The sequence below is a fragment of the Pseudoalteromonas sp. Bsw20308 genome, assembly GCF_000310105.2.
In the GTDB taxonomy this organism is placed as follows: domain Bacteria; phylum Pseudomonadota; class Gammaproteobacteria; order Enterobacterales; family Alteromonadaceae; genus Pseudoalteromonas; species Pseudoalteromonas fuliginea.
This window is the reverse complement of record NZ_CP013138.1, coordinates 1-57671: the sequence shown is the minus strand read 5'-3', so window position 1 is coordinate 57671 and position 57671 is coordinate 1. Positions and strand designations below refer to the sequence as shown.

The 57671-nt window shown below is 40.5% G+C and carries 51 protein-coding genes and 2 rRNA genes (1 of these 53 running past the window's edge); 26 read left to right on the top strand and 27 right to left on the bottom strand.

What is annotated here, in order from left to right:
* The 18 genes from atpD to rpmH form a co-directional block, all read right to left on the bottom strand.
* Positions 1-1161, bottom strand: partial view of a F0F1 ATP synthase subunit beta gene (gene atpD / locus D172_RS00265; protein ID WP_007377665.1) — the 5' portion only. Its footprint begins 225 nt before the window's first position; the window shows 1161 of its 1386 coding nt (coding positions 1-1161); the start codon lies at positions 1159-1161; its stop codon lies off the left edge, out of view.
* A 33-nt stretch (positions 1162-1194) separates the two neighbouring features.
* Complete coding sequence (gene atpG, locus D172_RS00260; protein WP_007377664.1) at positions 1195-2055, bottom strand: F0F1 ATP synthase subunit gamma; 861 nt, start codon at positions 2053-2055, stop codon at positions 1195-1197.
* Positions 2056-2115: 60 nt separating this feature from the next.
* Positions 2116-3657, bottom strand: a complete 1542-nt coding sequence (gene atpA, locus D172_RS00255) for a F0F1 ATP synthase subunit alpha (RefSeq protein WP_004335270.1) — start codon at positions 3655-3657, stop codon at positions 2116-2118.
* A gap of 14 nt (positions 3658-3671) precedes the next feature.
* Positions 3672-4205 (bottom strand): F0F1 ATP synthase subunit delta, encoded by a 534-nt coding sequence (atpH, locus tag D172_RS00250; RefSeq protein ID WP_007377663.1) that lies wholly within the window; start codon positions 4203-4205, stop codon positions 3672-3674.
* A gap of 16 nt (positions 4206-4221) precedes the next feature.
* A complete protein-coding gene (gene atpF, locus D172_RS00245; protein WP_004335264.1) occupies positions 4222-4692 on the bottom strand; it encodes a F0F1 ATP synthase subunit B in 471 nt (156 codons plus the stop codon).
* A 41-nt stretch (positions 4693-4733) separates the two neighbouring features.
* Positions 4734-4967 carry a F0F1 ATP synthase subunit C gene (atpE, locus tag D172_RS00240; RefSeq protein WP_004335261.1) on the bottom strand — a complete coding sequence of 78 codons (234 nt, stop codon included), beginning with the start codon at positions 4965-4967 and terminating at the stop codon, positions 4734-4736.
* Positions 4968-5023: 56 nt separating this feature from the next.
* On the bottom strand, positions 5024-5881 hold the full coding sequence (gene atpB, locus D172_RS00235; RefSeq protein WP_024597178.1) for a F0F1 ATP synthase subunit A: 858 nt from the start codon (positions 5879-5881) through the stop codon (positions 5024-5026).
* A 15-nt stretch (positions 5882-5896) separates the two neighbouring features.
* Positions 5897-6277 carry an ATP synthase subunit I gene (locus D172_RS00230; RefSeq protein ID WP_007377661.1) on the bottom strand — a complete coding sequence of 127 codons (381 nt, stop codon included), beginning with the start codon at positions 6275-6277 and terminating at the stop codon, positions 5897-5899.
* A 142-nt stretch (positions 6278-6419) separates the two neighbouring features.
* On the bottom strand, positions 6420-7346 hold the full coding sequence (locus D172_RS00225) for a ParB/RepB/Spo0J family partition protein (protein ID WP_007377660.1): 927 nt from the start codon (positions 7344-7346) through the stop codon (positions 6420-6422).
* 20 nt (positions 7347-7366) lie between these two features.
* Positions 7367-8152, bottom strand: coding sequence for a ParA family protein (locus D172_RS00220; protein ID WP_007377659.1), 786 nt, complete (start codon positions 8150-8152; stop codon positions 7367-7369).
* 14 nt (positions 8153-8166) lie between these two features.
* Positions 8167-8787, bottom strand: a complete 621-nt coding sequence (gene rsmG / locus D172_RS00215; RefSeq protein WP_007377658.1) for a 16S rRNA (guanine(527)-N(7))-methyltransferase RsmG — start codon at positions 8785-8787, stop codon at positions 8167-8169.
* A 15-nt stretch (positions 8788-8802) separates the two neighbouring features.
* Positions 8803-10692: a tRNA uridine-5-carboxymethylaminomethyl(34) synthesis enzyme MnmG gene (mnmG, locus tag D172_RS00210; protein WP_007377657.1), complete on the bottom strand. Its 1890-nt coding sequence runs from the start codon at positions 10690-10692 to the stop codon at positions 8803-8805.
* Positions 10693-11120: 428 nt separating this feature from the next.
* The gene (gene mioC / locus D172_RS00205; protein WP_007377656.1) at positions 11121-11570 is read right to left on the bottom strand and encodes an FMN-binding protein MioC; all 450 of its coding nucleotides are present in this window, start codon (positions 11568-11570) and stop codon (positions 11121-11123) included.
* Positions 11571-12676: 1106 nt separating this feature from the next.
* Positions 12677-14041: a tRNA uridine-5-carboxymethylaminomethyl(34) synthesis GTPase MnmE gene (gene mnmE, locus D172_RS00200; protein ID WP_007377655.1), complete on the bottom strand. Its 1365-nt coding sequence runs from the start codon at positions 14039-14041 to the stop codon at positions 12677-12679.
* Positions 14042-14437: 396 nt separating this feature from the next.
* Complete coding sequence (gene yidC, locus D172_RS00195) at positions 14438-16072, bottom strand: membrane protein insertase YidC (protein WP_007377654.1); 1635 nt, start codon at positions 16070-16072, stop codon at positions 14438-14440.
* Positions 16073-16080: 8 nt separating this feature from the next.
* Complete coding sequence (yidD, locus tag D172_RS00190) at positions 16081-16356, bottom strand: membrane protein insertion efficiency factor YidD (RefSeq protein WP_008138026.1); 276 nt, start codon at positions 16354-16356, stop codon at positions 16081-16083.
* A 129-nt stretch (positions 16357-16485) separates the two neighbouring features.
* The gene (rnpA, locus tag D172_RS00185) at positions 16486-16908 is read right to left on the bottom strand and encodes a ribonuclease P protein component (RefSeq protein WP_007377653.1); all 423 of its coding nucleotides are present in this window, start codon (positions 16906-16908) and stop codon (positions 16486-16488) included.
* 7 nt (positions 16909-16915) lie between these two features.
* Positions 16916-17050 carry a 50S ribosomal protein L34 gene (rpmH, locus tag D172_RS00180; RefSeq protein WP_004335215.1) on the bottom strand — a complete coding sequence of 45 codons (135 nt, stop codon included), beginning with the start codon at positions 17048-17050 and terminating at the stop codon, positions 16916-16918.
* Between the two features lie 517 nt (positions 17051-17567).
* On the opposite strand from rpmH, the gene dnaA reads away from it, so the two are divergent.
* From dnaA to D172_RS00140, 8 genes are all read left to right on the top strand, one after another.
* Positions 17568-18956 (top strand): chromosomal replication initiator protein DnaA, encoded by a 1389-nt coding sequence (dnaA, locus tag D172_RS00175; protein ID WP_007377652.1) that lies wholly within the window; start codon positions 17568-17570, stop codon positions 18954-18956.
* A 13-nt stretch (positions 18957-18969) separates the two neighbouring features.
* Positions 18970-20073, top strand: a complete 1104-nt coding sequence (dnaN, locus tag D172_RS00170; protein ID WP_007377651.1) for a DNA polymerase III subunit beta — start codon at positions 18970-18972, stop codon at positions 20071-20073.
* 15 nt (positions 20074-20088) lie between these two features.
* Positions 20089-21183, top strand: coding sequence for a DNA replication/repair protein RecF (gene recF, locus D172_RS00165; protein WP_007377650.1), 1095 nt, complete (start codon positions 20089-20091; stop codon positions 21181-21183).
* Between the two features lie 12 nt (positions 21184-21195).
* On the top strand, positions 21196-23622 hold the full coding sequence (gyrB, locus tag D172_RS00160; RefSeq protein WP_033016208.1) for a DNA topoisomerase (ATP-hydrolyzing) subunit B: 2427 nt from the start codon (positions 21196-21198) through the stop codon (positions 23620-23622).
* Positions 23623-23763: 141 nt separating this feature from the next.
* Positions 23764-24666, top strand: coding sequence for a glycine--tRNA ligase subunit alpha (gene glyQ / locus D172_RS00155; RefSeq protein WP_007377648.1), 903 nt, complete (start codon positions 23764-23766; stop codon positions 24664-24666).
* 2 nt (positions 24667-24668) lie between these two features.
* On the top strand, positions 24669-26738 hold the full coding sequence (gene glyS, locus D172_RS00150) for a glycine--tRNA ligase subunit beta (RefSeq protein ID WP_007377647.1): 2070 nt from the start codon (positions 24669-24671) through the stop codon (positions 26736-26738).
* Positions 26739-26812: 74 nt separating this feature from the next.
* Positions 26813-27262: a hypothetical protein gene (locus D172_RS00145; RefSeq protein WP_007377646.1), complete on the top strand. Its 450-nt coding sequence runs from the start codon at positions 26813-26815 to the stop codon at positions 27260-27262.
* 67 nt (positions 27263-27329) lie between these two features.
* Positions 27330-28934, top strand: a complete 1605-nt coding sequence (locus tag D172_RS00140) for a KAP family P-loop NTPase fold protein (protein ID WP_007377645.1) — start codon at positions 27330-27332, stop codon at positions 28932-28934.
* Here D172_RS00140 and tusA read toward each other — a convergent pair whose 3' ends face one another.
* The 3 genes from tusA to fadB form a co-directional block, all read right to left on the bottom strand.
* Entirely contained in the window at positions 28935-29174 is a 240-nt protein-coding gene (gene tusA / locus D172_RS00135) for a sulfurtransferase TusA (protein WP_007377644.1), read from the bottom strand. It abuts the gene before it with no gap.
* A 293-nt stretch (positions 29175-29467) separates the two neighbouring features.
* Entirely contained in the window at positions 29468-30637 is a 1170-nt protein-coding gene (gene fadA / locus D172_RS00130; RefSeq protein ID WP_004335189.1) for an acetyl-CoA C-acyltransferase FadA, read from the bottom strand.
* 4 nt (positions 30638-30641) lie between these two features.
* Entirely contained in the window at positions 30642-32801 is a 2160-nt protein-coding gene (fadB, locus tag D172_RS00125) for a fatty acid oxidation complex subunit alpha FadB (protein ID WP_007377643.1), read from the bottom strand.
* Positions 32802-32994: 193 nt separating this feature from the next.
* Between fadB and D172_RS00120 the strand changes: the two genes are divergently transcribed.
* The 8 genes from D172_RS00120 (at position 32995) to D172_RS00085 (ending at position 40775) form a co-directional block, all read left to right on the top strand.
* The gene (locus tag D172_RS00120; protein ID WP_007377642.1) at positions 32995-34881 is read left to right on the top strand and encodes a transglycosylase SLT domain-containing protein; all 1887 of its coding nucleotides are present in this window, start codon (positions 32995-32997) and stop codon (positions 34879-34881) included.
* A gap of 276 nt (positions 34882-35157) precedes the next feature.
* Positions 35158-36480 carry a Xaa-Pro dipeptidase gene (gene pepQ / locus D172_RS00115; protein ID WP_007377641.1) on the top strand — a complete coding sequence of 441 codons (1323 nt, stop codon included), beginning with the start codon at positions 35158-35160 and terminating at the stop codon, positions 36478-36480.
* Positions 36481-36568: 88 nt separating this feature from the next.
* Positions 36569-37183: a YigZ family protein gene (locus D172_RS00110; RefSeq protein WP_007377640.1), complete on the top strand. Its 615-nt coding sequence runs from the start codon at positions 36569-36571 to the stop codon at positions 37181-37183.
* 96 nt (positions 37184-37279) lie between these two features.
* Positions 37280-38731: a TrkH family potassium uptake protein gene (locus tag D172_RS00105; RefSeq protein WP_007377639.1), complete on the top strand. Its 1452-nt coding sequence runs from the start codon at positions 37280-37282 to the stop codon at positions 38729-38731.
* Between the two features lie 43 nt (positions 38732-38774).
* Positions 38775-39428 carry a flagellar brake domain-containing protein gene (locus tag D172_RS00100; protein ID WP_007377638.1) on the top strand — a complete coding sequence of 218 codons (654 nt, stop codon included), beginning with the start codon at positions 38775-38777 and terminating at the stop codon, positions 39426-39428.
* Between the two features lie 466 nt (positions 39429-39894).
* Positions 39895-40107, top strand: a complete 213-nt coding sequence (locus D172_RS00095) for an EF-hand domain-containing protein (RefSeq protein WP_007377637.1) — start codon at positions 39895-39897, stop codon at positions 40105-40107.
* 138 nt (positions 40108-40245) lie between these two features.
* Entirely contained in the window at positions 40246-40458 is a 213-nt protein-coding gene (locus D172_RS00090) for a calmodulin (protein WP_007377636.1), read from the top strand.
* Between the two features lie 101 nt (positions 40459-40559).
* Complete coding sequence (locus tag D172_RS00085; RefSeq protein WP_007377635.1) at positions 40560-40775, top strand: calmodulin; 216 nt, start codon at positions 40560-40562, stop codon at positions 40773-40775.
* 76 nt (positions 40776-40851) lie between these two features.
* Here D172_RS00085 and trkA read toward each other — a convergent pair whose 3' ends face one another.
* The 4 genes from trkA to def all read right to left on the bottom strand — a co-directional run bounded on the left by trkA (position 40852) and on the right by def (position 45074).
* Positions 40852-42228 (bottom strand): Trk system potassium transporter TrkA, encoded by a 1377-nt coding sequence (gene trkA / locus D172_RS00080; protein WP_007377634.1) that lies wholly within the window; start codon positions 42226-42228, stop codon positions 40852-40854.
* A 76-nt stretch (positions 42229-42304) separates the two neighbouring features.
* Positions 42305-43600 carry a 16S rRNA (cytosine(967)-C(5))-methyltransferase RsmB gene (gene rsmB / locus D172_RS00075; protein ID WP_007377633.1) on the bottom strand — a complete coding sequence of 432 codons (1296 nt, stop codon included), beginning with the start codon at positions 43598-43600 and terminating at the stop codon, positions 42305-42307.
* Positions 43593-44546, bottom strand: coding sequence for a methionyl-tRNA formyltransferase (gene fmt, locus D172_RS00070; protein WP_007377632.1), 954 nt, complete (start codon positions 44544-44546; stop codon positions 43593-43595). Before fmt ends, rsmB begins: the two co-directional genes overlap by 8 nt.
* A gap of 21 nt (positions 44547-44567) precedes the next feature.
* Entirely contained in the window at positions 44568-45074 is a 507-nt protein-coding gene (gene def, locus D172_RS00065; protein ID WP_007377631.1) for a peptide deformylase, read from the bottom strand.
* Positions 45075-45192: 118 nt separating this feature from the next.
* Here def and D172_RS00060 point away from each other — a divergent pair, with 118 nt between their 5' ends.
* The 6 genes from D172_RS00060 to hemF all read left to right on the top strand — a co-directional run bounded on the left by D172_RS00060 (position 45193) and on the right by hemF (position 50143).
* Positions 45193-46314 carry a LysM peptidoglycan-binding domain-containing protein gene (locus D172_RS00060; protein ID WP_033031144.1) on the top strand — a complete coding sequence of 374 codons (1122 nt, stop codon included), beginning with the start codon at positions 45193-45195 and terminating at the stop codon, positions 46312-46314.
* 31 nt (positions 46315-46345) lie between these two features.
* Entirely contained in the window at positions 46346-47437 is a 1092-nt protein-coding gene (dprA, locus tag D172_RS00055) for a DNA-processing protein DprA (RefSeq protein WP_007377628.1), read from the top strand.
* 1 nt (position 47438) lies between these two features.
* Positions 47439-47912, top strand: coding sequence for a DUF494 family protein (locus D172_RS00050; protein WP_007377627.1), 474 nt, complete (start codon positions 47439-47441; stop codon positions 47910-47912).
* A gap of 114 nt (positions 47913-48026) precedes the next feature.
* Positions 48027-48602 carry a type I DNA topoisomerase gene (locus tag D172_RS00045; protein ID WP_007377626.1) on the top strand — a complete coding sequence of 192 codons (576 nt, stop codon included), beginning with the start codon at positions 48027-48029 and terminating at the stop codon, positions 48600-48602.
* A 25-nt stretch (positions 48603-48627) separates the two neighbouring features.
* Positions 48628-49191, top strand: a complete 564-nt coding sequence (locus D172_RS00040) for an L-threonylcarbamoyladenylate synthase (RefSeq protein ID WP_007377625.1) — start codon at positions 48628-48630, stop codon at positions 49189-49191.
* A 1-nt stretch (position 49192) separates the two neighbouring features.
* Positions 49193-50143, top strand: a complete 951-nt coding sequence (gene hemF, locus D172_RS00035; RefSeq protein ID WP_007377624.1) for an oxygen-dependent coproporphyrinogen oxidase — start codon at positions 49193-49195, stop codon at positions 50141-50143.
* 62 nt (positions 50144-50205) lie between these two features.
* Here the strand turns inward: hemF and D172_RS00030 are convergent, their stop codons facing one another.
* Complete coding sequence (locus tag D172_RS00030) at positions 50206-50643, bottom strand: group II truncated hemoglobin (protein WP_004335148.1); 438 nt, start codon at positions 50641-50643, stop codon at positions 50206-50208.
* A gap of 53 nt (positions 50644-50696) precedes the next feature.
* Here D172_RS00030 and aroE point away from each other — a divergent pair, with 53 nt between their 5' ends.
* Both aroE and D172_RS00020 read left to right on the top strand, forming a co-directional pair.
* On the top strand, positions 50697-51521 hold the full coding sequence (gene aroE / locus D172_RS00025; RefSeq protein WP_007377623.1) for a shikimate dehydrogenase: 825 nt from the start codon (positions 50697-50699) through the stop codon (positions 51519-51521).
* Complete coding sequence (locus D172_RS00020; protein ID WP_007377622.1) at positions 51518-51772, top strand: DUF1488 family protein; 255 nt, start codon at positions 51518-51520, stop codon at positions 51770-51772. The genes aroE and D172_RS00020 overlap by 4 nt, the downstream gene beginning before the upstream one ends.
* Here D172_RS00020 and D172_RS00015 read toward each other — a convergent pair.
* The gene (locus tag D172_RS00015) at positions 51764-52309 is read right to left on the bottom strand and encodes a gamma carbonic anhydrase family protein (RefSeq protein ID WP_007377621.1); all 546 of its coding nucleotides are present in this window, start codon (positions 52307-52309) and stop codon (positions 51764-51766) included. The two genes, D172_RS00020 and D172_RS00015, sit on opposite strands and share 9 nt — an antisense overlap.
* 602 nt (positions 52310-52911) lie before the next feature.
* On the opposite strand from D172_RS00015, the gene D172_RS00010 reads away from it, so the two are divergent.
* Both D172_RS00010 and D172_RS00005 read left to right on the top strand, forming a co-directional pair.
* Positions 52912-54446: ribosomal RNA gene (locus tag D172_RS00010) — 16S ribosomal RNA — on the top strand.
* 299 nt (positions 54447-54745) lie between these two features.
* Positions 54746-57636: ribosomal RNA gene (locus tag D172_RS00005) — 23S ribosomal RNA — on the top strand.
* The 16S and 23S rRNA genes sit together here, the layout of an rRNA operon.
* Positions 57637-57671 lie beyond the last annotated feature (35 nt).

Below are 57671 nucleotides of genomic sequence, written 5' to 3'. Positions count from 1 at the left end.
TTCGTCAGAAAGCTCGTCCATACCTAGGATTGCAATGATGTCTTTAAGTTCTTTATAACGCTGAAGAACTGTTTGAACGCCACGTGCTGTATCGTAGTGCTCTTGACCAATTACTTGAGGGTCAAGTTGACGCGAAGATGAATCAAGTGGGTCTACCGCTGGGTAGATACCAAGTGATGCGATATCACGTGAAAGTACTACTGTTGCGTCTAAGTGAGCAAAGGTCGTTGCTGGAGATGGATCCGTTAAATCATCCGCAGGTACGTATACCGCTTGGATTGATGTAATTGAACCAGTCTTAGTTGAAGCGATACGCTCTTGAAGCACACCCATTTCTTCAGCAAGTGTAGGCTGGTAACCTACCGCTGATGGCATACGACCAAGTAGTGCAGATACTTCTGTACCAGCAAGTGTATAACGGTAGATATTATCTACGAAGAAAAGTACATCGCGACCTTCATCACGGAACTTTTCAGCCATAGTAAGACCTGTTAACGCTACGCGTAAACGGTTACCTGGAGGCTCGTTCATCTGACCGTATACAAGCGATACTTTATCAAGTACGTTTGAATCGTTCATCTCATGGTAGAAATCGTTACCCTCACGTGTACGCTCACCAACACCTGCGAATACTGAGTAGCCGCTGTGCTCGATTGCGATGTTACGGATAAGTTCCATCATGTTTACAGTTTTACCAACACCGGCACCACCGAATAAACCAACTTTACCACCTTTAGCAAACGGACATACAAGGTCGATAACCTTGATACCAGTTTCTAAAAGCTCAACTGAACTTGATTGCTCTTCGTATGAAGGCGCTGCACGGTGAATAGACATACGGTCTTCTTCGCCGATTGGACCCGCTTCATCGATTGGCTCACCAAGTACGTTCATGATACGACCAAGAGTTGCTTTACCAACTGGAACTTGAATCGATTCACCTGTATTCATAACTAAAGCACTACGACGTAAACCATCAGTAGTACCCATAGCGATAGTACGCACTACACCGCCACCTAGCTGTTGTTGAACTTCTAAAGTCAAACCAGCTAAATCGCCATCTGTTACTCTTAGTGCGTGGTATACCGCTGGCACACTATCTTGTGGAAATTCAATATCCACAACGGCGCCGATAATTTGGACGACCTTACCTAAACTCATGTCTATTCCTCTCGTTAATCTTTACCTGAAGCATTAAACTGCTGCTGAGCCAGAACAAATCTCACTAATTTCTTGTGTGATTGCTGCTTGGCGAGCCTTGTTATAAACAAGCTGTAGCTCGTCCATAAGGTCACCTGCGTTATCAGTTGCAGCTTTCATTGCAACCATACGAGCAGCCTGTTCTGAGGCAGCATTTTCTACCACACCTTGGTATGCTTGAGACTCAATAAAGCGTACTAACAAAGACTCTAAAATAGCCTCTGGGTTTGGCTCGTATAAGTAATCCCATGTGTGAGCAGATACTTCTTCTTCAGCTTTTGGCAAAGGGAGTAACTGATCTATAATTGGCTCTTGCTTCATGGTATTAACGAATTTGTTATATACCAAGAATAAACGGTCTATTTTGCCTTCAGAAAATGCATCAAGCATAATTTTTACAGGACCAATAACGTCTTGTACTGAAGGTTTATCTCCTAGGCCCGCTTTTTTAGCGAGTAGTTGACCACCAAAACGTTGAAAGAAGCCAGCTGCCTTACTACCTAAAGTAGCAAATTCAGCATCAACACCTTTCTCTTTCCACGCTTTAACATCAAGTGCAACTTTCTTAAACTCGTTTGAGTTTAGACCGCCACACAGACCACGGTCTGTAGAGATAACAATATAACCAACTCGTTTTACTTCACGATCTTTTAAGAACGGGTGAGTAAAATCAAGATTTGCTTGAGCAACACGACCAATTACTTCACGTAATTTATTAGCGTATGGACGGCTTGAAGCAACGCGTTCTTGCGCCCTTTTCATTTTAGACGCAGCAACCATTTCCATTGCGCTAGTGATCTTTTGAGTGTTTTTAATACTCCCGATCTTGCTTTTAATCTCTTTTCCGCTGGCCATGACTCTCTCTCCGAATCAAGGTGTGCTTTAGTTTCCTAAAGCGCACCATTAATAACTAAATTACCAAGTTTGCGTAGACTTGAACTTCGTAAGAAGTTCTTTAAGCTGCGCTTCGATCTCGGCATTCAAGTTACCCGTTTCATTGATTTGAGCCACAAGCTCTGCGTATGTGCTAGTTGCATAAGAAAGTAAAGCTGCTTCAAAGTCACCGATTTTCGCGATTTCGATGTCTTGAAGGAAGCCTTTTTCAGCGGCAAATAACGACAAAGACATTTCAGCAACAGACATTGGCGCGTACTGTTTCTGCTTCATTAGCTCTGTTACACGCTCACCATGCTCAAGTTGAGCACGAGTAGCATCATCAAGGTCAGACGCGAACTGCGAGAACGCAGCTAATTCACGGTACTGAGCTAGGGCTAGACGGATACCGCCACCTAGTTTCTTAACGATTTTAGTTTGTGCAGCACCACCAACACGCGATACCGAGATACCAGCATTTACTGCCGGACGGATACCTGAGTTGAATAAGTCAGTTTCTAAGAAGATCTGACCATCGGTGATAGAGATAACGTTAGTCGGTACGAACGCAGAAACGTCGCCGCCTTGAGTTTCAATGATTGGCAATGCCGTCAATGAACCAGTTTTACCTTTCACTTCACCATTAGTGAACTTTTCAACGTAATCTGCGTTTACACGCGATGCACGCTCTAAAAGACGAGAGTGAAGGTAGAATACGTCACCTGGGTATGCTTCACGGCCTGGTGGACGCTTAAGTAGTAATGAAATTTGACGGTAAGCAACTGCTTGCTTAGACAAATCATCATATACGATTAATGCGTTTTCACCACGGTCACGGAAGTATTCACCCATAGTACAGCCCGCGAACGGTGCTAAGTACTGAAGTGCCGCAGATTCAGAAGCAGATGCAACAACTACGATAGTATTTGCTAGTGCACCATGCTCTTCTAATTTACGAACTACGTTTGCAATAGTAGATGCTTTTTGACCAATCGCAACGTACACACACTTAACGCCTGTGTCTTTTTGATTGATGATTGCATCGATTGCTAGTGCAGTTTTACCTGTTTGACGGTCACCGATGATAAGTTCACGTTGACCACGACCAACTGGAATCATCGCATCGATAGATTTATAACCAGTTTGAACTGGCTCATCTACTGATTTACGCTCGATTACACCTGGTGCAATTTTTTCTACAGGTTCAAACCCGTCGTTATCTAAAGCGCCTTTACCATCGATTGGAGCACCTAGTGTGTTTACAACACGACCAAGTAGACCAGGACCAACAGGAACTTCTAAAATACGACCAGTTGTATATACTTTTACGCCTTCAGTAAGGTCAGCGTACGGACCCATTACTACTGCACCAATTGAGTCGCGCTCAAGGTTTAGTGCGATAGCATAACGGCTGCCAGGAAGCTCAATCATTTCACCTTGCATACAGTCAGCAAGACCGTGGATGCGGATGATACCGTCAGTAACAGATACAATAGTACCTTCGTTACGAGCTTCACTTACAACTTCGAACTTCTCAATACGTTGTTTGATCAGATCTGAAATTTCAGTGGAATTAAGTTGCATGCTCTTTTTCCCAATTACGATTGTAGTGTTGTAGCTAAGCGGCTTAATTTACCGCGAATAGTACCGTCGATTACAGTGTCGCCAGACCTAATAATAAGTCCACCAACCACTGACGCGTCTTCACTACAATTCAGCTTAACTTTGCGTGCGAAACGTTTTTCAAGTGCCGCTACCAATGACTCTTGTTGCGCAGCAACAAGAGGAGTTGCAGAAATCACATCTACTTCGATTTCTTTATCGTATTGTGCTTTAAATTCAGCAAATAACTGTGCAACTTCAGGTAGAGCTGTCAAACGTCCATTTTCAGCCATCACCTTAACTAGGTTCTGACCTTGTTCGTTGAGCTGCTCAGCACAAAGTTGAATAAATAATTCAGCTTGTGCAGTAGCTGTAGGCATACCTGCTAAAGCAGATGATGCTTGTTCATTGCTGGCTACGTGGCCTGCAAAGAACAACATATCATTCCAGCTTTCTAGAGTGCCTTTCTCAACGGCAAGTTCAAAAGCCGCTTTAGCGTATGGGCGAGCGATAGTAGTCAAATTAGACATGCTCATACCCTCCTAATTACAGCTCAGCGACAAGTTTTTCAACGATGTCACTATGTGCGGCTTGATTAATTTCACGCTCTAAAATACGTTCTGCACCAATCACTGCCAGAGTTGCTACTTGCTTACGTAGCTCTTCTGTTATGCGATTACGTTCAGACTCAACTTCAGAGTGCCCTTGAGCAATGATACTTTCACGCTCTTGCTGACCACGAAGTGTTTCTTCGTCAACAATTAGCACTGCACGCTTTTTAGCTTGATCAATGATATCAGCCGCTTGAGCTTTTGCATCTTTAAGCTGTTCAGCAGCTTTCTTTTGCGCAAGTTCTAAGTCTTTTTCGGCTCTATCAGAGGCAGCTAAACCATCTTCGATTTTTTTCTGGCGAGCTTCAATTGCACCGTTTAGTGGTGGCCATACGTATTTCATACAAAATAATACGAACACCGTAAACGCAATCAATTCACCGATAAGAGTGGCGTTTAAATTCACAACCGCTCCTCCTTAAATAGTAAGCTGTTCAAAAAATAAAATTAAAGTACGAACAACAATACCATAGCGATACCAACACCAATCATTGCTACAGCATCGATTAGACCAGCAAGAATAAACATCTTAACTTGTAGCGATGGTGCAAGCTCAGGTTGACGCGCACATGCTTCAAGGAATTTACCGCCCATGTTACCAAAGCCGATTGCTGTGCCGATTGCACCAAAGCCGATTAGTAAAGCTACTGCGATATACTTAAGACCTAATACTAGTTCCATTTTTTTCTCCAAAGTTTCAATTGTAAATTAAAGTTAAATATTAAAGGTTATAAAAATTAGTGATTATCTGAGCTTGCCATACTTAGGTATACGATTGTTAGCATCATAAATACGAATGCTTGCAATACAATTACTAAGATGTGGAATACAGCCCAAACAAAATGCAATGGTAATTGCATAAATCCGATAGCGCCGATCAAGATGAAAATCAATTCACCTGCATATAAGTTACCAAACAAACGTAGCGCTAATGAAAACGGTTTAGAAACCAGCGCAATCAGTTCAAGTAATAAGTTAAACGGGATTAAAAGGATTTGTAGTGCAGTATTATTTGAACTAAACGGGTGAAGTGTTAGTTCTTTAATAAAACCACCGATGCCTTTTATTTTAATTGAGTAGCCTATCATTAAAATAAATACGCCAAGCGCTAGCGCAGCAGTCATATTAATGTCAGTCGTTGGTACAATTTTCATGTACACATCGTGTGAATCCATACCAAACGCAGTTTCACCAACAAAACCAGCTAATGCAGGTAAAAAGTCAACCGGTATTAAATCCATTAAGTTCATTAAAAATATCCAAACGAATATTGTTAATGCTAATGGTGCAATAAGCTTGCTTTTACCATGGAAAGTATCACGTACGTTGTCACCAACAAACTCTACTACCATTTCAATGAAACATTGAAATTTTCCAGGTACACCTAGTGTTGATTTTTTAGCGGCACTACGAAAGATCCATAAAAATATAAGACCTAAACCGATAGACCATGCGAGGGTATCTATATGCCATGTCCAGAATCCACTGTCCGTACATGCTTTATTGAAGGCGAGACCTGTATCGGTCGAGCACATCTTAGCATTGGTCAAATGGTGCTGGATATGGCCAGATAGAGTAACTTCTTCTGCTGCCATGTTATATCCCAAAAGTTAATGTTTAAAAAAAACGGGTGCGAACAATCCAGTAAAGAGCGCCAGTATATAAGTACTAAAAAAGGGTAATAAAATTACCGGAAAATGCTTCAGTACTAGCGCAAACAATACAATTGTTAGCATAAATTTTAATCCGTTGCCGCGTTTCAACGAGGCATACGCTTGATTTGCTCGACTTGCACCCATATACCTAAATGCATAAAGTGCAAATACAAAGTGCGGAAGTACTGCGACAAATCCACCAGCGAGTGATGAAAGCGAAGCATTGGCTCCCGAACTAAAAAAAATAATTACAGCAGCAACTAATGCTACAACACCCTGAAGGCAAATTAACTTTAATACGGCAAGTCTATATGGACTCGCTAACTTATCAGTCACGTTTAGTTAACCTTTATTGCGTTCTAATTGTTAGGGTGTGAAAACTGGCGAAATTATACTTAATCCTGCCAGTTTTGCAACTTGAGTAGACGGTTTGTAACACGAAATAGCTACAAATGTCTCTTTTTAGACATGTAGAAAACTAATGGTGGGTATTGTCTTGATTAATGCGATTTAAAATGCCGTCAAGTTCATCCAAATTAGTATAAGAAATAACAAGCTTACCTTTACCTTTTTTATTGTAATTTATTTCAACTTTGGCACCTAGGTTTTCAGCAAGTTGTTGTTCTAACTGCTTAACATCTGGATCTTTTTCGGTTATTTCTTTAGCTGGCACTGGTTCTAAAATTGAGCGAACTAGTTTTTCGGTTTCTCGAACTGTTAGTGCTTTAGCGACAGCTAAACGAGCAGCATCAGACTGCGCTTCGCCTTCAAGGGCTAACAGGCAACGCGCATGGCCCATTTCAATATCGCCATGCTCTAACAAAATCTTCACATCGTTATTTAAGTTATTTAAACGCAGTAAGTTAGTTACAGTCGTACGTGATTTACCTACCGCATCAGCTACTTGTTGATGTGTTAATTCAAATTCTATTAGTAAACGATTAAGTGCAACCGCTTCTTCCATGGCATTTAAATCTTCACGCTGAATATTTTCTATCAGTGCAATCGCAACGGCAGCTTCATCGGGTACATCTTTAATAATACAAGGTACTGTTTCAAGCTTAGCTATTTGCGCTGCGCGCCAACGACGCTCACCGGCGATAATTTCAAAGCTATTATGTGCAATAGGGCGCACAACAATAGGTTGAATAATACCTTGTGAGCGAATAGAACTAGCAAGCTCTTCTAGCGCCTCTTCAGACATGTCTTTACGAGGTTGGTATTTACCAGAGTGTAAAAACTCTATTGGAAGTTTTTGTAATTCACTGTTATTTGGCCCAGCTGCATTTTTTACAGCTTCAGTCACGTTTGATGTGTCTTGTTCCTTGCTTGCGCTCGGTGCAGGCTTTGACGAACTTAAAAGTGCATCGAGTCCTCGGCCTAAACCTCGTTTTTTAGCAGACATGTTATTTTTTTACCTCAAAGTTAGGCGACAACGGACGCTGTTTTTTCTTTTCTGCGTAACATTTCACCAGCGAGTGCTAAATACGCTTTAGCGCCACTTGATGCCCGGTCATAATACATAGCTGGAGCACCAAAACTGGGTGCTTCGGCTAAGCGAACATTACGTGGGATCACCGTACGGTATACTTTATCGCCAAAATGTTGTTTTAATTGTTCTGATACATCATTTGCCAAACGGTTACGCGGGTCATACATAGTACGAAGTATGCCTTCAATTTGTAAGCTCGGATTCACTAATCTAGCAAGCTGCGTAATCGTATCCATTAATGCGGTTAACCCTTCAAGTGCATAATACTCACACTGCATTGGTACCAAAATAGAATCAGCCGCAGCCATAGCATTAACAGTTAACATATTTAAAGAAGGCGGACAGTCTATAAAAATAAATTCGTACTGGTCCTGAATTTTTTCAAGCGCGTTACGTAAACGCACCTCACGGGCAAATAATTCCATGAGTTTAACTTCTGCAGCGGTTACATCACCGTTTGCAGCAATCATATGGTATTCGCCAGACGTTTCTTTGATGATAACGTCTTCTATAGGTTTATCTTCAATAAGTAAGTCGTAAATAGTTGGCACATCGCCGTACTTATCTACGCCACTCCCCATAGTCGCATTACCTTGCGGATCGAGATCAATTAACAGCACTTTACGTTTCGTTGCAGCCATAGATGCAGCGAGATTAACAGCGGTTGTAGTTTTACCCACTCCACCTTTTTGATTTGCTAATGCGATGACTTTTGCCACAGTGTCTCTGATCCCTAGTCTTTAGAAAGAATAATTAAATGTCGTTGTGCATCTAACTTAGGCACTTCTAATGCAATTTTTTGCTCAAACTTGACGCCTGCAGGTAATGACTCTAGCTCTTCGCTAGGGAACACGCCTTTAAGTGCTATAAATTTGCCCGAATGATCAATTAAGTGCGAACACCAGTCAACCATATCTTGTAATGAAGCAAATGCGCGACTAAGTACGCCGTCTAATTTAACACTTGGTTGATATTCTTCAACTCTAGACTGCACAGGGGTTACATTATCAAGACCTAGTTCATGTTTAACATGCATTAAAAATCGCACACGTTTACCTAAACTATCTAATAGCACAAAATGTGTATTTGGTAATGCAATTGCCAACACGATACCCGGTAAGCCAGGCCCTGTACCTACATCAATATAATGATGTCCGGGTAAATGAGGCGCAACAACTAAACTGTCCATAATATGCTTAATCATCATTTCTTCAGGTAAACGTACTGAAGTTAAGTTATAAGCTTTATTCCACTTATTTAATAACTCAACGTAACGGACTAGCTGTTGCTGTTGTTTTTCTGTTAGCGCAATATCAGTTTGCGCTAACAATGTAGTTAATTGTTGCTGTAACACTATGTACCCTTATCGTTACGCAGATTTGCGTAATAAGCCTTGCTTCTTCAGATACACCAATAATAGCGAAATCGCCGCAGGGGTGATACCAGAAATACGCGATGCTTGACCAATCGTGTCAGGACGTGACTCAATAAGCTTAGCAACTACCTCATTTGATAAACCAGATACGGTTTTGTAATCAAACTCTTTTGGTAAAATTGTTTGCTCATGACGAAGCTGCTTATTGATTTCATCTTGTTGGCGCGCAATATAACCTGCGTACTTAGTATGGATCTCAACTTGCTCGAGTGCTGCTTTATTTGTGAATTCAGATCCCAATCCGTCAATAGCCATCAGATCGTTGTAACGAATTTCCGGACGGCGAAGTAATTCTTCCAAGCTTGCTTCACGCGTAAGCGGGGTTTTAAGTAATGCGTTTACTTGATCTACAACGGCATGATCTTTGTGGATCCATGTATCTTTAATGCGTTGTTTCTCTTTTTCGATTACTTCCATTTTTTCGTTAAATGCCTGCCAGCGTTCGTCATTAACTAAACCAAGCTCACGGCCTTTTTCTGTTAAACGAATATCAGCATTATCTTCACGAAGTAATAAACGATATTCAGCACGGCTGGTAAACATACGGTAGGGTTCTTTTGTACCCAGTGTTGCTAAGTCGTCGATTAATACACCAACATAAGCTTCATCACGACGTGGTGTCCAAGAATCTTTGCCTTGCACTTTTAGCGCAGCATTCATACCTGCAATTAAGCCTTGTGCACCTGCTTCTTCATAGCCGGTAGTACCGTTAATTTGACCCGCGAAAAATAAGCCTTCAATAAATTTAGTTTCTAAAGACTGTTTTAAATCACGTGGATCAAAGTAGTCATATTCTATTGCATAACCTGGTCGACAAATATGTGCATTTTCAAAACCAGAAATAGATTGCACAATCTCAAGTTGTACATCAAACGGTAAACTAGTCGAAATACCATTTGGATATAATTCGTATGATGTTAAACCTTCAGGCTCAACAAATATTTGATGTTTATCTTTATCTGCAAAACGAACAATTTTATCTTCAATTGAAGGGCAGTAGCGAGGACCAATACCTTCAATAACACCTGAGTACATAGGTGAGCGATGTAGGTTTTTACGAATAACATCATGTGTTTTTTCGTTTGTGTAAGTGATGTAACACGGTATCTGTTGTGGGTGATCTGATTGTTTACCCATAAATGAAAACACAGGTGTTGGTGTATCACCAGGTTGTGCTTCCATTTTTGTAAAATCAACAGTACGTGCATCAATACGTGGCGGTGTACCTGTTTTTAAACGATCAACTCTAAATGGATGTTCACGTAAGCGATCAGCTAAAGCGATTGAAGGAGGATCGCCTGCACGGCCGCCTTTGTAATTTTCCAACCCTATATGGATTAAGCCACCTAAAAAAGTACCCACGGTTAAAACAACACTTGGTGCACTAAAACGCAAACCCATTTGAGTTACTACGCCAGTAACACGATCGTTTTCAACAATAAGATCATCACACGATTGTTGAAAAATTTTAAGATTATCTTGATTTTGCAATGTTGTTTGAATAGCCGCTTTGTACAAGGCGCGATCTGCTTGTGCTCGAGTTGCACGAACAGCAGGTCCTTTTGAAGAATTTAGTGTACGAAATTGGATCCCGCCTTTATCAATGGCCTGTGCCATTGCACCACCAAGCGCGTCAATTTCTTTTACCAAATGACCTTTGCCTATCCCACCAATTGCTGGGTTACAAGACATTTGACCAAGGGTATCCATATTGTGAGTCAGTAGCAGGGTATTCATCCCCATACGGGCAGCTGCTAATGCGGCTTCAGTGCCAGCATGTCCACCACCTACTACGATAACGTCAAAATTTTCGTGAAAAATCATTAATGGGATCCTACTTAAATCAAACCGGTAAACTTCAAAAGGGAGCGTATTCTACCTAGAAATTGGCAGAAGATAAATGATTAAACAGTGGGCAAGATCTAAGTATGTGATCTCTAATAATATAAAGGATCTTTTAAAGAGATCTTTTATTACTATTACTACTACTGATCGACTTTTCTGTTGATAAGGTTTAGATCTTCATTAAAAACATCAAATTAGATCAGATCTAAAGGTGTTAATATGATCGGATCATCCCGCAAATAAGCTCTGATCAAAAAGGCGCTTTATGCACAGGGCTGAATCAGTTAGATCTTATCCCATGGATAAGCATGCTTTAAAAAGCAGTTTATTCAATCTTTATCCACAAAATCTATTAAATTATTAGTAAATTGTGGGTAACTTTATATGTAACTTTTTACTTGCTCTCTCTATTTTAAGCCTGTTTTGGTTATCCAAGAGTCTAACCATGCTAATGCGGTGTCCTCTGGTAGTGCTTCATCGAGAATATTAAGCTCTAAGCGTTCTGCTACTTTTATAGCGCCTTTTTGAGCTAATAAGGCATCTATATTACGTCCAGCCTGGTTGTAAGTGTCATAACTGGTATCACCTAAAGCGATTACTGAGTATTTTAATTGAGATAAATCATTAGCTTGAGTTACATCTTCAACAAAGCTAATAAAGTTTTCAGGGTAATCACCTGCGCCATAAGTAGATGTGCAAATTAGCCAGATGGTATTTTGCTGATCAATATCGCTAAATTCAGGTTGATCATGTAGTTGTGTAGTAATACCAAGGTTATTTAGCGCGTCGCTTAGTTGCTCTGCAACATACTCGGCTGATCCCATTTGGCTGCCAACAATAAGATTTACTGAACTCATGAATATTAGTGATCACATTTGTTTTAATTGCTGACTATGATAACTGAGTGAGGGTAACAGTAAAGTTAAGAGTGCCATTTTGTATAACTATTTTTGCAGTAATTTTACACTCATTCAAAAGCGTTTCTTTAAGTTGTTGATAATATAAGGTTTAACAAATTATCTTTAAATGTAATCTTCTGATCAAGTTGTTGATAACAGTGGGGAAAGCTCTGTTTAAATAGGCTTGTTAGGTTGTTTTATATCCGCTAAGTTATTGATATTTCTAATCAGTAAAAAGTTGAAATAGTAATTTATATATTAAAAGTAGATGTTGATCATAATGTGGATATAAAGCCTGTTGATAACCTCAAGTTTAGATCTAAAATAAATTTTTAAAATGATCTAATAAAGCAGATCTAATGAAATTAATTAAAAATAAGCTCATAAACGGATAAATATTAATAAATAGTGAGGTTTTTTCAGCTTATTTACCTGTTTTTGGTATTTGTTTGAGCTGAAAATTAGGTATTGTGGATAAGTGATCTCGGTATTTTTAATTTTATGCGAATTTAGAGCTGCTATTTTTTTTAATTTTGCTGGTTGAGTTAGCAGATCAAAACTTTTTAATACTTAACAGTTGAGTTATTTTATTTAAAAATCACAATTATTATCAAATTATATGTTATCAAAAGTAAGTTTTTTAGAGTAATAATCAGTGTTTTTTAGCTCTTTAATTGAGCAAAAAGCATCATTCTTTGCGTGTATGAGGTGTGTTTTAGTGCATTTTTGTGGGCTAAAGTAAGTATAAGAAAGCCATTTATAACTAATTTTTGTATGAAGTATAACGCTTTAAAAGTGTGTTATTGTTTGAAAAATGTATCGGTTTTGTATTAATAATAGGGGTAATTTACGCTATTAATGTCGCTAAAGAGTATATTCCACATTGTTTAATCTACGTAATCAGACCTCTCTTAGCACGTAACAAAGGTAGCTTTGAATATGATTTATCGACTGTAACTCTCAGGTATTAGACGTATAAATAGCATATTTTAAAGCCTAATTTTTTATATGAAAAAGAGCACCTGAGTGCTCTTTATAATAAGAATATGCTTGTAATAAGGTGTTTATTTACCAATACAAAACGAGCTAAATATTTTGCCAAGTAAGTCGTCTGAAGTAAATTCACCGGTTATTTCATTCAAATATTGCTGTGTTAAACGCAGTTCTTCAGCCAGTATTTCACCGGCAATGTGCATTTCTAATTGTGTTTTACCGGTATCTAAATGATGGGCCGCACTTTCCAGTGCATCCAAATGACGGCGGCGCGCCATAAAGCCGCCTTCAGTTGCGCCCTGAAAACCTATACAGGCTTTTAAATGCTCGCGAACAAGTTCAATACCGTCAGCATTTTTGGCACTTAAGCTGATGACCGGGTATTGTTGCTCTTGCTCCATTCCTACTATATCGCCCGACAAATCGGCCTTGTTTCTGATGACTGTCACGCCCATACCTTCTGGTAATTTTGCCATAAACTCAGGCCAAATTTTGTGTGGGTCGGTATCTGTAGTATCGGTGCCATCAAGCATAAATAAAACGCGATCGGCTTGGTTTATTTCATCCCATGCACGCTCAATGCCTATTTGTTCTACGCGGTCTGGGCTTTCGCGCAGGCCTGCGGTATCTATAATATGCAGTGGCATACCATCTATATGTATATGCTCTCGTAGTACGTCGCGAGTGGTACCGGCTATTTCTGTTACTATTGCGGCTTCACGACCAGCTAGAGCGTTGAGTAGGCTTGATTTACCCGCATTTGGGCGACCAGCAATAACAACACGCATACCTTCGCGCATGATGCTACCTTGTTTTGCTTGGTTGGTTACGGTATTAAGCTGGGTAATAATGGCGTCTAAGTCGCCTGACACTTTACCGTCTGATAAAAAATCAATTTCTTCATCAGGAAAGTCTATTGCCGCTTCTACGTACATACGTAAGTGAATTACTTTTTCAACGAGTGTTTCTATGTGCTTAGAAAATTCACCTTGGAGAGACTGTAAGGCGCTTTTAGCTGCTTGCTCGCTGGTGGCATTAATTAAGTCGGCGATGGCTTCTGCTTGTGTTAAATCAAGCTTGTCGTTCATAAATGCACGCTCAGAAAACTCACCTGGCTTTGCTAAACGAACGCCCTCGATTTTACTAATTTCTTTAAGTAGCATATCAAGTACTACAGGACCACCATGGCCTTGTAGCTCAAGCACATCTTCGCCTGTAAATGAGTTAGGACCTGCAAAGTAAATGGCAATACCTTGATCAAGTTGCTCGCCAGCTAGGCTTTTAAATGGCACGTAATCGGCGTAGCGAACTTTAGGAATTTTACCTACCACTTTTTCGGCAACGCTTTTAGCAAGGCTGCCTGAAACGCGAATTATACCAACGCCACCACGTCCGGGAGCGGTTGCTTGTGCTGCAATTGTATCTTGATTGATCATGCTATTAATTTGCCAACGATGAGTAACTTTATGGCGGTATTGTAACCTATGAAATAAACACTCGCGAATACTCTGGTGAAAAACAGGCAATAAAAAAGGCGACCTAAGTCGCCTTTATATAAGTAATATACCCAAGCCATCTCAAGATGCGAGTTTCAGTTGGAGTTAAAAGCTATTTAGGCAAGGCATTGATTGAGAATAATAGTGGTTCTATTGTTAAAATCAATAACGCAGTATAAATCGCTTTTAAACCAACCCTTTGGGCGTTTCACAGGTACTTAATTTCATCGTTGTTACTTTTTAAAAGGGACTGCCATTCTTGCAAAGTAACGCCTTGATCTTAAGCCCCTGTGAAACGCTGAATTTTGCATCTCGATGTGGCTTGGGTATAGGCAATTAGCCTCTTACTTTAATTCCTTTCTTTTCCATGCCACGGTAGATGATTAACATCTGGACAATAGAAATAAGGTTAGACACTAACCAGTAAAGAACTAAACCCGATGGGAACCATAAGAAAAATACAGAGAAGATAACCGGCATAAAGGTCATCATTTTTTGCTGCATTGGATCAGTAACCGTCATAGGTTGTAGCTTTTGCGTCACAAACATACTCGCACCAAATAATATAGGTAATACGTAGTATGGGTCTTTCGCAGAAAGGTCAGTTAACCAAAAAATGAATTCAGCGTGGCGAAGTTCAGTTGACTCTAAGAATACGTAGAACAAGGCTAAGAAAATTGGCATTTGTAGCAAAATAGGGAAACAGCCACCCATAGGGTTAACTTTTTCTTTTTTGTACATTTCCATAGTTGCTTGGCCGAACTTTTGACGGTCATCACCAAACTTTTCTTTAAGGGCTGCCATTTTAGGTTGTAGGGCACGCATTTTTGCCATTGAAGTGTATTGCGCTTTAGTAAGTGGGTACATTAACGATTTAACGATAATAGTGATGGCAATAATTGCTACACCCCAGTTACCTAAAATGCTATGTAGCCATTTTAGCAATACAAATAAAGGTTGCGAAATAAACCATAACCAACCGTAATCTACAGTTAAATCTAGGTCTGGGTGAATCGCTTCAAGAATATCCGATTCTTTCGGGCCCATATAATAAATAGCAGTTAGTGTTTGCTCACTACCAGCTTGAATATTAACAGCTTCATCTTTAGCACCAATAATAGCGGCATTACTTTTTGTAATTAAGCTATAAATTGTATTTGATTGATCCTGCATTGGAACCCAAGCACTTACAAAGTAATGTTGAATAAAGGCAACATAACCACCTTGGGTGTTTTTGTTTAGGTTTTTATCAGCCATATCTGAAAAACTATACTTTTCGTATGGTTCTTCGTCAGTACCGTATGCAGCACCTAAATAGTTTTGATCAACCATGCTGCCTTTTTCTTGTACTGTGCGCTTAATTTGCGTGTATAGCTGTACTTGAAGCGGTGCGCTGGTGGTGTTGTTAATTTTGTATTCTAAGCCTACGTCATACTGACCTTTTTTGAATACATACGTTTTAGTAAAACTAACACCATTACGATCTGTAAACTGAAGTGGAACGCGAAGCTCATCACCCGTTAAGGTATATGACTTTTGTTCGGTATTGTAAGTAGGGCGACCGTTAGCTGATGCGTCAGGGCCATTTAAGCCAATTAAGCCACTTTGTGAAAAGTATTGTTTGCCATCAAACTCACCAAGCAACATAAAAGGAGTGTTACTTCCTTTGGTGTCTTCGTATTGAAGAAGGTCTGTTTCAACAATGTCACCGCCTTTGGTGTCAATTTTAACTTTAAAAACGTCAGTTGTGATTTCAATAACTGAACGTTTAGCTAAAGTTGCTGAAGTAGGTAATTCTGAATCTGACGATGAAGGAATATAATCATCCGACTCTGGTGAATTTGCTTTTAGTGTTTGTGTTGTGGCACTTGGATCGACTTTAGGCTTGTTGTAATCATTGTCCCATTCTTGGAACAATAAAAACGACACTAGCATTAGGCCAATTAATAAAAACGTGCGTTGCGATTCCATAACAGCTCTTATTTCTCGTGTTGGTGGTTAATATGGGTTAATTTTTCAGGGACGGGGTCGTCTCCACCTGAATGTAAAGGATGGCATTTTAATATGCGTTTCAAAGCTAACCAACTACCTTTTACCGATCCATGCAATTTAATTGCTTGAATAGCATAACTAGAACAGGTTGGATTAAAACGACAATGCGGACCTAACAGCGGGCTAATCCACTTTTGATAACCGCGGATAAATAACACTAAACAAAAAGTTGGTAAAGCAACAAGTGGTTTAAGTAACCTCATGATGTTTATGCCCCTACTTAAGTTTAGTGAGATAGATATCATGTATTTAAAGACTCAATTAGAAATTTTAAATGCATGATTAAAAGGTGAGCTAAAGATACATTAATTAACCCTGCAATTCTATTGCAATTAGGTTTGTTTATTAGATTTAGCTGATTTGTTTGGGCGTTTCTTAAAAGGTGGCGGTTTAGGTGCACCTGGTTTACAGCGTTCGTTAATTTTTCGCCATAATTTAGTAAGTTGTTTGGTTATTTCTTCATTAGACTGCTCATCAATACCATTTTTAACCATAAGCACAATATCAATATTATCGATGCTGTGTTGATTTAAACGAAAACTTTCGCGAGCGAGACGTTTAATACGGTTTCGTTGGCATGCCTTTTTTACACGTTTTTTAGCAACAGTAAGCCCTAACCTAGGTTTATCTTGGTCATTGGGTTTTGCTAATAGAGTAAAGAAAGGAGTTGCAGCCCGAGCGGGTTCATTAAATATGCGAGAGTAATGCGAGGGAGTTAACAGACGTAACTCCCTGCCAAAGCTAAAGTCTTCCACTTATAAATTAAGCAGAAAGAACTTTGCGGCCTTTAGCGCGGCGACGTGCTAATACTTTACGGCCATTTACAGTTGCCATGCGAGCACGGAAGCCGTGTGCACGTTTGCGTTTTAAAACGCTAGGTTGAAAAGTTCTTTTCATAACAATCTCATCCGATCGGTTAAAGTTAAAACATCCTATACAGGTCGCGATCCTGGCATAGGTGCCATTGCGAGCGCGAGATATTATAGATGAAGTGACTCAAAGTCAATCATAATTACAGCCTATACTAAGTGTTAGTTACTCTATTCATGGTGATCGAGAATTATGATCCACTAGGATCATCATAAATAAGAAGTTTTCCACAGCCCCTGTATAAAAAGTGAATAAAAGCAGGGGGAAAGTAAAATGGATCGTAAAATTGGTTCGCGATCTTAGTGTTATTTTGTTATGATCTGTCATCAGGCTTTGAAATAAAAGCTTATTTAAATCAGTCTGTTAATGTTTTTATACAGCGATATCAACAATTTTATAAAAATCAATCTTTTACTTGTGGATAAAGTGTCTTCATAATACGCGGCCTTGGGCCACTTATTTGGCTATTTTGACGCAATAAATGCATGATTTTTAATCATTAATGATGTGCGGGAATAAAAATTATATCTCTGGGAGTTTAACTGTGTATCTGTCGGTTTGGCAAAGTTGTTTATATGTATTGCAAGATGAATTGCCTTCGCAGCAGTTCAGTATGTGGGTAAGACCACTTCAAGCAGAAAGTACCGAAGATACCTTGACGATTTATGCACCTAATCGCTTTGTGCTTGATTGGGTGAGAGAAAAGTACCTCAATAGAATTAACGAACTATTAGTAGAAATTTGTGGTGTTGAAGCACCAGAGCTGCGTTTTGATGTAGGAAGTAAACCTTTATTAAACGCTCAAGCTGCACCGGTTGCAGAAACACAATCTGCGCCAAGCGCACACGCTTCAACAAAACAGCAACCTCGTGAGCAAAAGCCGGTGGTTGAGCCTGCACCTAAGTCAGGTTACAAATCTAATATTAAAGAGAACTATACCTTTGATAGCTTTGTTGAAGGTAAATCAAACCAATTAGCAAAAGCTGCGGCCACACAGGTTGCCGACAATCCTGGTTCTGCTTTTAACCCTGTATTTATATACGGTGGTACTGGTTTAGGTAAAACTCACTTATTACATGCAGTAGGCAATGGCATTATGGCAAATAAGCCAGACGCTAAAATTGTTTATATGCATTCAGAACGCTTTGTTCAAGACATGGTAAAAGCACTACAAAATAACGCAATTGAAGAGTTCAAACGTTATTATCGCAGTGTTGATGCATTAATGATTGATGACATTCAATTTTTTGCTAACAAAGAGCGCTCCCAAGAAGAGTTCTTCCATACCTTTAATGCATTGCTTGAAGGTAACCAACAAATTATTTTAACCTCTGACCGTTATCCTAAAGAGATTGAAGGCGTTGAAGACCGCCTTAAATCACGTTTTGGTTGGGGTTTAACTATCGCGATTGAGCCACCAGAGCTTGAAACACGCGTTGCTATTTTGATGAAAAAAGCACAGCAAAGTAAAATTAATTTACCACACGAAGTTGCTTTTTTTATTGCTAAAAAGTTACGCTCAAATGTGCGTGAATTAGAAGGTGCACTTAACCGTGTAATCGCCAATGCTAACTTTACCGGTCGTCCAATTTCGATCGATTTTGTAAAAGAAGCACTGCGCGATTTACTTGCTTTGCAAGACAAACTGGTTACGATTGATAATATTCAGCGCACCGTAGCAGAGTACTATCGAATTCGTGTATCAGATCTGTTGTCTAAGCGCCGCAGTCGCTCTATAGCAAGGCCTCGCCAAGTTGCTATGGCATTATCTAAAGAATTAACTAATCACAGCTTACCTGAGATTGGTGACGCATTTGGTGGACGCGATCATACGACCGTATTGCACGCATGTCGTAAGATAAAATCACTACGTGACGAAAGCCACGAAATTAAAGAAGATTATCAAAACTTAATAAGAACATTGTCATCTTAGGGCTGACTTTATTATGCAAATAACAATATCAAGACAACAATTTTTAAAGCCATTGGTGCAAGTGTCAGGTGCAATAGAGCGCAAACACACACTACCAATTTTATCTAACGTTTTGTTAGTGGTAGAAAACGGACAACTTTCAATGACAGGTACAGACCTTGAAATTGAATTAGTTTCTGGCGTATTTGTAGGTGACGATATTGCCGATACAAAACTAACGTTACCCGCTAAAAAGTTACTCGATATTTGTAAAAGTCTACCAGACGGTTCAGACATTACTTTAAGCTTGCAAGAGCATCAATTACTTTTAACCAGTGGTAAAAGCCGTTTTTCATTAACGACATTATCTGCTGATGATTTTCCTAATCTAGAAGAGTGGGACGGAGAGGTTGAATTTCAACTAACTCGTTTAGAGCTTCGTAAGTTACTCGAAAGCACGCATTTCTCGATGGCGAATCAAGACGTACGTTATTATTTAAATGGTATGTCGTTTGAAGTAGACAATACTGATATAAAAACAGTCGCAACAGATGGCCACCGTTTAGCGATTGCGCAAAAACAGCTAACGCAATCGCTTAATACTCAGCGTCAGTTAATTATACCTCGTAAAGGTGTGCAAGAAATAATGCGCCTTATGGTCGCTGATGACGAGTTAGTAACAATTCAGTTTGGCGCTAATCATATCCGTATTATCGATTTAGAGTTTACATTTACAAGTAAGCTAGTTGATGGGCGTTTTCCAGATTACCGTCGTGTATTACCGCGTGGTGGCGACAAAGTTATTACAGCTAACCGTGAATGGCTACGTAATGCATTTCAACGTGTGTCTATTTTATCTAATGAAAAGTTTCGTGGTGTACGCTTAAACTTATCAAACGGTTTATTAAAAATTACGGCTAATAATCCAGAGCAAGAACAAGCGGAAGAGGTTGTTGAAGTAAGTTACCAAGGCGCGGATCTAGAAATAGGCTTTAACGTGTCTTACGTATTAGATGTACTAAACACATTAAAAACAGAAGACGTACTATTTACATTAGCCGACTCAAACAGCAGTGCATTAATTGAAGGTGCAGGCGATGAAGAAGCAATGTACGTTGTTATGCCTATGCGTTTATAAGACTATAAATACACAATGAGCTTAAGTCATTTGAGCCTCAAATATTTTCGTAATATTGAGGCGCTGACGCTAGAACCAGTTAACGGCGTTAATATAATATATGGTGAAAATGGCAGCGGAAAAACCAGCCTTTTAGAGGCTATTTATTACCTTTCTCACGGCAAATCTTTTCGTACTCCAAAACACAAAAGTATTATCGCGCATCAGCAAGGTCAGTTTGTAATTCACGGGCGCAAAACAATACACGACTTATCTATTCCAATTGGTATTAGTAAAACCCAAACGGGTGAAACTAATTTAAAAATTCAAGGTAAGGCGAGCCGTAAAATATCAGAACTTGCTCAACTTATGCCGGTACAAATTATTACACCAGAGAGCTATTCTTTATTTTTTGGCGGGCCAAAAGAGCGCAGAAAGTTTTTAGATTTAGGTTTGTTCCACGTGGAACATGAGTTCTTTTTTTTGTGGCAATCGTTTAATAAAGTACTTAAACAGCGTAATGCATTGTTAAAAACTAAGCCAAAGAATTATTTTGACCAAATTAAGTTTTGGGACAAAGAATTTGTTAGACTTGCTGAGGAAATAAATAAATTAAGATTGGCGTATATAAGTAGGTTTAAGCAGCAGTTTTTTGATAAAATGTGTGCAGAATTAACGCTTGTACGCGATTTAGAAATGACCTTTAATGCAGGTTGGAAAGAGACTGAATCTCTTGCAGATGCGTTAGAGCAAAACTTTGAGCGAGATGCTCGCCAAGGGTTTACAAGTAAAGGGCCTCATAAGGCCGACTTTAGTTTTAGTGTCGCTGGCAACAGTGTGGAGAATACATTCTCACGCGGTCAATTGAAGTTATTACTATATGCGTTAAAAGTTACGCAAAATAGCTTAATTGAGTCAGAGACAGATAAGCAATCTATATTGCTAATAGATGATCTACCTTCAGAGTTAGGCGAAGATACAAAAGAGAAAGTGGGACAATTACTTGCTCACTGCAGTTCTCAAATTTTTATCTCTTCAATTTTATCTGAAAGTATTTCTGCTGTGGTGGAACCCATGCAACGAGAACTACAAATGTTCCACGTGAAACATGGCAACCTAATAACAAGATAAGTGGGATTAACCATGTCTGAGAATTATGACTCGTCGAGTATTAAAGTACTTAAAGGATTAGACGCAGTAAGAAAGCGTCCTGGAATGTATATTGGGGACACCGATGATGGCACAGGCTTACACCACATGGTGTTTGAGGTCGTTGATAACTCTATCGATGAAGCCCTAGCAGGTCATTGTGATGATATTTATGTAACTATTCACTTAGACGGTTCTGTCTCAGTACGAGATAACGGCCGTGGTATCCCAACTTCTATCCATGAAGAAGAAGGCGTATCAGCAGCCGAAGTTATTATGACGGTACTTCATGCTGGTGGTAAGTTTGATGATAACTCTTATAAAGTATCGGGTGGCTTACACGGTGTTGGTGTTTCTGTTGTAAATGCACTTTCAGAAAAACTAAAACTTACCGTTCGCCGTGAAGGTAAACTACACGAGCAGTTTTACACTATGGGTGTTCCAGATGCACCTTTAGCTGTTATTGGTGACTCAGAAACGACTGGTACAGAACTGCGTTTTTGGCCAAGTGGTGAAACATTCACAAACTTAGATTTTCATTACGAAATTTTAGCTAAGCGTTTACGCGAGCTTTCATTCCTAAATTCAGGTGTGAGCATCATTTTAAATGATGAACGTGAAGAAAATAAATCTGACCACTTTAAATACGAAGGCGGTATTCAAGCTTTCGTAGAATACTTAAACCGTAATAAAACACCTATACATAAAGGTGTATTCCATTTTACTCATGAACGTGAAGAAGATGGTATTAGCGTTGAAGTATCAATGCAGTGGAATGATGCATACCAAGAAAACATTTACTGTTTTACAAATAATATTCCACAACGTGATGGTGGTACTCATTTAGCCGGTTTTAGATCTGCGCTAACACGTACGCTTAACAACTACATGGAAAAAGAAGGCTTTAACAAAAAAGCTAAAACAACCAGTAATGCGACCGGTGATGATGCCCGCGAAGGTTTAACGGCTGTTGTTAGTGTTAAAGTTCCTGATCCTAAGTTCTCATCGCAAACAAAAGATAAGCTCGTTTCAAGCGAAGTTAAATCTGCGGTTGAGCAAGCAATGGCTGAAAAGTTCACTGAGTTTTTATTAGAAAACCCAGTAGATGCCAAAATTGTTGTTGGTAAAATCATTGATGCATCTCGTGCACGTGAAGCGGCGCGTAAAGCCCGTGAAATGACACGACGTAAAGGTGCAATGGACTTAGCAGGCTTGCCGGGTAAGCTAGCTGATTGCCAAGAAAAAGACCCAGCCCAATCTGAACTATATATAGTGGAAGGGGACTCTGCTGGCGGATCAGCCAAGCAGGGACGTAACCGTAAAAACCAAGCTATTCTTCCGCTTAAGGGTAAAATCTTAAACGTAGAAAAAGCACGTTTTGACAAGATGTTATCTTCGCAAGAAGTAGCAACGCTAATTACTGCATTAGGTTGTGGTATTGGACGTGACGAATATAACCCTGAAAAATTACGTTACCATCGTATCATTATCATGACCGATGCGGACGTGGATGGTTCTCACATTCGTACGTTACTACTAACATTCTTCTATCGTCAAATGCCTGAAATTGTAGAACGCGGCTATATTTATATTGCTCAGCCACCACTTTACAAAGTGAAGAAGGGTAAGCAAGAGCGTTATATTAAAGATGATCCAGCATTAGTTGAATACTTAACATCGCTTGCGCTTAATAATGCGGCTTTATATACAAGTGCAAATGCGTCGGCGCTTGAAGGTGAAGCACTAGAGACAATAGTTCATGATTACCAAAACACAGTTAAAGTAATCGAACGCTTAAAACGTAAATACCCAAGTACGGTAATGGAGCGTTTAATTTATCAAAGCGAACTGAAAAAAGAAGACCTTTCAGATGAAGCTAAAGTAATTGAGTGGACTAAAGAGCTAGTAGACGACCTAATAGCACGAGATGAAGATGCGACTATTTTTAATGCTGCAACAGAGCATGATACAGAGCGTAATTTATATTATCCGGTTGTGAATATTCGTCAGCATGGTGTTGATAAATCGCATGTGTTGAGCTATGACTTTATTACCTCACGCGATTACCAACGTATTGCTGTGACTGGTGTTAACATCGCAAATATCATTACAGAAGGCGCTTATATTCAACGTGGAGAGAAAACACTTCCTGTTGATAACTTTGTGGATGCTTTAGAATGGTTGATCGCAGAATCTAAACGTGGTCTATATATTCAGCGTTATAAAGGATTGGGCGAAATGAACCCAAGCCAGCTTTGGGAAACCACAATGGATCCTAGTGCTCGTCGTATGTTACAAGTGACGATCGAAGATGCCGTAGGCGCGGATCAATTATTTGCTACCTTAATGGGTGACCAAGTAGAGCCTCGTCGTGAGTTTATTGAAACTAACGCATTGCGCGTAGTTAACTTAGACGTATAAAAAGAATATTTACACCAAAAAAGGAGCCTGATGGCTCCTTTTTTATTTTCTTCAATTACACAAACTGCTTAAAACCTGAGTGTACACACGGTATACTAAAGGTAATTTTCACGCTACTTCTTAGATAGTAAAAAGCCAAATATGCAAAAATATGACGTAAAAACCTTTCAAGGTTTGATCCTGGCTTTACAGGATTATTGGGCGCAGCAAGGCTGTGTCATTATTCAACCACTTGATATGGAAGTGGGCGCCGGGACATTTCACCCGCAAACATTTTTAAAGTCTATTGGTCCAGAACCAATGTCGAGTGCTTACGTTCAACCGTGTCGTCGTCCTACAGATGGTCGCTACGGTGAAAACCCAAATCGCTTGCAACACTATTACCAATTTCAGGTGGTTTTAAAGCCATCACCAGATAACATCCAAGAGCTTTATTTAGGCTCTTTAGCGGCTATGGGTATCGATACACTAACTCACGAAGTTCGCTTTGTAGAAGATAACTGGGAATCACCTACGTTAGGTGCGTGGGGCCTAGGTTGGGAAATTTGGTTAAACGGCATGGAAGTAACGCAGTTTACCTACTTTCAACAAGTTGGCGGTATTGAGTGTTCACCTGTAACGGGTGAGATCACTTACGGCCTAGAGCGTTTAGCAATGTACATTCAAGGCGTAGATAGTATTTACGACTTAGTATGGGCAGACGGTCCACTAGGGCGCGTAACCTACGGCGACGTGTTCCATCAAAATGAAGTAGAGCAGTCTACTTACAACTTTGAACATGCAAACGTAGAAGACTTATTTGCACAGTTTGATAAATGTGAAGCAGAGAGCCAAAAGTTAATTGAAGCAAACTTACCACTACCTGCTTACGAGCAAGTAATGAAAGCATCGCATGCATTTAACTTACTAGACGCACGCCACGCAATTTCGGTAACCGAACGTCAGCGTTATATTTTACGCGTTCGTGCGTTATCAAAAGCGTGTGCACAAAGTTACTATGACAAACGCGAAGCGCTTGGTTTCCCGCTGTGTAAGGATAAGTAAGCATGTCAGCACAAAATTTATTAGTAGAAATTGGCACAGAAGAGTTGCCACCAAAAGCACTGCGTAAATTAGCAGAAGCCTTTGCTGCAAACTTAACTGCAGAGCTAGAAACACTAGAATTAGCACACCAAGGCGTAAGCTGGTATGCATCGCCTCGTCGTTTAGGTTTACAAGTAAAAGCGCTTGAAGCTAAGCAACAAGACAAAGAAGTTGAAAAGCGTGGTCCAGCTACTAAAGCTGCATTTGACGGTGACGGTAACCCAACAAAAGCAGCAATGGGTTGGGCACGTGGTTGTGGTATTGAAGTAAAAGACGCACAAACACTCGAAACTGACAAAGGCGCTTGGTTATTGCACATTGCTAAAGTAGCAGGGCAAGAAACTAAAACGCTAATGACAGGTGCAATTACTAAGGCATTGGCTAAACTACCGATTCCTAAACCAATGCGTTGGGGCGCGAATAAAACACAATTTATTCGACCAGTGCATACGGTAACTATCTTGTTTGGTGATGAGCTACTTGAAGGCGAAATTCTTGGTAAGCAAATAACTAACCAGCTTCAGGGTCATCGTTTTCATCACCCAGAAAAAATTAGCATAAACCATGCGGACGACGTTTTTGACGTACTTAAATCTGCTTACGTTATTGCTGATTACGAACAACGTAAAGCGCAAATTCGTGCACAAATAGAAGAGGCTGCAAGCGCAGTTAACGCTGTTGTTGCAATGGATGAAGATTTACTAGAAGAAGTAACATCACTTGTAGAGTGGCCAGTGACTTTAACGGCAACATTTGAAGAAGCATTTTTAGATGTACCGGCCGAAGCGTTAATTTACACCATGAAAGACGATCAAAAATACTTCCCGTTATTAGATCAAAACGGCAAACTTTTAAATAAGTTTTTGTTTGTATCTAACATCGAAAGTAAAGATCCAAGTGTGGTTATTTCTGGTAATGAAAAAGTAGTGCGCCCGCGTTTAGCCGATGCACAGTTCTTCTTTGAAACAGATAAAAAGAAAACCCTAGAAAGCCGATTAGAATCGCTTGATAGCGTATTGTTCCAAAAGCAACTTGGTACGCTTAAAGATAAGTCTGAGCGCATTAGTGAGCTTGCAGGTTATATTGCTGAGCAATTAGGTGCTGACAAAGACCTAGCACAGCGTGCAGGCTTATTAAGTAAAACTGACCTAATGACTGAAATGGTAATGGAATTTACCGATGTGCAAGGTGTAATGGGAATGCATTACGCTCGCCACGATGGTGAAGCCGAAGATGTAGCCGTAGCGCAAAACGAGCAGTACATGCCACGCTTTGCAGGGGATAACTTACCTACAAACTTAATTAGCTGTGCAGTAGCGATTGCTGATAAGTTTGATACGCTGGTGGGTATTTTTGGTATAGGCCAAGCACCTAAAGGTGACAAAGACCCATTTGCTCTTCGTCGTGCTGCTATTGGTGCACTTCGCATCATGGTAGAAAAAGAACTACCACTTGATATTTTAGACCTAGTAGCTAAATCGCAAACATTGTTTGGCGACAAGTTAACTAACTTAAATGTATCAACTGACGTATTTGAATTTATGCTAGGGCGCTTCCGTGCTTGGTATCAAGACGAAGGTATTGAAGTAGACGTAATTCAAGCAGTGCTTGCACGTCGTCCGACTAAACCTGTTGATTTTGATCGCCGTGTTAAAGCCGTAAGCCACTTCCGTACATTAGACGCAGCAGAAGCGCTTGCAGCAGCTAATAAGCGTGTAGGTAATATTCTGGCTAAAAACGACATTACCAGCCAAGGTAGTGTTGATGAGAGCTTATTAAGCGACGACGCTGAAAAAGTATTGGCATCACAAGTAGCAAAATTTGCCACTGACCTTGCACCACTTTACGCAGATGGAAACTACCAAGAGGCATTAAGCCAATTGGCGGGTATTCGTGAAAGTGTTGATAACTTTTTTGACAACGTAATGGTTATGGCCGACGATGAAGCTGTTAAGCAAAATCGTCTTGCGCTGCTAAGCCAGTTAAGCGGATTGTTTTTAGGTATTGCAGATATTTCTGTTTTACAAAAATAACACCGATTAACAATTTTAAAAGCCAGCGTTTTGCTGGCTTTTTAGTTTTCACTGTATGCAAAGGACACCATTTGATGATTTCTATGAAACGAATTTTAACCTTAGCAATTGCTGGTTTACTCACTGCCTGTACAAGCCAAATCTCTATTAACGATGTTTTACCACAGCAAGAGCTTGACCGCACAATTTACTTGCGTGGCGACTTTACACTGTGGGATGCAGAACCTCAGTATCAATTTATGTCAGTAGGTCCTGCGCTTTATCAAGCAGAAGTGAAATTTAGTACGCCTGGTAAAGTGTACGAATTTAAAATAGCCGATGTCGATTTTAGTGAAGGTTACAACTGTGGTTACAGCGACTCACAACCAGCAGGGCAAAAACTAACACTTGGGCAACCAGCACCTGCCGACTGTAATACTATTTATAACTACTTTAGTTACACACCAGCAATAAAAGGCACCTACATAGTAAGTATTGATTACAGTGACTACGATGAGCCGAAAGTGACGATAACGAAGAAATAGCTATAAGTTTAAAGCTATCAGTTTTTAGATGCCCGAAGGGCTTAAAGATTTGTGACAAGGACGTTGTATGAAAACTAAAGAATGGAAAGAAGAAGTAAAAATTAATGGCGTTACTTATCCTGCAGATCAACTAAATAGAAAACAAGATGCAGAACTGCTAACTAAAATTCTTGTTCGGCGATCAAACGCAAATAGTGAAAAGCCAAATAAATCTTCATATGTAATTAACGTTAATGCGGAATGGGGTGCAGGTAAGACTTATTTCATAAAACGTTGGGCTAAAGACTTAAAGTATGAACATCCTGTTGTCTATATAGATGCTTGGTCAAATGATTTTATGGATTCACCTATTATTACCGTCCTTGCTGAAATACAAGAGCAGCTTCTAAAAACAGTTAATCAAAGTTACTTAAGTAAAGAAAAGAAAAAACGTTTCAAAAATTTAGGTATGTCTGTTTTACCGAAAATTTTAGCGGCATTAGTTAAACGTTATGGTGGATTTGATATTGAAGAACTATTTGTAGACGAAAACTCCGACACAGATATTTCGTCATCAACACAAAGCAATAAATCATTAGATTTGTCAGCAGCTATGGAAGCAATGACAACACAAGCGTTTAAAGAGCATAGTGACTATAAGAAGGGAGTAAAAGAGCTAAAGGGTACAATTAAAGAGTTAATAAAATACTCGATTGAAAAGCCAAAAGGCTCGCTGGCAACAGCTCGCATTTATCCTGCGTTTATATTTATTGATGAGCTAGACCGGTGCCGACCAACTTATGCAGTAGAAATGCTAGAAGCTATAAAGCACATATTTGATGTTGAAGGGTTGGTAATTGTAGTATCAACTCATACAGAAGAGTTACAACACACTATAAAGGCTTTGTACGGAAATAACTTTAATGCTGATAATTATTTGCGGCGCTTTTTTGACACTAAATTTAATCTAGATGTTGAGGTTTCTGCTAATTTATTAGTAGCAAACTGTGATTTTACTGTATTAAATAATCACTATCTTGAACAAAAAAGTGTTTTACTGTTTCCGCTTTTATCACCTGAAGATATAAAAAGGCAACTATCTTCGCTTATTGCCAAAATTTCAAATTGGCAAAACCTAACGCCTAGATCGGCTATACAATTAACTGATAGGTTACTTACTTGTATTGAATTGATTAGCGATGAAAAAACAGTAGATGTGATAGTTTTATCTACTTTGGTTTGTCTTTATATGTTTAATAAACCTGAATACGATAATATGTACTCTGTTTTGAAAGAGAACTTATTTACAGTCGAAAGTAAGCTCGATTTGTACTGTAAACAGCTAAATCTACCTCATTACTTAAAGGAAATGGTTAGTTCTACAAGAGATTATGAGGGAGTTAAACAGTTGTTAATTCTAGGTGGATACGAGCGGGAAACTTTTATGTACCATAACTCTAATTTTGCTGATATAAATCTTATAACTTACTTCAGGAGCTTTCAGTGTGTATTAAAGAGAGCTGATAATATAAAGAAAACTAATTATATGAACACTTTTGGTTATAATGGAAGTGGCTCTGTTAGTGGTTCTCAACTTTTAGAAGCCTATATGACGTTTTTTGGAGTAAATAGTTTTACTGCAAATGACTACTTAAACCTAATTGGCCTAACGAGTAAATTTGCTGATAGCTGATTACAATCCTTTCTTCACCACATATCTATACGGTGCTTCTTCTGCATCTTTAGCCACCAGCGTGTGATCCATAAACGTACAAAAGCTCGGAATGTCGCGAGTGGTTGATGGGTCATCAGCAGTTATTAATAACGTTTCACCATCACTCATTTTACGAATAGCAGCACGTACCATCATTACTGGTTCTGGGCAGCGAAGGCCTATGGCATCTAATTGGTGATCGGGATTATCAAAGCTCATAATAAATTCGCCTGTTGAATTAAAGTGATTGCGGTGTACGCGAGTGCTTAGGTATAGCAATTAATAAGTTTGGCAGTTTAACGCAATTTTAAGTGTAATTTAACTATTTTACTTAATGCTTTTAGCGGTTTCAAAATACCTTATTTAATAATACGCCCGATCACATGATTACGCTGTTACATGCTTGCTTGATAAAGGGTCGTTTTCATAAATTGAAGCTAATAAAAAAGGCGAACTGAATAAAATCAGTTCGCCTTTTTAATCACCAAGATGGTTTTACATGTTTAAACTAATTAGTCTTGAACACGTTCAAATACAGTTGCAATGCCTTGGCCTAAACCAATACACATAGTTGCTAAACCGTATCGTACATTTTTGTCTTCCATTAAGTGAATAAGCGATGTGCTAATACGCGAACCCGAACAACCCAGTGGGTGACCAAGTGCGATTGCGCCGCCATTTAAATTCACTTTTTCGTCAACAACATCCATTAACCCTAAATCTTTCATTACAGGTAATGATTGTGCTGCAAAGGCTTCGTTAAGTTCTACTACGCCTAGGTCATCAATTGTAATACCGGCTTGTGCAAGTGCTTTTTTACTTGCTGGTACTGGGCCGTAACCCATAATTGATGGATCGCAACCAGCGACTGCCATTGCTTTAATGCGCGCTCGAATTGGTAAACCAAGTTCTTTTGCTTTTTCTTCGCTCATTACTAACATTGCAGATGCGCCGTCAGAAAGTGCTGAAGACGTACCGGCTGTTACCGTACCCGATGCAGGATTAAATACAGGGCGAAGCTTTGATAGGCCCTCTACAGTTGTTTCTGGGCGAATTACTTCGTCGTCTTCAACTAAGATAAGCGAACCATCTGCTGCGTGACCTTCCATTGCTAAAATTTCGCGACGGAAACGGCCTTCAACAGTTGCAGCTTGTGCACGTTGATGTGAGCGATAAGCAAATTCATCTTGTTGCTCACGGCTAATGCCATGAAGCGTAGCAAGGTATTCTGCTGTTAAGCCCATAGAGCCAGACGCTTGTGCAATTGATGTTGCAAGGCCTGGGTGAAAGTCGTTGCCGTGAGTCATAGGTACGTGACCCATGTGCTCAACACCACCAATTAGGTAAGTGTCGCCAGCGCCTGTCATTATTGCGCGTGCTGCGTCATGCAATGCTTGCATAGAAGAGCCACATAAACGGTTAACCGTAACAGCAGGAACGCTGTGCGGAATACCGGCAAGCAATGATGCGTTACGTGCTACGTTAAAGCCTTGCTCTAATGTTTGCTGTACACAACCCCAATAAATATCGTCAATTGATGCTGGATCAACTGCTGGGTTGCGATCTAGTAAGCCTTTCATTAAATGTGCGCTTAAATCTTCTGCACGTTTATGTTTGAATACACCACTTTTAGAGCGACCCATTGGTGTGCGGATACAATCTACAATTACTGGATTATTCATGATATTAACCTTCCACCTTATAGAAAACACGACCTTCTTCGGCCCACTTGCGAGTTTGCTCAGATACTTGGTAAATCGCACCTAGGTGAGCGTATTTGTCTGCTGCTGCAACAAAGTTAGCTAAACCAGTTTGATCTAAGTAACGGAACGCGCCGCCTCTAAATGGAGGGAAACCAACACCGTAAACTAATGCCATATCTGCTTCTTGCGGCGAGGCAACAATGCCTTCTTGCAAACACAGTAGCACTTCGTTAATCATTGGAATCATACAACGGTCGATGATTTCTTGTTTATCAAATTCTTTTGGTGCGTCTGTAATTGGGCTTAATAGCTCAATTGCTGTCTCGTCATGAGACTTTTTAAGACGACCGCGACGATCTGTTTCGTATTTGTAAAAACCGGCTTTGTTCTTTTGACCAAAACGTTTTTCGTTGGCAAAAATAGTCACAGGGTCTTTATCAGCACGCGCCATACGCTCAGGGAAACCGTCAGCCATTACGCCAGTACAATGGAACGCTGTATCAATACCTACAACATCAAGTAGGTAAGCCGGACCCATAGGCCAGCCAAATACGTTTTCCATTACTTTATCTACTTTTGCAAAGTTAGCGCCTTCAACCACTAATTTGCTAAAACCTGCAAAGTAAGGGAATAAAACACGGTTTACAAAAAAGCCTGGGCAATCGTTAACAACAATTGGTGATTTACCTAATTTAAGCGCGTAATCAACTACTGCATTAATTGTTTTATCTGAGGTTTTTGCACCACGGATAATTTCTACTAATGGCATTTTTGGCACTGGATTGAAAAAGTGCATACCACAGAAATTTTCTGGCTTATCTAGCGCTTGTGCTAGTAAATCAATACAAATAGTTGATGTGTTTGAAGTAAGTACAGTGCCTTCTGGCATGGTCTTTTCAAGATCAGCGAGTACTGCTTGCTTAACTTTAGGGTTTTCTACAACGGCTTCAACAATAATGTTGGCACTTTGTAGGTCTGACGCGTTAAGTGTTGGCTTAATTTTGCTAAGTGTTGCCAACATTTTTTCCATTGGCATGTGTCCACGCTTAACTTTTGCACCTAATAACTTAGACGCTTCACCCATACCTAAATCAAGCGCATCTTGTTGGATGTCTTTCATTATAATAGGTGTACCTTTATAAGCAGACTGGTATGCAATACCGCCACCCATAATACCAGCACCTAATACTGCGGCTTGCTTAATTTCTACATCGCTGTGCTTAGCAAATTTACGTGCTTTGCCTTTAATGTATTGGTCAGCTAGGAATATACCTGTTTGTGCAGCTGCTTCTGGTGTACGTGCTAATTTAGCAAAGTTGGCATTTTCGATTGCCATTGCTTCATCGCGAGTACAGTTTGCCGCTGCTTTAATAGTACGTACAGCCATAACCGGTGCAGGATAGTGGCCTTTGGTTTTACCCATTACCATACCTTCTGCCATAGCAAAGCTCATGCCTTGCTCAACACGGTTTAATTTAAGTGGTTGTAGTTTTACGTTACGTTTTGCTTGCCAATCTAGCTTGCCTGCAATCGCCAGTTCAAGTGTTGATACACTTGACTCTAAAAGTTTGTCAGCACTAACTACTGCGTCAAACGCACCTACTTTAAGTGCATCTGCTGCGCGGTTTTCTGCGCCTGAGGTAATCCACATCATCGCGTTATCGGCGCCAATGATGCGTGGTAAGCGCACTGTGCCACCAAACCCTGGCATTATGCCAAGTTTAACTTCTGGTAGGCCCATTTTAGCTGTTTCGCTTGCTACACGATAATCGGTAGCAAGTGCCCACTCACAACCACCGCCAAGTGCCATACCGTTTATAGCGCTTAGGGTTGGGAATGGTAAATCTTCAATTGCATCAAATACGTCGGTTGCGTTTTTGATCCACACTACTAATTCTTCTTCAGGTTTAGTAAATGTAGGTAAAAATTCGAAGATATCGGCACCAATAATAAAGTGCTCTTTATCACTGGTAAAAATCATGCCTTTGATATCAGTATTGGCGGCTAATTCTTTTAATGCTGCTGCGCAATCTGAAAGAGTTTTTTGAGATAGTGTGTTTACAGAACCTGCAACACAAAACTTAAACTCGGCGATGTTTTCCTTTAGGAAGCTAACTTCAAAGGAATCGCTTTTATATAACATTATTATTCTCCCTAGTTGACGAACTAAGACTGGTACGATGAGTTTGCATTTCAATCAGTGTGCTTGCTTTAAATTAAAAATGCAACGAAAAATTTAACTCGGTTACAATCGACTGGTTAAAATATAGCTGGTTTGGTGCTAAGGTGGTTGAAAAGTTTTTATTCACTACTTTAATTTTTTATTAAAGGACATTATGAAAAAATATTTATTAAGCATTGCGGCAGCTGCATTCATTTTCCCTCTTCATTCTGCCGAGGCAAGTATTGATAACGATGCATTTTTAGATGCTGAAAAAAAAGTCCGTCATGGAAGTTATCAAGATTTTAAACAAGCGGTTAGTAACCTTAACCATCCGTTAAAGCCGTATGTTGAAAAAACGTATTGGCAACGACATCCTAATATTAAATACCAGTCAGAAATAGAAAACTACTTAACTATTTATCAGCATACGCCCCTTGAATGGCCGGTGCGTAAAGCATGGTTAGCGTATTTAAAAAAGAAAAATAAAAAAGCGGCATATATTAATAATTACCGTGAAACATCAAATACAGAGCTTACGTGCACTTATTTGGATTTTCAGCTTGATTTAGGTGCACCTGAAAAAGCAATACTAAATCAAGTAACCGATCTATGGACTGTCGGAAAGTCGCAACCGCAAGAGTGCGACGGGCTTTTTTCAGTGTGGCGTAAAAAAGGTTACATGGATAAAGAAACTGTTTGGCAGCGAATTACGCTTGCAGCCGAAGGTGGCAAGCAAAGTTTATTACCTTACTTAAAAACGTTATTACCTAAAAATGAGCGCTACTTGGCTGATTTATATCTAAAGGTGCGTCGAGACCCTAGTGCTTCTGCTGGTTTATATCGATACAAAAAAAAGTCAGCTAAAGAAGGGCAAATAGCAATTTATGGTGTTAAGCGTTTGGTTTGGCGCGATAAAGCACTCGCTTTAAAAGCATGGGAAAAGATAGAAAAAATATTTAAGTACAGCGACGAAGAAAAAGCGGATGTCTATTACACCTTTGCGTTGTCACTTGCTTCAAGTGGGCATAAGCAAGCGAGTTTTTGGCTAAATAAAGTGCCAAAAGAGCGACTAGACAGCAAGCTTATTCAATGGCAATTGGGCAATATGCTCAAAACCCAAGATTGGGAGGGGATTGCTGCATTTTTTACAGGGAAAGAAAATTTAAGCCTCGGCCAGCAATATTGGTTAGCTTATAGCTATGCACAACGTGGCGAGCAGCAAAAAGCAGACGATATTTGGAAAAAAGTAGCGACTAATCGTGATTATTATGGCTTTTTAGCTGCCGCACGCTTGGGGTTGCCAGTTGATTTAAATAATGAGCCTTTAATAGTTGATAAGGTACTGGTAGATAACGTTAGTAATGCCCCCGGCTTTAAACGAGCAAAAGCGCTTTATGATCTTGAGCGCTTCACGTCGGCTCGCCGTGAGTGGAATTACTTAACTGATACCTCTAGTGATGAAGAAAAGCTAGCTGCATCACAACTATCTACAGATTTAGGCTGGCACGACAGTACCATTTTTACTTTAGCAAAAATTAAAGCGTGGGATAACGTAGAGCAACGTTTTCCGTTTGCGTTTCAAGATGTATTTGAACGCTACAGTAAACGCAGCAAAATAGATGTGGCCTGGAGTATTGCTATTGCAAGGCGTGAAAGCTCTTTTGCCCCTGATGCACGCTCTCACGCTAATGCACGTGGTTTAATGCAATTATTGCCAAGTACGGCCAAATATGTAAATAAAGGCAGTGTGTCGAGTAATCGATTATATCAGCCTAAAACAAATATTAGGTTAGGTACCAGTTATCTACAGTATTTAAAAAAGAAGAACCATGGCAACGAAATACTAGCAACGGCTTCATATAATGCAGGGTATCACCGCGTTAAACGCTGGCTACCTGATGAGGCTATTCCGGCTGAATTATGGGTGGAGCTTATTCCGTATCGTGAAACCCGTGATTATGTAAAAAATGTGTTTGCGTATCGTCAGGTTTACCATACTAGAATGGGCCGAGAAGGAAATGTTCTCGCGCCATTGCTTCAAATGAAAATGGGCGGTTAGTAAATATAAGTTTAAAGTGGGGGGGATATTTACATGCTAGATACCCCCTTTTTTGAGCGCTTTGCGGATAATACCAATTTTATTAAAACATGATCATTCTAGCGCATTAAATAACTCAATAACTACGTTAAAAATTATTTATATAGAACAACTATGTATCATAATTTTAGCCTTGTTATTAAGCTATTTTCTTATCGCTATAATAGATCATTAATTTAATGCAATTGGTATAAGTGGTAGACTCAGAGCAAGTTAAATTTAACAGATGGATTAACAATGGATAAATTAGCCGTTTTATACGCCGAACATATTGCAACACTGCAACAGCGTACTCGTACAATTTGTAATAGCGAAGGGTTAGAAGGATTAGTAATTCATTCAGGCCAAGCTAAGCGCCAGTTTTTAGATGATATGTATTATCCATTTAAAGTTAATCCACAGTTTAAAGCATGGTTACCGGTTATTGATAATCCTCATTGCTGGATTGTGGTAAATGGTAGCGACAAGCCAAAACTCATATTTTACCGTCCAGTAGATTTTTGGCATAAAGTGCCAGACGAGCCTCGCGACTTTTGGGCCGAGTACTTTGATATAGAGCTACTACTTCAGCCTGATCAAGTAGAAAAGTTATTACCATACGATAAAGCTAAATATGCTTACATGGGTGAATACATTGAAGTAGCGCAAGCCCTTGGTTTTAGTATTATGAACCCTGAGCCTGTACTTAACTATTTTCATTACCACCGCGCTTATAAAACGCAGTACGAACTTGAATGTTTACGCAACGCTAACCGCATTGCAGTAGATGGGCATAAAGCTGCACGCGATACATTTTTTAATGGTGGTAGCGAGTTCGACATTCAGCAAGCGTATTTAATGGCGACACGCCAAAGCGAAAATGAAATGCCGTACGGCAACATTGTTGCGCTTAACGAAAACTGCGCTATTTTGCATTACACGCACTTTGATCCAAAAGCGCCACACACTCATAACTCATTTTTAATTGATGCCGGTGCAAACTTTAATGGTTATGCCGCTGATATTACTCGTACGTATGATTTTAAAAAGCAGGGCGAGTTTGCTGAGCTTGTACAAGCGATGACAGTTCAACAAATCGAGTTAGGTAAAGGTTTAAAGCCGGGTATGCTTTATGGTGATTTACACGTTGAATGCCATAACCGTATCGCACAAATACTCAGTGACTTTAAAATTGTTAACCTACCCGCGACAGAAATTGTTGAGCGTAAAATTACCTCTACTTTCTTCCCGCATGGACTAGGGCATCACCTTGGTTTACAAGTGCATGATATGGGCGGTTTTATGAGTGACGAAAAGGGCACACATCAACCATCGCCTGAAGGGCATCCGTTCTTGCGTTGTACTCGCCTGATCGAAAAAAACCAAGTGTTTACTATTGAGCCTGGTTTATACTTTATTGATTCACTGCTTGGTGATTTAGCACAAACCGATAATAAGCAGTTTATTAACTGGGAAAAGGTAGAGTCATTTAAACCATTTGGCGGCATTCGTATTGAAGATAACATTATTGTTCACGAAGATAGCCTAGAAAATATGACACGAGATTTAGCGCTCGATTAATTCTAGTTAACACCAATTAGTTTATACACGTTAAAATACGTACATTATTTAAAGGGGCCTTTTGGCCCCCTTTTTACAAGTTTAAAATATGTCTGAATATAAATACCCTGCTGCTGACGTTTTTCATCAAGAAGAAATTAAAAAAAGTACGTTTATAGTTCACATTGCACACACCCCCGATTTAAATTCAGCTAAAGCATTTATTAAAAGCATTGAAGAAAAGTATAGCGATGCGCGTCATAACTGTTGGGCACATGTGGCAGGCAACCCCGGTGGCAGCCATGTTTATGGTTTTTCGGACGATGGTGAACCAAATGGCACTGCAGGAAAGCCTATGTTAAATGTGCTGGTGGGTTCAGGCCTTGGCGAAATCACAGCTGTCGTCACACGTTACTTTGGCGGCATAAAATTAGGCACTGGCGGACTAGTACGTGCTTATGGTGGCTCACTAAACAATGCGTTAGTGAAGTTGCAAACAGTGCTTAAAGTTCCCAGTGTTGAAATTACAGGGAGTAGCGAGTACAGCATGCAAGGCGCGATTGAGCAGTTATTAAAAACAAAGTATCAAGTGCTTAATATTGATAAGCAATTTACTGCTAATATTGAATGGGTGATTACAATAGATAGCCGCGAAGCGCAGCAAGCAATCAAAGATATTTTTGATTTAAGTCACGGCGCAGTTGAGTTAACGATTAAAGAGTAATAACCTACACAAATTGCATGTAATGCATATTCACTCTATTTAATTTGGTTGATACTACTCAACCTGAATTTACTAATAATAAAAGCGATAAGCTAAATGCAATTTCGTACCATCATAAAAATTCTTGGCCAACTCGTTGCGCTGTTTAGTATTACCATGGTGCCCCCAGCACTGGTGTCTTTAATATATAAAGACGGTGGTGGTGTTCCTTTTGTTTTAGCATTTATCTTTAGTGTTGTTATTGGCATGATGGCTTATTACCCAAACCGTCATGAAAATGGTGACTTAAAAGCACGTGAAGGCTTTTTAATTGTTGTTTTGTTTTGGTTGGTACTTGGGGCATTTGCATCGTTACCGCTTATATTTTTACAAGAACCGAATTTATCGCTCGCTGATGCGGTATTTGAAGCATTTTCTGGCTTAACAACCACAGGCGCTACAGTGCTTACCGGTATTGAGTATTTACCCAAATCGGTGTTGTTTTATCGCCAGCAACTCCAGTGGTTTGGCGGTATGGGTATAATAGTACTCGCCGTCGCTATACTGCCTATGTTAGGCGTGGGTGGTATGCAGTTGTACCGCGCTGAAATTCCAGGCCCGGTAAAAGATTCAAAAATGACTCCACGGATTGCTGATACAGCTAAGCATCTTTGGTACATTTATGTGTCGCTTACGTTGACATGTATGCTCGCTTATTGGGCGGCAGGAATGAGCTGGTTTGATGCTATCTGCCATGCATTTTCTACAGTGGCGATAGGCGGCTTTTCTACTTATGACGCATCGATAGGTCACTTTGATAGCCCTGTCATTAACTTTATTTGTGTATTCTTTTTAATTATTGCTGCAATTAATTTTTCGCTACATTATGCCGCTGTATCGAGCCGAAACGTAAGAGTTTATTTACGTGACCCTGAATTTAAAGTTTTCCTATGCATTCAGCTTGCACTTGTAGTTATTTGTTTTACGGTGCTTTCGTCAAATGAAATATATGCTAATGGCGACGAAACCCTCGATCAGGCTTTATTCCAAGCAGTATCAATGAGTACAACGGCAGGTTTTGCTACTGATAACTTTTCAACATGGCCTTTGTTTTTACCTATTTTACTTATATTTTCGAGCTTTATTGGTGGCTGTGCAGGCTCTACCGGTGGTGGTATGAAGGTCGTTCGCGTATTTTTACTTTATTTGCAGGGCGTGCGTGAGCTTAATCGTTTGGTGCATCCTCGTGCTATATATTCAATTAAGTTGGGTCGAAAGGCGTTGCCAGATAAAGTGGTAGAAGCTGTGTGGGGCTTTTTCTCTGCTTATGCGCTGGTGTTTATTATTATTATGTTAGCGCTTATGGGCACGGGTATGGATAACATAACGGCGTTCTCTGCCACTGCTGCTTGTTTAAATAATTTAGGTCCAGGTTTGGGTGATGTAGCATCGCATTATGGCGCGATAACTGATGGCGCTAAATGGTTACTTACTATTGCGATGGTGTTTGGCCGGTTAGAAATATTTACTTTACTTGTGTTATTTACGCCAACGTTTTGGCGTGGATAAAGCCAACTGTTTTATTTAAAAAATACATTACAAGGGAGAGAATATGCCAATAAGCAATCTTAATAATATAATTATTGGCAGCTTGGTCGACCTAGAAATTTTAACGCCTACCAGTAGTAAACGCATTAAGACTGAGATGGTGGGATTACTTGATGATAAATTTATCATTTTAAATTATCCAAGCTCAAAACGCTTACCTGCGGCAAGTGATTATTTACGTGACGGTATAACCGTTGTCGTGAGGGCTTTAATAGAAGGCTGCGGTGGGAAAGTAATTGCGTTTCGTCAGAAAATTATGTCTATTTCTTCTCATCCGGCTCGGCTTATTTTTATAAACTTTCCTGAACAGGTTCAGTTATTTAGTTTGCGTTCGCAAACGCGTATCCCTACTTTATTACCTGCAAAGCTAAAACTAAGTGACGACAGAGTACTCGAAGGTGTTATTAAAGATATCTCATTAACGGGAGTTATGTTTGATGTTAGAGGTAATAAAGAGCTTGAAAGTATAAAAGATATGCAATGTACTATTATGCTAGATAGCAGTGCGCAAAATTTTGAAGGCGAAGTGTGTAGCGTTAAAGAGCATGATGCGGGGATCAGATGTGGTATTAAACTATTAGCCAGTGAAGATGAAATGAATACCTTTATGAAAGAGCACTTTATTGATCCCTCCATGCTCGAATTCGAAGTCGGTTAAAAGAGATTTCGCTATTTTGCAACAAAATAGCGATTGCCTGCTTTATAGATGAAAATTATTTGGTTATTATTTTTAATAATTAAATAAATAATATAAAACAGTAACTTAAAATAATAAAAGATTACCGTAATCTAATTTCATGTAATAAACCCAACCCAAATAAAGCTAAATTTTTGCTTTAAACCTCATCTAAAATATCTAAATTCATAATTTGTGGTTTTTTAATCTAAATTAACCTCTTGTTTTTATGGTCTATTTTGTTTTTTCATATCGCTGTGTTGCTAAAAAGCAACAGGAAAGCACTTGAAATTTATCCATATCACGATTTTATACTGTTAACCAAATGAAAAATAACAGCTTTTAAAAGTTGGCACCTAAGTTGTAATAGTCATGGTGTACTGAACTTAAGCGTGATTTAAAGTAAGACACCTTAATCGCACACACATAAATTTGAAGGATACATATTATGAAACGCATTAATAAAGCACTAGCACTTATTGCTATTGCATCTTCTTCAGCCGCTTTTGCTGCAACAGACTTTGATACACTTGATGTAGACGGCAGTGGCACAATTAGCCAAGCAGAAGCATCAGTAGATGCAAAGTTAATGAGCATGTTCTCAGAACTTGATACTGACCAAAATGGTGAGTTATCAAAAGAAGAATTTTCAGAAGCTTAATTAACAAGTATTTATCCTGAGTTGCCAAAGACAACCTAAGTAGGCAAGGAGCTTACGAAAGAGGGTAACAAGGAAGTGAAAAATTACGTTTAAGCTAAACGAAGCAACTTTTTTGATAGAACATTGAAGGATTAAACTATGAAACATTTAAATAAAGCACTGGCACTTATAGCTATAGCGTCTTCTTCAGTTGTATTTGCAGCATCAGACTTTAATAGCCTTGATATAGATGGTAGCGGCACAATTAGCCCAAGTGAAGCGGCAGTCGACACCGATTTAATGGCTGAATTTATCGAGCTAGATACCGACGGTAGCGGTGAGCTTTCTAAAGAAGAGTTCGCTAATTACTAGTTAACCAGAGTTCAGGTTAATTAATCTTTTTTCAGATTAAACATTTTTCACAGTCAGGGATCTTTGAAAAGGACTTCCTCTTTATTATTTAGGAAATTATTATGAAAACATTAAACACAACACTGGCCGTCATCATTTTAGCATCGTCGTCAGCTGCGTATGCCGCCGTTGATTTTGCCTCTTTTGATATCGATAGTGACGGGGTTATCACCAAGCAAGAAGCGCAAGTTAACGCGCAGTTAGTGAAATTATTTGATGACTTAGACACTGACGGGAATGGTGAGCTTTCTAAAGAAGAGTTTGCAAAAGTACAGTAACTCTAAAATGATAATTAACACGCGATTATCAACGATTAAAGCCGCCTTCGCCAGCGGCTTTTTATACGTCATAAGACTACAAAAATATAGCACTTACCTGAAATAGTTTTTCTACCACATTAATGTGTTTTTTATCGATTAAAAACATAATAACGTGATCGCCTGACATAATAATGGTGTCGTCATGAGCAATGAGTACGTCGTCATTTCGTACAATTGCCCCAATCGTTGTACCTGCAGGAAGTTTTATATCTGCAATAGCACGGCCAACCACCTTTGATGTATTCTCATCACCATGGGCTACCGCTTCAATCGCCTCTGCTGCACCTTTGCGTAATGAGTAGACGTTAACAATGTCGCCACGACGTACATGTGTTAGTAATGCCGAAATGGTGGCTTGTTGAGGAGATATGGCAATGTCTATTTCTCCCCCTTGTACTAAATCAACGTAAGCACCACGCTGAATAAGTACCATTGTTTTTTGTGCGCCCATACGTTTTGCAAGCATGGCTGACATAATATTTGCTTCATCGTCATTGGTTACGGCAATAAATACATCAACTTGATCAATATGCTCTTCTGAGAGTAATTCTTGATCTGATGCGTCACCACAAAATACAACTGTGTTATCTAGCATTTCTGAGAGTTGCTCAGCACGCTCTTTGCTACGCTCAATTAATTTAACTGTGTGGTTTTTTTCAAGTGAGCGGGCAAGGCCCGCGCCAATGTTACCGCCACCCGCTATCATGATTTTTTTGTAAGAACGTTCAAGTTTTTGTAGTTCGTTCATTACTGCGCGTATATGTTTTGTAGCGGCAATAAAAAATACTTCGTCATCGGCTTCAATGACCGTTGTACCTAGTGGTTTGATTGCTTTACCTTGGCGGTAAATAGCGGCAACACGGGTTTCTACATTAGGGATGTGTTCTTTAAGTGCAGACAATGCATAACCGACGAGTAAACCGCCATAATAGGCTTTCACTGCAACTAACGAGAGCATGCCATCGGCAAACTGCAATACCTGTAATGCGCCAGGGTAGTCGATTAAGCGACGAATGTACTTGGTCACGAGTGCTTCTGGGGCAATGTAATGATCGATTGGCAAGTCGTCGTTCTGAAAAAGTTTCTCGCGGTATTTTAAATATTGCTCTGAGCGAATACGGGCAATTTTAGTGGGCGTTTTAAAAATACTGTACGCCACTTGGCATGCAACCATGTTTACTTCATCTGAACTGGTTACTGCAATAACCATATCGGCGTCTTCAGCTCCAGCTTGACGTAATACATCAGGATGCGCACTGTGTCCTACTACACCTTGTAAGTCGTACTTATCTTGAAGTTCACGTAATCGGTTACCATCTATATCAACGACTGTAATTTCATTCTGTTCGCCTACTAAATTCTCAGCGAGTGTTGCGCCTACTTGGCCAGCACCGAGTATGATTATTTTCATTATTTACCCGTGTTATAAGTAGCAATTAAGAGCCATTTTTAAATTATAAAAATGGCTAATTTACAGTTCATTAATTTTAGATTTTTTTAACTAGCTTAGCGTAATAAAATCCATCGCTTTCGCCTGGCAGTAGCTGTAATCCTGGCATTGTAACGGTGTCTTTATCATGCAGAGGAATATGCTCTGCATCGTCATTATTAGCTAAAAACTTAGCTACTTGTTGCTGATTTTCTTGTGGAAGAACCGAGCATGTAGCGTATACCAATGTACCACCTGGTTTCAGAAGCGGCCAAATACTATTGAGTATATCGCCTTGAAGAGCGGCTAAGTCAACAATGTCAGATGCGCGACGAAGCCATTTTATATCTGGATGGCGACGGATTACACCAGTGGCCGAACAAGGCACATCAAGCAAAATACGATCAAATAATTTTTCGTCCCACCAAGTATGTGGTTGCGAGGCATCACCACATTGTAGGTCTGCACCTAAGCCAATACGGGTAAGGTTTTGCTTAACACGTTCAAGTCGAGTTGAGTCGCTATCGAGTGCAAGTACGTCTGCGTCAGCAAGTTCTAATATGTGACAGGTTTTTCCGCCAGGTGCTGCACAGGCATCTAAAATAGTGTCATCTGCTTTAGGTTCTAAAAAGCGTGCTGCAAGTTGTGCTGCGGCATCTTGTACTGAACATGCACCTGTATCAAACTCTGGTAAGGAAAATACATCGCGTGGTTTAGCGAGCTTAATTCCGTCTATAAAGTCAGGATTTAAGGTATGTTCAATATCGTTCGCCGTTAGCATATCGCTGTATTCTTGCGTGCTATATTGTGCTTGATTCACACGTAACCACATAGGTGCTTGTTGTTGGTTTTCTGCAAGTATGTCTTCCCAGCTATCTGGGTAGGCCTCTTTTACTTGTTTGATAAACCAATTAGGGTGGTTGTATAAACACACAGGGATAAGCTTCGCTTTTTCTTCAAGCTCAATTTGCTGGCGTTGAAAACTACGTAATATAGCGTTAATAAGCCCTTTTAAACCTAAAGCACGTAATTGAGCAAGTGCATTTACAGTTTCAGATATTGCTGCGTGCGGCGGTACACGCATGTGTTGTAGTTGATAAATACCTACATATAATAAAAATTGAAATATTCTGCGTTTACCTTTTAGTGGATCTTCCACTAAATGTTGGCAGTAGTTTTCAAGGCTAGGTAAGTAGCGTAAAACGCCATAACAAATTTGTTGTAGTAGCGCTTTGTCTTTTGGTGGTAAGCCTTGGCTAGCAAATGGCAGTTCTTGATTAAGCGAAGCGCCTTTATCAACTACGTTATATAAAGTTTCAGCGGCAAGCGCTCGTACGTTTTGAACATTACTCATTGTTTTCGCCTAATACTGTGCCAGGGGTAACCCAGTCACTACGACCATTTAAAAAATCGTTAATTGCCATTGGTTTTTTACCTTGCGGTTGTAATTGCGTAATACATAAAGCATGTTCACCACACGCCACTATTACGCCATTTTTGTCGCTTGATAAAATTTGCCCAGGATTACCTGATTGCGAGGTAACCTGCGCTTGATAAATCTTTACTGTTTGCCCACTCATTTGAGTAAAGCACACAGGCCATGGGTTAAAAGAGCGAATGTTTCGCTCAATTTGCAGCGCACTCATGGACCAGTCTATATTAGCTTCCTCTTTAGAAAGCTTTTTAGCGTAGTTAGCAAGTTCATCGTTTTGAGGTTCAGGCGTGATCTCACCATTAGCTAATTTATTAATGGTTTCAATTAACGCATCTGGACCTAGCTCAGCAAGCTTGGTATATAAACTAGCGCTAGTTTCTGTCGTGCTAATAGGGCAGCGGCTTATATGTAGCATATCGCCGGTATCTAGCCCTTCATCCATTTGCATTATTGTTACGCCGGTTTGTTCATCACCTGCCCAAATTGCGCGTTGAATAGGTGCAGCACCGCGCCAGCGCGGTAATATAGAACCATGCACATTTAAACAACCTAAACGTGGAGCTTCTAAAATAGCTTTAGGTAAAATTAAGCCATACGCTACAACAATCATAATGTCGGCATTTAAGCTTGTTAGCTCTGCTAGTGCTTCATCATTTTTTAATGACTGTGGCTGAAAAACCGGTAAGTTGTGCTCAAGCGCTAGCGCTTTTACTTCACTGGCTTTTAATTTTTTACCACGACCGGCAGGGCGGTCTGGCTGGCTATATACACCCACTATTTGATGTTCGCTTTGTATTAGCGCTTGTAAATGACGTGCGGCAAAATCCGGCGTACCGGCAAATATAATGCGTAATGGTTGAGTCACTGAGTTTTCCTAAGGTGCTTATTACTGTTCTGCAAACTTGGCTTCTTTTTCAAGCTTTTTACGAATACGTTGGCGCTTTAATGGAGATAAGTAATCAATGAATAGCTTACCTTGAAGGTGATCTAGTTCATGTTGAATACAAATGGCCAGCAGTTCGTCTGCATCTAGTACAAACTCTTCACCGTTTTCGTTAAGTGCAGAGACTGTTACTGTTTCTGCGCGGTCAACTTTTGCATACGAGTTAGGTACTGATAAACAGCCTTCTTCGCTAATAGTTGAGCCATCTTTTTTGATGATTTGTGGATTAATTAATACCAGTGGTTCATCACGCTCTTCTGATACGTCAATAACAACAATTCGTTGATGAATATCTACTTGTGTAGCAGCAAGCCCTATACCATTTTCATCATACATAGTTTCCAGCATATCTTTAACAATTTGGCGTACTGTATCGTCAACTTGAGCAACTTCTTTTGCTATTGTACGTAAACGTTCATCTGGAAATCTTAAAACTTCTAACCTAGCCATAGTTACCTTTTTCACTTGTGCTTAATTTAGGGTATTGTATGCTCTTATTTTAGCCATTCACGTTCACCTTTAACAGGTTTTGGGCAATAATAATGAAAAAACAATACAAGGAAGCTCAATGAGATCCCCGTTAGTTGCAATCATGCTTGCATTAAGTGCTGCTTTTCCGGCAGTTGCAGATGTGTTGGAAATAAAAAAAGACGCGCCAAAACAGTATGTTGTAAAAAAAGGAGACACGCTCTGGGATATCTCTGGTATTTATTTAAATAAACCTTGGCTATGGCCAGAATTATGGCAAATGAATCCTCAAATAAACAACCCAAATCTTATTTACCCAGGGGATGCGCTAACATTAGTTTACGATGCAGACGGAAAACCTCGTTTAGTGATAAATAAAGCATACAGAAAGCTTTCTCCGCAGGGGCGTATTACCCCTAAAGGTAAAAATGCAGTTACAACATTGCCACTTGAACTAATTAAACCTTACTTGACGTATGAGCAAGCAATTAATAGCGATGAAATAGATAATAAGCCATATGTTTTGGGCGCAAATCAAAATACTAAAACACAGACACTGGGTCATATTTTATATATAAATGGTGATTTAAAATTAAATCAGGCTTACGCCATTTACCATAAAGGCGAACCTTATGTTGATCCTAAAACAAATACTGCACTAGCTAATAAAGCAAGCTTTGTTGGGGTGGTACGTGTATTTAGGCGAGGGGATATCACCAACGGTGTGCCAGCTTCAGTAAGGGTTGAGTCGGTTAAGCGTGAAATTAAACAAGGCGATTTTTTATTACCTCTAATGCAGGGACAAATGTTGCCAGCATACTTTAATATGCACCGACCTAAACAGCCTGTTGAAGGTGCGGTCATTGCTTCTGCTAATCACAGTCGGGAATTCAGCACGATGGACATTGTGGTGCTAAACTTAGGTTCAGAACAACAAGTAGAACCAGGTCACATATTAGATATTGAACGTCAATCACCAGGTGTAATTGATGGACGGCGAGGGCCTCGTTATCCTGAAGACTCCAGTAGCTTTGAAAAACTGGTATCAGACACCAGTGAGTTTTTAGGCTTAGAAGCAGACGAAAACAGTACCGTTTGGACTATGCCTAAAGAAAAAGTTGGTGAGCTAATTGTCTTTAAAGTGTATGACAAAGTAAGTTATGCATTAATAACTAAAAACCAGCACCCAATTCGCATTGGAGATATTGCAGTTATTCATTAAGAAGTAGCGAGTCGGTGCTCTAGGAGAGAGCATGGATCAGTCATCTGGCAAGCTAGCCCACTGGCTTGCCTTTTATATGTGTAAAGGGTTGGGTATAAAAACCCTTTTAGCACTATCTACAAACTATTCCCTTGGGTCGTTATTTGACTTATCTCATGACAAGCTTTTACAGCTTGGGCTAAGCGCTAATCAAGCGAGTAATTTACTCAACACCAATTGGCAACAAGTCAGTCATTATGAGCAATTAATAGCGCTGAACAACATTACTGTTGTCTGTATTTTTGATGCGCTTTACCCAGAAGATCTCCGGCAGATTGCCAGTGCGCCTTTATTACTCTTTTGCAGGGGAGATGTCTCGTTATTATCAACGCCACAAATTGCAATTGTTGGCAGCCGTAATGCTACCCCTACCGGGCTTGAAATAGCCTCAGAATTTGCATACGAGTTAACTTTGGCGGGTATTACAGTTACTTCAGGTATGGCGCGGGGAATAGATGGTGCCGCACATAAAGGCTCTCTTGCTGGTACGGGGAAAACCATAGCGGTGCTTGGTACTGGGGTTGATATTTACTATCCCAAACGCCATAAACTATTAACAGACCAAGTTTTAGAAAGCGGTTTGCTGGTGAGTGAGTTTTTACCAGGCACAGCTGCTCATGCGCATAACTTTCCGCGTCGTAATCGTATTATTTCTGGGTTATCGTTAGGAGTGCTTATTGTTGAGGCTGAAATTAAAAGTGGTTCGTTAATTACAGTACGCTATGCGCTTGAACAAAATAAAGAGGTATTTGCAGTACCGGGGTCTATTAAAAACCCGTTAGCGCAGGCAAGTCACTTTTTAATAAAGCAAGGTGCTAAGCTGGTAGAAAACGTGGCTGACATTCTTGATGAGGTGAGTTTCACTTACGACAATAATGTATGTAATAAAGAGCAGCCGATTCAAGCCAATTCTCAATGTGAGGTTTTAAATAGTATTGGCTTTGAAGTAACCAGTGTAGATGACATTGTGCGTCGTGCGCAGTGGCCAATAGATAAAGTACTTAGTAGGTTGCTCGATTTAGAGCTAGACGATCAGATTGAGCGCGTACTAGATGGTTATATTAAGTTAAGCGCAGGAAGGTAATATGTTTGATATTCTTTTGTATCTTTTTGAAAATTACATTCATAGCGAAGCGGATATATTTGCCGAGCAAAATGAGTTAACCGATGAGCTACTGCGTGCGGGCTTTCATAAGCCCGAGATATTTAAAGCACTCGATTGGTTAGAGCAATTAGCCGATTTACAACACAGCGACGAGTCTCCTTATCTTATTACTAACCCTAAAGATGCTGTGCGTATATTTACCGATAGTGAATGCCAAAGGCTCAGTGCTGAATGTCGTGGCTTTTTAATGTTTATTGAGCAAATAGGCGTAATCAATAATGTAACTCGTGAAATGGTAATGGACTGTTTAGCCTCTCTCGATAAAGCAACTATAAGCTTAGAGGATTTAAAATGGATTGTACTTATGATCTTATTTAATGTTCCTGGCTCTGAAGAGGCATATGAGCAAATGGAAGATTTGATTTTTGATGAACCCAGCGAACTTCTTCATTAGAGATAATTATCTTGATTGTACTCAAATTACTTAAACGGATAAGCACGGCATTGCTTGTATCTTTAAGTGGTTTGGGTATATTAGGCGAAAATTCACCAACCTATTAGGATCACCATGAGTAAAATCGACCATTCGCTTTTCTCGGCGAACAAGCACGCCCTCGAAAAAGAATACGAGATATGCCCACAGTGTGGTTCAGAGTTAGTGATCCGCAATAGTAAATCAGGCCCTTTTTTAGGATGCGCAAGTTATCCCAAATGCGACTTTATTAGGCCATTGGCACATCACGACAGCAACGAAATAAAAATATTAGAAGATTCAGCATGTCCTGAGTGTAGCAAACCGTTGGTGGTTAAAAATGGCCGCTATGGTATGTTTATTGGGTGTACGGGTTATCCAGAGTGTCATTACATTGCTAACGAAAATGAAGAAAAGCAAAGCGAAGATACTTTGCCTAGTTGCCCTAAATGCAAAAAAGGTCATTTAGTCGCGCGCAGTAATAAGTTTGGTAAAGTATTTTATTCTTGTGATTGCTACCCAAGTTGTAAATACACGCTTAATAATAAACCGGTTGAACATCCGTGTCCTGAATGTGATTGGCCTATCGTCATAGAAAGAAATATGGCAAACGGCATATTATTGCAATGCCCACAAAAAAGCTGCATGCATAAGCTCACCTCAACTGAATAACGTTTAATTATATCTGGAGACTACTTTGTCAGACCTTTCAAATACGCCCACTGCAATAACATGCTTAACGCAAGGCGAAGTTATTTTATACCCAACAGAAGCTGTATATGGTTTAGGTTGTGATCCAGATAATCAACAAGCCGTTGAAGCACTATTAGCTATTAAGCAGCGCCCGGTTGAAAAAGGGCTAATTTTAATCGCTGATAACTACGGACAATTATTAAAATACGTAGATGATGCAAAAATACCAATGGATAAACGCGCTGATATTTTTTCGAGTTGGCCTGCTGCAATTACATGGGTTATGCCTGCATCTAAAAATACGCCTAAATGGCTCACAGGGCAGTTTGATACCATTGCAGTAAGAGTAACAAACCATCCAACAGTAAAACGCTTGTGCCAAGAGTTTGGTAAGCCACTAGTATCAACCAGTGCAAACTTAACCGGTCAAGAAACGGTAATTAGTATTGATCAAGCCAAAGCGCAATTTACAGAACAAGTTGGCTTTTACGTTGACGAGGCGTTAGGTGGCAATACTCAACCAAGCACAATAAAAGACGCCATGACGGGCAAAATATTTAGAGGTTAATATGCAAAGCGAATTATTAGATCAAGTAAAAGCATACTTTATGGCTTTGCAAGACACTATTTGCAAAGGTTTGGAGGCTGCAGATGGCAGTGCTAAATTTATAGAAGATAACTGGCAGCGAGCAGAAGGCGGTGGTGGTCGCACACGTGTAACCACAAATGGTACTGTAATAGAGCAAGGTGGAGTTAATTACTCTCATGTATTTGGCGCCTCAATGCCTGGTTCAGCAACAGCACACAGACCAGAGCTTGCAGGGCGTAGCTTTCATGCGTGTGGTGTGTCGTTAGTTATTCACCCTAAAAACCCTCATGTACCAACAAGTCATGCCAATGTGCGCTTTTTTATAGCCGAAAAAGAAGGCGAAGAGCCAATATGGTGGTTTGGTGGCGGGTTTGATCTCACTCCTTTTTATCCAGTATTAGAAGACGTACAGCATTGGCATCAAGTTGCTCACGACATTTGTGCGCCATTTGGTAGTGAAGTTTATCCAAAATATAAAACATGGTGCGACGAGTATTTTTATTTAAAGCACAGAGACGAGACGCGCGGAGTAGGCGGTTTGTTTTTTGACGATTTAAACGAACTTGGTTTTGAAAAGAGTTTTGCGTTTATGCAATCGGTTGGTAATGGCTTTTTAGATGCCTATTTACCTATTATTGAACGTCGTAAAAATGACGAATACACAGAGCAACAACGTGATTTTCAGCTTTATCGTCGCGGACGTTATGTAGAGTTTAATTTAGTATGGGATAGAGGTACGTTGTTTGGGCTACAAAGTGGCGGGCGTACAGAATCTATATTAATGTCTATGCCACCACTTGCACGCTGGGAATATAATTATAAACCAGAACCAAGTAGCCCAGAAGCTAACCTATATCAGTATTACTTACGCCCGCAAGAGTGGTTAACTAGCCAGTCTAATGAATTAATCGCCAGAGAATGGCAATTATAACAATTACACAGTAATCAAAAAGGCGCTAATTAGCGCCTTTTTGCATTATGCTAAATATAAATTTAATGCTGATTGATCATGTGCGTTGCTAGTTGAGAGAATGATTGTTTTAATCCTTCACGTAACAACGGATTGTCTATTTCTATATCCAACGTTTTATTCATGCAGTACATCCACTGATCGCGCAATGCTTTGTCTACAGTAAAAGGCATATGGCGTTTACGTAGCATTGGCTGACCATGTTTTTCTGTAAATAGGTTTGGCCCGCCTAACCAACCAGATAAAAATTCAAAAAATACTTGGCGAATTCGATCTAATGGCAGAGGATGCATATCATATAACGGTTTAGCGTATTCATCTGACTCCATTATGTCGTAGAATCGATTAGAAATAGCACGCGCACCTTTCTCTCCACCTATTATTTCATACGGTGTTTTTTCAGGAGTAGGAGCCTGTTGCTCAGGAGCTGGCTTAGATTTAGAAAAAAGTCGTTTAATCATATTACTTATCATCGTTAATAGGCAGTATATAACTGCAAAGAGGTTGCTTTAAAATGGACAAATATGCGGTTTTTGGAAATCCAATTAAACATTCAAAATCCCCCACGATACATAAACAATTTGCTGTATCACTGGGTGAGCAAATCGACTATCGCGCAATATTAGCACCTATCGATAACTTTGAAAAAACAGTATTGTCTTTTTTTGAGCAAGGTGGTGTGGGTGCTAACGTTACAATGCCATTTAAAGAGCAAGCCTATGCAATGGCCGATGAGCTTACGCCATTAGCTAAAATTGCAGGGGCTGTTAATACATTAAAAAAACGAGATGATGGCACATTACTCGGAGATAACACCGATGGTGTGGGCTTTGTAAATGATTTACTTGCTAATAAAGTAGCCATAACTGATAAACGTATTTTAATTATTGGCGCGGGCGGTGCAGCTCGAGGCGTTATTTTACCTTTGCTAGAGCATAACCCTCAGGAAATAATAATCGTTAATCGCACAGCACAAAAAGCCAAAGAACTCGCAAAACTGTTTATTCAATATGGAGCTGTATCTGGTTTTGGTTTTGATGATTTACCAGTAAGCGATTACTCACTAATTATAAACTCTACCTCTAGCAGTATGAATAACGAACTTCCAGCTCTTGATGAAAAACACATAACTAACTGTGAAGTCGCTTATGACATGTTTTATTCACTGCAAAATACCATTTTTATGAATTGGATTGCACAGCATAATATTAACGCTAAGCTTTTAGATGGCAGCGGTATGTTAGTTGGTCAAGCTGCTCAAGCATATTATGTATGGCGTAATAAAATGCCAGAAATACTTCCCGTAGTGGATGCGCTCAAACAAGGAACGCTTAAATGAATCAGGCAATACAGTTTATAGATAGGCTCGAATTTAGAGAGCCCGATCATCAGCTAGTCTTTTTTGCACAAGTTAGTGGCATGCTGGTGGAATGCATAATAGAAGTAAATACACTTAAATTAACAGACGAAAGTCACGCAACAGAATATTTTGAACAGTATCGTTTTGATTATGAAGAACGTGCCGAGGAGCTTATCGAAGAAGAAAGCTATAACTCGGCAGGCCAAATTGAAGTAAGTTTATTAACTTAAGTTAGCTATTTCAGCTAAGTATTCATCTTTAAGTGACACATAGTTATCGGCAGATATTTTTAAAAAGGCAAGTTCTTGCTCTGTAAGAGGGCGGGCTTGCTTAGCCGGACTTCCTACATATAAGTAACCAGACTCTAAACGTTTGTTTGGTGGTACTAAAGAGCCGCCACCTATAATTACATCGTCTTCAACAACCACGTTATCCATAATAATAGCGCCCATACCTACTAGTATACGGTTTCCTAATACACATCCGTGCAGCATTACCTTATGACCAACAGTTACATCGTCACCTATAATAAGTGGATAACCATCAGGGTTGCTTTTAGTTGCACGAGATAAATGCAATACACTGCCATCTTGTATATTGGAGCGCTTACCAATACGTATATAGTTAACATCACCACGTGCAGCTACTAAAGGCCAAACACTACTATTATCACCTAAAGTAATATCACCAACCAAAACTGAAGACTCATCAATATAAACAGACGAATTAAACGAAGGTGTTATACCTTTATAAGAACGGATTGCCATATTTAGTACCTTTTAGATAATAGTTATTAGCTTTGAGTGTATCAGCAAGGTGATTTTTGTACCATACAGTGCACTGTTTGGTTACAAAACTATCAGTTTCAGGGTGTTTAGTTCAGATACTGACCGAACAGCATCTTTTTTTACTTTTTCTTTAAAAAAGTGCTTGCGTAAAAATCTGTTCTCCCTATAATGCGACCCCACTGAGACGGGAAACGCCGAAGCATAGCAAGGCATAAACTACTCAGAGAGTTAAATAAAACTTCGGTTTTAAATCTTCTAAAAAGAAAGTTTAAAACTAAGTGTTGACTCGAAAAATAAAGGGTGTATTATTCGCATCCCTTGAGACGCTAAAGCGAATCAAAACGTTCTTTAACAATATAAAGCAATCATCTGTGTGGGCACTCGTACAGATTGAGTTCTAACAGCCAACCTACTTCGTTCTTTATTGAGCAAGTAACGAGGCAAACAAATTAGAGTCTCAATTGAAAACTGAGTGACCAACAGAATAGTTATTTCGGTAATTATTCGGCACAGTCAATTCAATATCGAAAGATATTAAAAAATTCAGAATTCATTGAGCTGTCGAAAGACATAAAACTTTTTAATTGAAGAGTTTGATCATGGCTCAGATTGAACGCTGGCGGCAGGCCTAACACATGCAAGTCGAGCGGTAACAGAGAGTAGCTTGCTACTTTGCTGACGAGCGGCGGACGGGTGAGTAATGCTTGGGAACATGCCTTGAGGTGGGGGACAACAGTTGGAAACGACTGCTAATACCGCATAATGTCTACGGACCAAAGGGGGCTTCGGCTCTCGCCTTTAGATTGGCCCAAGTGGGATTAGCTAGTTGGTGAGGTAATGGCTCACCAAGGCGACGATCCCTAGCTGGTTTGAGAGGATGATCAGCCACACTGGGACTGAGACACGGCCCAGACTCCTACGGGAGGCAGCAGTGGGGAATATTGCACAATGGGCGCAAGCCTGATGCAGCCATGCCGCGTGTGTGAAGAAGGCCTTCGGGTTGTAAAGCACTTTCAGTCAGGAGGAAAGGTTAACGGTTAATACCCGTTAGCTGTGACGTTACTGACAGAAGAAGCACCGGCTAACTCCGTGCCAGCAGCCGCGGTAATACGGAGGGTGCGAGCGTTAATCGGAATTACTGGGCGTAAAGCGTACGCAGGCGGTTTGTTAAGCGAGATGTGAAAGCCCCGGGCTCAACCTGGGAACTGCATTTCGAACTGGCAAACTAGAGTGTGATAGAGGGTGGTAGAATTTCAGGTGTAGCGGTGAAATGCGTAGAGATCTGAAGGAATACCGATGGCGAAGGCAGCCACCTGGGTCAACACTGACGCTCATGTACGAAAGCGTGGGGAGCAAACGGGATTAGATACCCCGGTAGTCCACGCCGTAAACGATGTCTACTAGAAGCTCGGAGCCTCGGTTCTGTTTTTCAAAGCTAACGCATTAAGTAGACCGCCTGGGGAGTACGGCCGCAAGGTTAAAACTCAAATGAATTGACGGGGGCCCGCACAAGCGGTGGAGCATGTGGTTTAATTCGATGCAACGCGAAGAACCTTACCTACACTTGACATACAGAGAACTTACCAGAGATGGTTTGGTGCCTTCGGGAACTCTGATACAGGTGCTGCATGGCTGTCGTCAGCTCGTGTTGTGAGATGTTGGGTTAAGTCCCGCAACGAGCGCAACCCCTATCCTTAGTTGCTAGCAGGTAATGCTGAGAACTCTAAGGAGACTGCCGGTGATAAACCGGAGGAAGGTGGGGACGACGTCAAGTCATCATGGCCCTTACGTGTAGGGCTACACACGTGCTACAATGGCGCATACAGAGTGCTGCGAACCTGCGAAGGTAAGCGAATCACTTAAAGTGCGTCGTAGTCCGGATTGGAGTCTGCAACTCGACTCCATGAAGTCGGAATCGCTAGTAATCGCGTATCAGAATGACGCGGTGATACGTTCCCGGGCCTTGTACACACCGCCCGTCACACCATGGGAGTGGGTTGCTCCAGAAGTAGATAGTCTAACCCTCGGGAGGACGTTTACCACGGAGTGATTCATGACTGGGGTGAAGTCGTAACAAGGTAGCCCTAGGGGAACCTGGGGCTGGATCACCTCCTTATACGATTTAGAACTTATTTGTTCGTAGTGTCCACACAGATGATTGTTAATTAGTGCTTGTCCCTTTGGGATAACTAATTAATATGCTCTTTAAAAATTTGGAAAAGCTGATAATAAAATTCTGATGAATACATTGTATTTATCAAGAGTTTTCAAAAGTAAAAAAACAATGGTAGCAGTACCATTGAGTGCCATTTAGTTAACTCTTATGAGTTAATTGATTGGTATCTACTTTAGTATTCAATATTGACTTCTGGCGAAGTTAAACTGTCACAAAACAAAGACCCGTTTGGGTTGTATGGTTAAGTGACTAAGCGTACACGGTGGATGCCTTGGCAGTTGGAGGCGATGAAGGACGTATTAACTTGCGATAAGCCTAGTCAAGCTAGTAAAAAGCGCTTGAGACTAGGATTTCCGAATGGGGAAACCCACCTGCTTGCAGGTATCGTTAACTGAATACATAGGTTAACGAGGCGAACGCGGAGAACTGAAACATCTAAGTACCCGTAGGAAAAGAAATCAACCGAGATTCCGAAAGTAGCGGCGAGCGAAATCGGAACAGCCCTTAAGCTTATTATGTGTTAATGGAAGGCTGCTGGAAAGCGCCACGATACAGGGTGATAGTCCCGTACATGAAAAGACATTTTAAGTGAAATCGAGTAGGTCGGAGCACGTGAAACTTTGACTGAATATAGGTGGACCATCATCTAAGGCTAAATACTCCCAACTGACCGATAGTGAACCAGTACCGTGAGGGAAAGGCGAAAAGAACCCCTGTGAGGGGAGTGAAATAGAACCTGAAACCGTGTACGTACAAGCAGTAGGAGCCCACTTGTTGGGTGACTGCGTACCTTTTGTATAATGGGTCAGCGACTTATATTTTGTAGCGAGGTTAACCGAATAGGGTAGCCGTAGGGAAACCGAGTCTTAACTGGGCGAATAGTTGCAAGGTATAGACCCGAAACCCGGTGATCTAGCCATGGGCAGGTTGAAGGTTGAGTAACATCAACTGGAGGACCGAACCCACTAACGTTGAAAAGTTAGGGGATGACCTGTGGCTAGGAGTGAAAGGCTAATCAAACCGGGAGATAGCTGGTTCTCCCCGAAATCTATTTAGGTAGAGCCTCGGACGAATACTTACGGGGGTAGAGCACTGTTAAGGCTAGGGGGTCATCCCGACTTACCAACCCTTTGCAAACTCCGAATACCGTAAAGTAATATCCGGGAGACACACGGCGGGTGCTAACGTCCGTCGTGAAGAGGGAAACAACCCAGACCGCCAGCTAAGGTCCCAAAGTCATAGTTAAGTGGGAAACGATGTGGAAAGGCCCAGACAGCCAGGAGGTTGGCTTAGAAGCAGCCATCCTTTAAAGAAAGCGTAATAGCTCACTGGTCGAGTCGGTCTGCGCGGAAGATGTAACGGGGCTAAACTATGCACCGAAGCTGCGGATTCAGAATTTATTCTGAGTGGTAGGGGAGCGTTCTGTAAGCGGTTGAAGGTGTACCGGGAGGTATGCTGGACGTATCAGAAGTGCGAATGCTGACATGAGTAACGATAATGGGAGTGAAAAACTCCCACGCCGGAAGACCAAGGGTTCCTATCCCATGTTAATCAGGGTAGGGTAAGTCGACCCCTAAGGCGAGGCCGAAAGGCGTAGTCGATGGGAAACAGATTAATATTTCTGTACTCGATATAATTGCGATGGGGGGACGGAGCAGGCTAAGCAAGCATAGCGTTGGTAGTCTATGTGAAAGTGAGTAGGGCGTTTGTTTAGGTAAATCCGGACGAACATTAAACCTGAGACACGAGACGAGTCACTACGGTGATGAAGTTGCTGATGCCATACTTCCAGGAAAAGCCTCTAAGCTTCAGATTATATGGAATCGTACCCCAAACCGACACAGGTGGTCAGGTAGAGAATACTAAGGCGCTTGAGAGAACTCGGGTGAAGGAACTAGGCAAAATCGTACCGTAACTTCGGGAGAAGGTACGCTCCTATCTGTGATGAGACTTGCTCTCTAAGCGGACGGGAGCCGCAGTGACCAGGTGGCTGGGACTGTTTATTAAAAACACAGCACTGTGCAAAATCGCAAGATGACGTATACGGTGTGACACCTGCCCGGTGCCGGAAGGTTAATTGATGGGGTTATCCTTAGGGAGAAGCTCTTGATCGAAGCCCCGGTAAACGGCGGCCGTAACTATAACGGTCCTAAGGTAGCGAAATTCCTTGTCGGGTAAGTTCCGACCTGCACGAATGGTGTAACCATGGCCACGCTGTCTCCACCCGAGACTCAGTGAAATTGAAATCGCAGTGAAGATGCTGTGTACCCGCGGCTAGACGGAAAGACCCCGTGAACCTTTACTACAGCTTGGCACTGAACATTGAACCTACATGTGTAGGATAGGTGGGAGACTTTGAAGATGAGACGCTAGTTTTGTTGGAGTCAACCTTGAAATACCACCCTTGTAGTTTTGATGTTCTAACGTTGGCCCCTGAATCGGGGTTACGGACAGTGCCTGGTGGGTAGTTTGACTGGGGCGGTCTCCTCCTAAAGAGTAACGGAGGAGCACGAAGGTTGGCTAAGTACGGTCGGACATCGTACGGTTAGTGTAATGGTAGAAGCCAGCTTAACTGCGAGACAGACACGTCGAGCAGGTACGAAAGTAGGTCATAGTGATCCGGTGGTTCTGAATGGAAGGGCCATCGCTCAACGGATAAAAGGTACTCCGGGGATAACAGGCTGATACCGCCCAAGAGTTCATATCGACGGCGGTGTTTGGCACCTCGATGTCGGCTCATCACATCCTGGGGCTGAAGTCGGTCCCAAGGGTATGGCTGTTCGCCATTTAAAGTGGTACGCGAGCTGGGTTTAGAACGTCGTGAGACAGTTCGGTCCCTATCTGCCGTGGGCGTTTGAGAATTGAGAGGGGTTGCTCCTAGTACGAGAGGACCGGAGTGAACGAACCGCTGGTGTTCGGGTTGTCATGCCAATGGCATTGCCCGGTAGCTACGTTCGGAACTGATAAGCGCTGAAAGCATCTAAGCGCGAAGCAGGCCTCGAGATGAGTTCTCACTAGACTTTTAAAGTCTCTGAAGGGCCGTTGAAGACTACAACGTTGATAGGCAAGATGTGGAAGTGGTGTGAGCCATTAAGCTAACTTGTACTAATTACCCGTGAGGCTTAACCATACAACGCCAAACGCGTTTTATGTGATAGTGAAACA

Coding starts and splice junctions, on each gene's coding strand:
- atpG (WP_007377664.1), bottom strand. CDS start 2,055: ATGGCCAGCGGAAAAGAGATTAAAAGCAAGATCGGGAGTATTAAAAAC.
- atpA (WP_004335270.1), bottom strand. CDS start 3,657: ATGCAACTTAATTCCACTGAAATTTCAGATCTGATCAAACAACGTATT.
- atpH (WP_007377663.1), bottom strand. CDS start 4,205: ATGTCTAATTTGACTACTATCGCTCGCCCATACGCTAAAGCGGCTTTT.
- atpE (WP_004335261.1), bottom strand. CDS start 4,967: ATGGAACTAGTATTAGGTCTTAAGTATATCGCAGTAGCTTTACTAATC.
- atpB (WP_024597178.1), bottom strand. CDS start 5,881: ATGGCAGCAGAAGAAGTTACTCTATCTGGCCATATCCAGCACCATTTG.
- D172_RS00225 (WP_007377660.1), bottom strand. CDS start 7,346: ATGTCTGCTAAAAAACGAGGTTTAGGCCGAGGACTCGATGCACTTTTA.
- mnmG (WP_007377657.1), bottom strand. CDS start 10,692: ATGATTTTTCACGAAAATTTTGACGTTATCGTAGTAGGTGGTGGACAT.
- mioC (WP_007377656.1), bottom strand. CDS start 11,570: ATGAGTTCAGTAAATCTTATTGTTGGCAGCCAAATGGGATCAGCCGAG.
- mnmE (WP_007377655.1), bottom strand. CDS start 14,041: ATGATCAATCAAGATACAATTGCAGCACAAGCAACCGCTCCCGGACGT.
- yidC (WP_007377654.1), bottom strand. CDS start 16,072: ATGGAATCGCAACGCACGTTTTTATTAATTGGCCTAATGCTAGTGTCG.
- yidD (WP_008138026.1), bottom strand. CDS start 16,356: ATGAGGTTACTTAAACCACTTGTTGCTTTACCAACTTTTTGTTTAGTG.
- rpmH (WP_004335215.1), bottom strand. CDS start 17,050: ATGAAAAGAACTTTTCAACCTAGCGTTTTAAAACGCAAACGTGCACAC.
- dnaN (WP_007377651.1), top strand. CDS start 18,970: ATGCAAATAACAATATCAAGACAACAATTTTTAAAGCCATTGGTGCAA.
- recF (WP_007377650.1), top strand. CDS start 20,089: ATGAGCTTAAGTCATTTGAGCCTCAAATATTTTCGTAATATTGAGGCG.
- gyrB (WP_033016208.1), top strand. CDS start 21,196: ATGTCTGAGAATTATGACTCGTCGAGTATTAAAGTACTTAAAGGATTA.
- glyQ (WP_007377648.1), top strand. CDS start 23,764: ATGCAAAAATATGACGTAAAAACCTTTCAAGGTTTGATCCTGGCTTTA.
- glyS (WP_007377647.1), top strand. CDS start 24,669: ATGTCAGCACAAAATTTATTAGTAGAAATTGGCACAGAAGAGTTGCCA.
- D172_RS00145 (WP_007377646.1), top strand. CDS start 26,813: ATGATTTCTATGAAACGAATTTTAACCTTAGCAATTGCTGGTTTACTC.
- D172_RS00140 (WP_007377645.1), top strand. CDS start 27,330: ATGAAAACTAAAGAATGGAAAGAAGAAGTAAAAATTAATGGCGTTACT.
- tusA (WP_007377644.1), bottom strand. CDS start 29,174: ATGAGCTTTGATAATCCCGATCACCAATTAGATGCCATAGGCCTTCGC.
- fadA (WP_004335189.1), bottom strand. CDS start 30,637: ATGAATAATCCAGTAATTGTAGATTGTATCCGCACACCAATGGGTCGC.
- fadB (WP_007377643.1), bottom strand. CDS start 32,801: ATGTTATATAAAAGCGATTCCTTTGAAGTTAGCTTCCTAAAGGAAAAC.
- D172_RS00120 (WP_007377642.1), top strand. CDS start 32,995: ATGAAAAAATATTTATTAAGCATTGCGGCAGCTGCATTCATTTTCCCT.
- pepQ (WP_007377641.1), top strand. CDS start 35,158: ATGGATAAATTAGCCGTTTTATACGCCGAACATATTGCAACACTGCAA.
- D172_RS00110 (WP_007377640.1), top strand. CDS start 36,569: ATGTCTGAATATAAATACCCTGCTGCTGACGTTTTTCATCAAGAAGAA.
- D172_RS00105 (WP_007377639.1), top strand. CDS start 37,280: ATGCAATTTCGTACCATCATAAAAATTCTTGGCCAACTCGTTGCGCTG.
- D172_RS00100 (WP_007377638.1), top strand. CDS start 38,775: ATGCCAATAAGCAATCTTAATAATATAATTATTGGCAGCTTGGTCGAC.
- D172_RS00095 (WP_007377637.1), top strand. CDS start 39,895: ATGAAACGCATTAATAAAGCACTAGCACTTATTGCTATTGCATCTTCT.
- D172_RS00090 (WP_007377636.1), top strand. CDS start 40,246: ATGAAACATTTAAATAAAGCACTGGCACTTATAGCTATAGCGTCTTCT.
- D172_RS00085 (WP_007377635.1), top strand. CDS start 40,560: ATGAAAACATTAAACACAACACTGGCCGTCATCATTTTAGCATCGTCG.
- trkA (WP_007377634.1), bottom strand. CDS start 42,228: ATGAAAATAATCATACTCGGTGCTGGCCAAGTAGGCGCAACACTCGCT.
- rsmB (WP_007377633.1), bottom strand. CDS start 43,600: ATGAGTAATGTTCAAAACGTACGAGCGCTTGCCGCTGAAACTTTATAT.
- def (WP_007377631.1), bottom strand. CDS start 45,074: ATGGCTAGGTTAGAAGTTTTAAGATTTCCAGATGAACGTTTACGTACA.
- D172_RS00060 (WP_033031144.1), top strand. CDS start 45,193: ATGAGATCCCCGTTAGTTGCAATCATGCTTGCATTAAGTGCTGCTTTT.
- dprA (WP_007377628.1), top strand. CDS start 46,346: ATGGATCAGTCATCTGGCAAGCTAGCCCACTGGCTTGCCTTTTATATG.
- D172_RS00050 (WP_007377627.1), top strand. CDS start 47,439: ATGTTTGATATTCTTTTGTATCTTTTTGAAAATTACATTCATAGCGAA.
- D172_RS00045 (WP_007377626.1), top strand. CDS start 48,027: ATGAGTAAAATCGACCATTCGCTTTTCTCGGCGAACAAGCACGCCCTC.
- hemF (WP_007377624.1), top strand. CDS start 49,193: ATGCAAAGCGAATTATTAGATCAAGTAAAAGCATACTTTATGGCTTTG.
- D172_RS00030 (WP_004335148.1), bottom strand. CDS start 50,643: ATGATTAAACGACTTTTTTCTAAATCTAAGCCAGCTCCTGAGCAACAG.
- aroE (WP_007377623.1), top strand. CDS start 50,697: ATGGACAAATATGCGGTTTTTGGAAATCCAATTAAACATTCAAAATCC.
- D172_RS00020 (WP_007377622.1), top strand. CDS start 51,518: ATGAATCAGGCAATACAGTTTATAGATAGGCTCGAATTTAGAGAGCCC.
- D172_RS00015 (WP_007377621.1), bottom strand. CDS start 52,309: ATGGCAATCCGTTCTTATAAAGGTATAACACCTTCGTTTAATTCGTCT.